The following is a 52,869-nucleotide window of genomic DNA, read 5'->3' on the forward strand; positions in this document are numbered from 1 at the left end:
TCAAAGTCTGACGGATACGGGTCTAACCGCGGCTATGTGCGACCTCGCGGCGCACTTGCCGGAGGAGCAGCGAGCGGTGATCGCTCGTACCGAGATCTTCGTCCACGACACCGAACTGAGCGAGGCGACCACCGTACGCTTCGCGGACGGCTCCCATCTGATCAGAATCTCGGATGCGCAGCTTTCTCTGCTCGCGTTGATCGGTGATCTGCTGCGGGCCTGGGCTCGTTCCAAAGGAAGATTTCGCATTTTGTCATTGCTGCGCCGGTCATGGGAGATAGAGAGCGGTCGGGCGAATCCGGAGGAGGATGTGATCTTGGCGGGTGCGGCCAGCATCCGGTACTATATCCATCATCAACGCGCTGTCGGTGTTTCGGCTCAGGTCGCATCCTCGTTCTCTCGGAAGAATGCGCTTCGTGATGACGAATCGAGCGGTGCTCGGGCGGTAGCGTTGCTGTTTCTGATCGCACACGAAATGAGCCATATTTTATTGCACCATACAGCGACGCAGCGCTCACAGCTGCGCCGTGACAAGCAGCACCGGTTCGAGTTCGAGGCAGATGCGCTCGGGGTCGAACTCGTTAGCCGGATGCTCGGTGGAGCGCAGCAGCATCGTCTCGCCGCCGTATCCTACGCGATTGTCGGGCTGATGGCCATCAGCGTGACGTCGAATCCGCTGTATGTGCGGCCGCCGGAAACTCATCCCGATATTCAGAGCCGCATCGACCGCCTGGCGACAGTGGCGGGACCAACCTTCGCCCAAACTCTAGCCCTCAGTTGGGGGCTGGTCGAAATGATGAAACTCGGAACGGCCGTGGATCGGCCTCTCGAAGCACGCTGCTGGACCGCGTTGCAGGTGCACCCAGCGTTCGACACGACCTTCCACACTCCGGGTTACTACAAAACTATTCAGGGCTACGATATGTGGATCGACGGCGATCCACAACGAGCAATGAGTGTGATTCAAGGATTCGCCGACGATCGGGAACCGGGAATGGAGACCTATCTCGATGCGACGGATTTCGCGGCGATTCGCGCCGGGGTCGAGCAGTTTCAAAGCAGTGGCGCGCGTGCGGCTCTCGACACGTGGGGGGTGAAGAATATTGATCGGTTGCTGGACCTATCGCAGCCGCTTTCGTACCACCAACTCGTCAGCGGCATCATGGATAGTTCGCTTTTCTCGGCATTGTCCAGCGCCGACGAAGCAATCGAATCCACCCGCGACACCTTCGCATTCTTCCGACGGGTGGTCGGTGTTGTCCTTGCACAGATGATTGCCAGAGAACTCCGAGGAGTCCGCCCATGACCGAAGAGATGCCCGATTTCAGCGAATATGGTGAAGAGGAGTTGCTCGCCGCGCTCGGCTCCTATCTGCTCGGCGACGGCTTCGGTGCGGGACCCCAGGACGAGGACGGCAACCGCCGCTTCGGCAGGCAGTGGTTTGACGAGCGTATCGACTCCTTCCGGGAAGCAGTATGCGGCAGCCGGATCGCCTCGCAGCTGACCGGGGATTTCACTGCCGATGTCGCGGCAGTCGCATCGCTGTTGCCGTTCGGTAGCGACAAGCTGCTAGCCCTTACTGTGGCGGCGATCATTGTGCGGCGTGGCGTGACGCAATTTTGTGCTTCAGCGTCGAGTTGAGCTGACATCAGGTCGGCAATTCGCTTCTCAGCGTCTATCGCTTATCGCTCGGTCTTGGAACGTCTCTGGCCGGAAACGAATAGAGGAGGCGATTTATCGCCGAAAGCAGGGCCGGATGACAGATGCAGGGGATGCCGACGCACGAGGAATCCAGCCCATCTGGAACCCGATCTCGACGGACCGCCACCACGGCCGCCGTCCGCGGGTGCATGGAAGGTAACCGGCAACTGACGCCGGATTTGGAACCAGAGAGATGGCACACTGGTGTTCCGCTGGCGCGGATCACGGGACTGTTGGACGGATGCGACAGCTGACGACTTGTCCCTCTACGACGTCGGATGCTCAGCAGCAGCCGAAAGTGCTCGCGTCGCAGATCATTTGCAGTTGATGGCGGGTCAGAACCCGCCGTCGAACCCGCCCCCGTCGAACCCGCCCCCGTCGAATCCTCCACCGCCGTCGAACCCACTCCCGTCGTAACCGCCGCCGAAGTCGCCGCTGTCGTAGCCGCCGCCGTAATCGCCGCCGTCGTAGGCGCCCTGCTGGTCGAAGCCGCCGTCGGCGGCCTGCCCGGCGTCGAATCCGGCGTCGTAGCCCTCGCCGTAGCCGCTCTCGAAACCGGTGGCGCCGTAGGCGACTCCCGACATCCCGCTGAACAGCGCGTCGAACAGCAGCACCGAACCCACGCCCCAGGCGCCCGCCACGAGGGCGGTCTTCCACCACGGCTCGGAGTACCACCCGGCCGGGACCGGACGGCCCGCGACGCGGCCGCCGGGGTAGTAGTTCGGGGTCTGCGCCGACGGCGTCGGCGACGCCTCGATGCTGCGGCCGTCGAAGTCGACGGTGCGATCCTCGGTGACCCGCCCGGCCGTGCGTTGACCGTCGAGTTCGGGTACCGCCGGGCCGGGATCCAGGCCCATGGCCGTGCGGGCCGCGCGAATGTAGTACAGGCCCTCCAGCGCGGTCTCCTTCGCCAGCCTGGCCTGCGCGACCGTCGTCGCCTGTTCGATCTGCGAACCGGCCGCGTTGAGCCGCTCGCCCGCGTCGGCGAGGGCCTGCTTGGAGGCGGTGTCGGTCCCGGTCAGGTTGTACACCTGGCCCCCGAGGCGTTCGATCAGCCGCCGCGCGTCGGCCTTGGCATCGGCCAACTGGGTTGCCTGACGATTGCGCGAGTTGCGCCCCGCGAACGTCACCGCCACGAACACGATCAGCACCACGACCAGAAGAATCAGCAAGAGTGCCACGACGACCAGCGTACGCGTCGCCCGCACGAACCCGACTTATCCGGCGAGGTGGTTCGGGCGGGATGGCCCCGAGCGCCGTTCGCTCTCGCGTCGGGTGAGCAAGCCTCGCGCCCGCGATTCAGCCGGTGACCACGGTTCGGCCGAGCGACCCCCCGAGCGCGGCTTATCCGGCGACCGCGGTGTCGTAGATCGGGCGGGTGTCGGCCAGGGGCGCTGGCTCAACCTCCTCGTCGATCTCCGACAGCGCGAAGCGGCGCTTGCCCGCGGTCTTCGCCGAGTACATCGCGCGGTCGGCGCTGCGCAGTAGGTCGGAGAAGTCGCAGACGCGGCCGGGCGGGCAGAACGCGGTGCCCACGCTTGCCGAGACCGGGATCGGGCCCGATGTCGTCTTGACCGGATCGCGCAGCGCGGCCAGCACACCCATCGCGACCTCGCTCAGGGTGTCGCGGCGGGCGGGCAGGGCGAGCACGAATTCGTCTCCGCCGTAACGGCATACGACCGTCTCCTCCGGGCAGATCGCGCGCAGCCGCCGGGAGATCTCGACCAGCACCTCGTCGCCGACGGTGTGGCCGAAGCCGTCGTTGATCTGCTTGAAGTCGTCCAGATCCAGCAGCAGCAGGCCGACGCCGCGGGATCGGTCGGCGGCCATCTGGCGCACCCGCTCCTGGAGCAGCGACCGGTTCGCGAGATCGGTCAGCGCGTCGTGGGTCGCCTCGTGGCGCAGCCGGTTCTGCAGGGCGGTGATCTCCCGCACGCGCACCGAGACCTTCTCCGACAGGCTGCGTTCCTGCTGCGCGAGCGCGCGCTGTTGCAGCGCCTCGGCGTAGCTGTCGATGGCATGGCTGGCCACGAACGACCAGCGCGTGCCGACCAGCGAACCCGGTTCGCCCGGCGCGAAACCCAACAGGGCCCGGGTCGCCGGGGCGAGCATGCGGGTCCGGTCGAACGGCGCCTCGGCCAACCTGCGGCCGATCGCGCGGGCCGCCGCGACCGGAAACGGTTCGCCTCCCGCCAGATCCAGCAGTTCGGCGACGATGGCCGCGAACAGCTGCTCGAGATGTTGCTTCGGGACCGTCAGGCCGCTGCCGCTGTGCACGGCTCGGGCCCACTCGCGAGTGGTGGCGGCGATGGCCGCCGTGGTCCGGGCGTCGGTGTCGGTGGGCATCGCCCTCACCCCGCGCAGACGCCGTCTGTGCCGACGGTATCGCCGGTCACGCCCTCCGGATCGTGCTCACTGCTATGCGGTCCTGTACACCATCGGCGCACGCTCACCGCCCCCTTTCCAGATACCCCCGTCCGGCAAAAAGGATCCTAGCAAGCCACTCGACACCGAAATGCGATGTTTTACAACCTGTTACGGTGCCTCGCGAATGGCGATCGCTGGTGAGATCGCTTGTCTGCCTGCGGTGTTACAGCTCTTGCGGTGTGTCGCGCCCGGGCGTGTTCGCGTGTCGCACGCGACGCGCCGACAACTTCCGGTACCGACGAGCCGATTGGCGTTCGAGAAGCGACGTTCGGTACAGTCTCAGACGCAGACGGCATCGTGGCGATCCCATCGGTGTCGTATGCCTGCGGGCGTAGTTCAATGGTAGAACCTCAGCCTTCCAAGCTGATGGTGCGGGTTCGATTCCCGTCGCCCGCTCTGTCCCTTCTGGGGTGTATCGGGGTGTAGCGCAGCTTGGTAGCGCATCCGCTTTGGGAGCGGAGGGTCGCAGGTTCAAATCCTGTCACCCCGACCACAGCTGCCTTACTTGAACTAGCGTCCGTAAGAACGCCAGCCAAGGTGGGCAGCTCTGGGTGAGCTTCGGAAGCCTCCGCATCGCGGAGGCTTCCGCCATGTTCGGACTGGTTTGCGGTGCGGGGGCTGGTTCGTTCGCTGTGTGTAGGGGTGTTCGGGTCTATCTGGCTGTGGCGTTGGAGATAGGTCTGTTTGGCCTCGGCCATCTCTTGGAATAGGGGGGTCTTCTCGTCGTCGGTGACGACGGTGTCGTCGAGGTAGAGCCGTTGGAAGAAGGTCTGGTTGAGGTGGCGGCGGGCTTTGTTGGTGGCTCCGGCGTAGAGCTGGTGGGGGTTGGCGAGTAGGTGGAGTGCGTTGTGGAGGACGTCGGCGCCTGCGTCGAGTTCGGCGGCGGTTTCGTTGAGGTTGTCGGTGATGCGCTCGCGTTGGGTGGCGATGGCGAGCAGTTTGGCGCGGATCTTGGCTTGTGGCATGGCGTCGGTCATGGCCAGTTCCAGGAGCCGGTTTTCTTGGGTGTCGAGATCTTTGAGGGTGCGTTGGAGGGTCTCGCGCATGGTGCGGGTGGCGGCTTGTTCGTTGGCGAGGGTGTCGTGGAGCAGGGTGCGGGCTTCGGTGATGAATGTGGCGGGCAGTTGCAGTCCGTGGTAGTGGTCGGCGATGGCGGCCTCGATGGCTTCGACGCGTAGGTAGGGCAGGTCGCAGAGTCCGTCTTGGCGGCCTCGGCAGACGTAGTAGCGGTAGGTTCCGCCGTTGCCGCCTTTGGCTTCGAGGTAGATCAGCCGGGCGGTGCGTCCGGCGTCGTGGCAGCGTTGGCAGAACAGGCCGCCTTTGAGGTAGTGCTGGTGGACACGGTCGCGTTGTCCGCGGGCACTGCGTGCGTTGAGGACGTCTTGGACTCGGTCGAAGAGTTCCTGTCCGACGATCGGTTCGTGGCGGCCTTGGTAGATTTCGCCTTTGTAGACGAGGTAGCCGAGGTAGTAGGGGTCGGCCAGCATCTTGCGTAGTGTGCTGTCGGTCAGCGCGGTGCCGTCGCGTCGTGATCGGAGTCCGAGGTCGGCCATGGTGGCTTCGAGTCGTTGCAGGGAGTATTTGCCGGTGGCGTAGAGCTCGAAGGCTTTGAGGACTAGGGGTGCGCGGGTTTCGTCGAGGCTGATGGTGTTGACCAGTCGCCCGTCGACGTCGACGCGGGTGTTCAGGTAGCCGATCTTGGCGACGCTGATGGTGCCGCCCTTGATCGCCTTGTTGCGCATCTTGATTCGGATGTCTTCACCCGACAGCTTGTTCTGTACGTCGTTGAAAATGTCGGTGATGGCCTCCATCGCTTCGGCGAAGATGCCCTCGCCGAAGTCCTCGCGAGCGGAAACCAGCTTCACGTCGAGCTTGTCTAGCAGCCGCTTGGTGATGGCGGCGTCGATGTAGTTGCGGAAGGCGCGGGAGCGGGCGTAGACGATGACGTATTTGATCTCCGGGTGTTGCTTGAGGTGCTCGATCAGATCCTGGAACTCGCGTCGTTTGTCGATCGTTTGGGCCGAGATGCCAGGGTCGAAGAACTCCTTGGCTACGCGAGCTGGCAGGCTGGCCGCCTTGCGATCGATGTAATCACGTTGCGTGGCAACGGAATTTCCGTCAGGGTCGATGTCTCGGGCGGTGTCGAGCTGCTTCTTGCTGGATACGCGAAGGTAGGAAACAGCGAGGTCGAGGATGGTGTCGAGGCTGACTCTGCTGTCGATGGTCATGGGCGGGTACCTCCTGTGGGTGCGATAGGGGATAGGCTGCGGTCCAAGGCTTTTCGGCGATCGTTACCCCAGCCAATGCGCTGATCGTCACCGTCGCGGCTGAAGATGACTGCGACGCTGAGGGATTCGAAGGTGTCGAGTAACTGCTGTGTGTGGGCGAGGCTTCGCGCGAAGCGTCCGGGGCTGGGGAAGAGGGCGGTGCGGACTTCCGGGTGGGTGGTGAGGTAGTCGAGCATCGCCCGCAGTGTCGGCCGTTGCCTGAGGCTCGTGGCGGGTGCGCCGATTTCGATGAATTCCTTGACTACGCCGACGCCGAGGGCGCTGGCCTTGTGGTGACCGGCTTCGCGCTGTGCCTGGATGGCGAGCGGTTCGCCGCTGGATGAGGTCGGGCTCGATGCCGATGCGATGGACAGGAACAAGACGGCGGCGGGAAAGTCGGCGGTCGGGTTGCGGTCGACGATTCGGCGTGTCATGCCGCCACTCCCTGCCATTCGCGGCGCATGCCACGAGCGAGGGCGAACTTGAATTGGTCAGTTATGGCGTTGCTGGGTATGAGGCCGATTTGGCTGAGTCGGACTTTGAGGATGTCGGTGCTGACTTGGAAGTAGTTCGCGAGTTGGCGCACGTCGCGCATGCCACTCCACCAGGCGCGGCTGAGCGCTCGGGTGGGGACTAGCAGGCATCCGGCGAAGTGGTAGGCGGCTTGCTCGGCTTGGCACATCGTCGAGGCGGTGGGGCTGCCGCGGTAGAGCCGATGGCGCGTCCCGGCGTCGAGGATGTGTTTGAACTCGTAGGCCAGGTGCAGGCGACGGGACAGTTCGTCGTCCGAGCGGGACAGCTGGATGACCCAGCGTCCTCGCCGCCGGTCCCAGAACCGCAGGCTGCTGACGGGGCTGTCGGCCAACTCGATGGCCAGCTGTGGAATCGTGGCGATGATGTCGTCGGGCGCGGGGTCGTAGGTCGCGCCGCTGATCGTCAGCAGTTCTTCGGCTTGTCGTTCGGCGACCGCGAGTGCGTCCTCGAAGGTCATGTCGGTGCGCCGGGGAACGAGCGCGCGCAGGCGCGGGATCAGGGGTGGGGCTTTGGTGCTGGTGCGGGTGAGAATGTCGTGCATAGGAAATCTCCTTTCACTGAGTTCATAGATGTAGAGTGTTCTTTGAAAAGACAAAATAGCTGGCTTTATTAAAGCCCAAGACGTGATGAATTTGCTACGCCTCCCTTTTGAGCGATCCTCCTCTCTGTGGTTAATGGGGTCGTGGGGGTGAATTAGTCGTCGTTCGTCCGCTGCGGTTCGCTGTAGTCGTCGAAGCTGATGTCTCGTTCGCGGGCCAAGGTCTCAATATAGGCTTCGATCTTCTCCAACACATCTCCGGGTAGGTGCTGGTACTTGGCGTGCAAGTAAGGGCTCATACTCGGCAGATCCCGTGGTGAAATCCATTTTCCGGCGGCGAGGATGTCGGTGAGGGACACGCCGACCACCGCGCCGATGGCTTGCAGCAGATCGGTGCGCGGCGTCAATACCAGTCCGGCCTCGAAGCGGCTGACCTGCGTCTTGTCAGCGCCAGCACGGCGGGCCACCTCCGCTTGAGATAACCCCGCCTGCTCGCGTTTCGCGCGTAAGAATTCCCCCATCGCAATAGCTTGGTCGCGATTCATTTGAATTACTCCTTTTTGTTTTTCGACTATAACGCCAATCGTTGCCAAATAGCAATGCCTTTCTACAATTTCACAACAATTTCATAGTATTTCAAGCGGCGGGACCGCGCTTTCTTGAATTAATGGCGAATACTTTTGAGTTCACTGTCTTTCATCGAACACCCACACCCCACCACCCGTAGCCGGAAACACCACCAGGTCCATCTCCTGTTGCCACCGGTTTCCGATCGCCTCGTAGTCAATGCTGGCGAAGGGGCGGATCTCTGTGGGAAGCACGCGATCGAGGATTTCGTCGTAGTCGGCGGGCCGGAACTGCTCACGCACGTAGTCGGCTAGCGAGTCGAAGTGCCCCTCGTAGGCCGTGGCGAAGCCAGCCAACATGTGCGGCTCCTCCTCGTGCGCCGCTGCCCAGGCGGCGAAGGCCGGGCCGTGCTCGGCGATACCGCGGGCAACCTGGGCTAGCAGCTCGATGCTGTGGGTTCCCTCCATGCCCAGTGGTCCGGTGGTGACCGGGAAGCCAGCGAAGTCGTGGTGGTCCCAGATGTAGAGCGGGGTACCGACGTGTCCTTCTTTGTCGCCGAGGACCGCGTACAGCTCGGCGGAAATCGTTGCCGGGTCGCGGGCCATGTCCAACCAGGTGCCATCGGTCAGCTCGGCTCGCAGCGGCAGCCCCTTGGTGACGTAGATACGCGGGTTGAGTTGCCGCTGCTGCTCGTGGCCGAGCTCGGTGTCCGGGCTGGTTTCGGTTTCGCCGGTCGGTGCCGCCAGGTTGTCTGGATAACCGTTGTGCGCGTGCGGGTTTGGGAAGCGCTCATTCATCCTCACCCCCTTCGGTCTGCTCGTTGCCGCCGATTGGCAGTTGGTGATGCACGATGCGCAGCGCCAGTGCCTCGACGGCTCCTTGCAGGTCGCTGACGGTGAACTCGTCGGCGGTGTCGATCAGCTCAAGCAGTCGGTCGGTGACACTGTTCGCCTGCCCGGCCAGCGTCTCTCGGTCGGCGTCGCTGGTCAGGTCGAACGAGCGCGTCGCCTGCACCACCTGAAGGGCCACGGTCGCCGCGGCGGTTTGCGCGTCCGTGCCCGGGTGCTCGATCACGTCGTAGACAGTGCGCAGCAGCGCTTCGCTGACGGCCCACTGCAAATGCCACGTCGCGTCAGTATTCGGTTCGACGGCCGGGCCCGGACTTCCTTCATGTGCTGGTGTGGGTGGGTTATCTCGGGTCTCCTTGCCTCCGTTGCTGTTTGGGTATTTCTCGGTCATGGGTTCCTCCTCTCGGTTATGTTTGAGTGTTGGCCGGTGGACGGTGGAGAGGGTGTGCATTCCCTCGATCCACCATCCGCCGGCCTCTTTCACCGGGCGCTGAGTGGGATCTCAGCTGTCGGTCTGCTCGCCTTCCTGTTGTCCGCCACGTCGGCCACGCCCACGGCGGCTGCCGCTCGGCGGCTGTTCGCTGTCCGCTTGGTCTCCCGACTCTTCGGCGGGTGCCGAAGCGTCGGGTTCCTGGACGGGCGGTGGTGGCGGGGTGGCGGTGAACAGGTTGTCGATGGCCGCTTGCCGGGCCCGCGCTTCTTCCTCGATGGCGGCACGGGCGGCGTTGGCCCGTGTCATGAGGTCTGGATCGTTCTTGGCGGCTTCGATGTAGGCGTCGACTGCGTTGAAGCATTCGGCCTTCAGGCTGCTGCCGCGTAGTTCGGCGATCCAGGTGAGCTGGGCGTGGCGAGCGGTGTCGATTCGTATGGCAAGGGTGATTTCCTTGCTCGACGGGTCGGGCATCGCGATCCTCCTCGGTGCGAGCGGCCGGTAAGCGCTTGCTGCGCTTACGATTGCGGCCGCAGGACACCGACGAGGCAGGGGCAGTTCAGGCGGCGAGATCGTCTGGTGCTGCGCGTGGTTGGTTGTATCGCTGCTGAAGGTGCTTCGCGTCGGACGGCACCGGGTAGCCGGGAATTACGATGTCGGAGTCGATTTCGTTGCCCCAGACGTCCCAGCCGGGTTGCCGCCGCCGAGCGAACAGCTCCAAATACGGTCCCGGACTGACTCTTTCGATGATCGCGAACTGCTCTTCCGGCTTGTGGCTGTGCTCCTGCACCGGGGCGATGAACCACGTTGGTTGGGCCCGGAAGTTCACTGCGGCTTTACCTTTCGTGCCGAACAGCACATGCTCGGTCATGTTGCGCAGGTACTGGCCGAGCTGCAAGCGCGGCTTGACCCAAGTAAGCGGCGACCGATAGGTGAAGCCCCAAGCCTCCATCACGTCGTAGCCCGCCCGCCAGGCGCCGTTGGTGACCCACAGCCACAGGTACGCATCGTCTTCCGTCAGTTCGCCAACTGGCATGTTCTTGATCTGCTCGACGGTCATCAGGTCGTAATGACGAATCGCGCCGACGTGACCGCGCTGGAGAATGTCCCAGGGAGGGTCGGCCATGATCGTGCGGTAGCGCTTGTGTGGCGCTGAGACCTTCTGTGGCTGAGTGATTTTGGCGTTCATCATAGGTCACCTCCTTTGCGTGTTAGTTCGATGAGTTGTTCAGGCGCGATGATGTGGAAGCGGATGTGAGTGAGTGCCCGGTCGCCGTCGATGGCGCGTCGTAGCGCGTCGCGCCGCGCCTGGGCCTTGTGCGGATCGGGATGGCTCATGCTCCAGACCACGAGGGGGAACGCGCCGTTGTTTTGGTCTTGTTCGGTGCCGCTGCGCCAGTACGCCTCGTATTCATGACATTTGGCGAGCAAGGTCGGTCGGACGCTTTCGTTACCCCTGTCGATCTCGATGAACCAGCTGTCGATGTACTCGCTGCCGGGTTCGGGAGCGGTTTCGGCATACAAATCCGGTTTGAGGGTGAAACGTGTGCCGCTGGCGCTGAGGTAGGTGCGCCACGACGACGGTTCGACCTCGCAGCGCAGCAATTCCACCCGCCGCTCCCGGTCGGCCTCTATCAGCGCCACATGCGCGCTGGCGATGGCGAGGGTGTGATCGACGAAGCGCGCGCTCGGATCCAGGCGGGGGCGACGCACGGTGCGACCGGTTGATCCCCGCAGCAGTTGGTCTCCGACGACGTCGACGTAGTGCACGAGCCCATCTGCTCCCGCCCGCGTGCCGCCGACCCGACGAGGCAGGCCACCCAGCACCCGAAGTTCACGCAGCCGAGCACAAACACGGCGGGCGGCGCGGGCCCGGTTCGAGGCCGTGTTGCCCATGAAGTGCAGTGCCTCGATCTGCGCGAGCGTCAGAAATCGGTGTTCGGCAACTGACTGCAAGATCGCGAGGTCGCGGTCGCTGAGGCTGCGTGCGATGAGTGTGACGTCGTGCTGGCGGCGGCGCTGCTTCGGTTTCGGCCGCTGGGGTGCGGTGCCCCTACGGGCACCGTCATTAGTTGACCCTATTCGGGAGAATTGAGGGCTGACCGGCGACGATGCGGACGAGTGAGTCGACGTGAAAGGGCGGTCGATAGGGCTAGGCGTCGTCATACGCTCCTCCTCCGTCGTCCGGCTCCGCTTCCCTCGCCAGGACCATTGACCGTCTCCATTAGCTCGGTGAACTGCGCCTCGATCTCCTCGCGTGGCGTGCCGTAGCGCTCGCGGCTCAGGCGCCGGATTTCGTTCGGATCGCTGGTTTTCTCTCCTGGCGGGGGCACGGTGACACCGGAGGTCCACGGCTGGGCGGAGTTGTCGCGGATCAGGCTGGCGTAGACGTGGTGGGCGGGCAGTTGGGTGAAGTCCTCTGGGCTGAGCACCGATTGTCCGGTGGCCATGTCGCGGGCGTCGCCTGGTTGCAGTTGGAAGCAGATCTTGTTGCGGGCGTTGTTGCGGAAGGCTTCGAGCATGTAGCCGGGTAGCTGTGCCTGGTGTTGGTGGGCCAGGTGGTAGCCGACTTTCAAGGATCGGAACAAGGCCAGGGCTTCGTCAAGATCAGTAGAGAATTTCAGAAACTCCTGCACCTCGTCGACGTAGACCATCACCTCGGTCCGCTGTTCCTCTGGCACGGCGGCGCGTTCGCGGATCGCCTGGGACAGTTCGGCGAGCACGATCGCGCTGAGCAGTTGGGCCAGTTCCGGCCCGATCGGCCCCTTTTGCAGCGGGACCAGCAGCACCTTGTTCTCCGTCAGTACTTGGCGCACATTGAATTTGGGGTGTCGCTGGGCCACCACCGCGCGCAGGTTCTTCGCCAGCAGCGGCCGGAGCTTGTTGGATAGGGGCCCGGTGATGTGGGCTTTGGCGTCGTCGGATTGGGCCTCGAACCGTTCCCAGAACCACCCGGCGTCGAGCGGATCCTCCTTGATCAGGTCCTTGGTCAACTGGCGCCGGAACCGCTCGTTGGTCAGGATCATCGGCAGCATGACCAAACTGGCGTCGTCGCGCCGCGCGATCGCTTCGAGGCTGTGGCGCAAGATGTCGGCCGAGCGCGGGGATTTCGCCGCGCCGAGCGCATCGCCGTAGAGGGCGGCGAACATCGCAAACATCACGTCGGCAACCACTTCCGGACTACGGCCCGCACGGTAGTTACCGTCCAGCGGGTTGATCCCGACCGGCGCGTCATCGAGGGCATCGAGCACCACGATGTCGTGCTTCCGGCTCTCGGGTATGTGGCAAAGGATGTCTGCCACAAGATCTTTCGGCTCGATCACCACCACAGGACGGCCCGCTTCCAGGTCTTGAATGATCAGGTTGAGCAAGATCGTCGACTTGCCCACACCACTCGGCCCGAGCAGCCAGGTGTGCCGCATGGCGTCGGTGACGCCGTACCCGATAGCCGCCTCTTTCATCCCCGGTGCGTTCGAGGTCGCGATCACCCGCTCCCCGGTGAGCAGCGGTGGGGTGGGGCGAATCGGCTTGGGATGCAGCGGCGGTTGCCCAGGAAACTGCTCGTCCCGTTCACTCACCGGCCAGGCCAGCAGGTGGCTCAGTTCCGGCACGCTGAGCGGCTGCGCTGGGGTCAGGATCGACCAGGTGGCCTTCGGCTCGTTGATCTTCCCAGCCTTCTCCTCGGCGAGCTTGAAATGCACGCCAGCGGTTTCCACCGTCCCGATCGCCGCGGCCAGGCCGAGCAGCAAGGATTTCCGCCGCTCCGCAGTGCCAGCCTCGACGCCGATGCGAATCACGGCGGAAAAGCCGTGTTGGCCGAGCTTGCGGGCGAGGGCCTGACGGGCGTTCGGTCGTTTGTCCGGCAGCAGGCCGTGGAAGACCTTCGAGGCCATCGACTGATGCCCACCGTGCGGCTGTTCAATCGGGGGCAACATCGGGTGGCGGCGCGGGCCGAGCACGACCTGAATCACCAGGCGCTCAGTGCCTTTGACGGCTGTGAGGGCACTCAGGATGGACCGAGCCGAGGCGATCCGATCGACCGGTTCCAGCGGCCAGTCCGTCGCGGTCAGTTTCAGGCGCCGCGCGGTCACGATGGAACTGCGATCCTCGGGATCGAACTCGGTCACAACCGATCCAGGCACCAGTTGCTCGACCGAACGGCGAACCCCGTGGGCGTGCCGAAGCTGGCTGCCGACAAGATATTCGACACTGGCACCGTCCTTCTCGTATTGGCTGCGCGCCTCCAAGATCAGCTGTGGTGCGTGCTTTTGTGCGGCCCAGTGACGCAGCAGCGACGTCGCGGCCCCTTCACGAAACGGGCTGGGCCAGAACAGCAGTTGCCAGACGAGGGAGTCGGGGGCGGTATCACTCACTGTCATGTTTGGCCTCCTCGTCTTCGTGATCGGTGCTGGGCGGTGTGGTAGGGGAGGGCTGACCGGTGTCGGCGGGCCGTCGAGTATTTCCTGGTCGCTGGCCGTCGAGTCCTTTGAGGAGATCCGCCACGTCGCTGACTTGGGGTTTACTCAGGCCCATTTCTTCCAATTCCATCGCGATTACCGCCCGGCTAAGCTGGTAATAATCCGGCGGCTCTTTGCGCACACCACGCACAGTGATGTGATGCTGCGCCCGATCCGGGCGATTGCGTCCCTTGCGAGGTCGGCGGTAGTTGTAGCGTCCGGTTTTCGACATAATGCTGCTCCTTTGCGAATTACGGTTGTTATTCGAATGCGAAGTCCCGCTTGAGGAAATCGACGTTTGGCGTTGCGTTTTGGCAACGTTCAACTGGCCCCAACTATGCGTTGCGTATTCGCAACGATCAAGAGGTTTTGTTTAAACTACAACACCGAAAGGGGGAAGTTTCTAGAGGTGAATCGGTAGGAAAAGTCGGCTTGCGTGATTGCCCGGGGCGTGTGCGAACGGCATGCGGTTCACCACTCGGCACGCATTCGCCGCCAGATGACGATCCCGCCGACGATCAACGCGACCAGCCCGATCACCCCGAGGATCACCGCCAGCGTGGGCCACATCGACTGGATCAAGCTGACGGCGAAGTAGAGGGCGATCACGCCCAGCAGGACGCTGATACAAGCCCGCTTGAACGCCTCGGCCATGCCCTGAGGTGAATCCCCGCTCACCGCGGCCACCGCCGCACCCAGTCGATGGCCTCGTTGGCCACCAGTCCGGCGAAGACCAGCGCCAACCGGCTGCTCGTCGGTGCCAGCTCCTGCCGCTGCCCGGCGTAGCGCTGGATCTCGCGAGAGAGGCGCAAGCTGCGCCTGACCACGAAATTGACCAGCTCGCTGCATGTTTCGAGATCGTCACCTTGCGGCACCTTCGGCCCCAGTTCGTTCAGGACGACGCGGTGGTTCGTCGGACGGTCCATGTTCACCACTCCCCGCCGAGGTCGTCGGCCGCGTCGTCGTCCGCGTTCGCCGGGGCGGTCGGCTCCTTCACCGTGTCGGCCGTGGCCGGTGCGACGTCCTCGGCCACCAGATCCGTCAGGCGATCCATCAGTTGATCGAGCACCGAGTGGTCGATGCTGACCGGTGGTGCGGTCAGGTTGGTCGACGGATTGCCCTGCTGCGAAAGGAAAGTCGCCTCGGCACCGCATCCTTGGTGGTACGACCGGGCCAGCAGCCGCACCTGATCCGCCCCCTTGAGCGGCGCACCCATCTTCGCGAGCGTGGCGGCGACGATCCTCTCGGCCTTCAGCTTCAGCGGCGGCAATTGGGCTGCCAGACCGTCGATCTGACGCTGCAACGCCACCCGCTGCCGCTCGATCGGTTCGAGTTGCGCGGCCAGGTGTCCAACCTCGTCGGTCTGGAGCGAGCCGTCACGGAACTTGGTCGCGAACGCCACCACGTTGACCACGATGACGATGAGCGCGAAGAACACCCCCAAGATCGCCGCGCCCGTGAGGCCGCCGCCCGCCGCCAGGCTGTCGCTGATGATCCGGTAGGCCATGACGATCCCCGCTCCGATGCCGAGCATCGTCGCCAGGCCCACGAACAGCAGCGGCAAGACACGCGCCCGGCCCGCAGGCACGGCGATCCCGCCATATTCGTCCTTGCAGCCCTTCAGCTCCCGGCCAAAGAACTTCAAACCCGCGGCCACGGCCGCGGTGCCCAAGCAGGCGAAGACGATGGCCGTGATGAGCGGGATCAGGCTGCCGCCCCACGCGGCGCCGTCGCCGTTACTGAGACCGGTCAGGTCGACGTTGAACACCTGGCTCAAGAAATACAACAGCACCGGGAAGTCCAGCAGCGCCGCCCAGGTGGAAAAGCGGTGCAACCACACCGGTACCCGTCGATGCTTCAGGCTCCCGGCGTCGCGCTCCTCGGTGATCGTCGTACTGACGGTGCGCATCCGCTCGGTGGCCTCGCGCGCCGTGACGACGTCGCCGTTCATACCGGTCACCGGAAGATCGTCCAGGCGGTCGAGTTCCTCCCGGGCCGTGGCGATTTCGCCCCTGATACTGGCGGCCTGGTCCACCAGCTGACCGAGCTGCTCGGCCCCATGGTCGCGGGCTTCCTCGGCGGCCAGCATGCCCTTGCTCATGACCAGGGCTTCCATCTGGCTGAAGGTATCCGGATCGCGCTGCTCACCGATGCGCTGTTGTTCGCTATGCAGTGCCAGCACCTGGGGCAGCCAATCGCGGGGGATCGGCTTGCCGGTCGTGAGGGACAGGGCGATGTCGCGCGTCGGGATGGAAGGTGTGACGGGCGAGGAATTCTCGGTGGGTGCCGACGATTCGGCGGCCGCAGTGGGCGGGACGTCGTGGTGGTTGATGTGTCCGTTGGTGGCCGCGGTGGGCTGGATGGTCATGGCAGGATCTCCAATCTGGTTGGGGGATAGAAATTCTGGGGAGAAGGGGTTGGCGGACATCACCGGCCGCCGCGGTGGAAGGTCAGCTCGACGCGCCGGTTTTGCTGGGCCTTGGCCTCGTCGAACCGGCCATCGGTGAAGTTCGGCAGGACGGGCTCGCTGGCGCCCTTACCCGTGACCCTGCCGAGCTGACGGGCCGAAAGCCCCAGAGCGACAAGCCGATTGGCAACGGCGTGGGCGCGCTGGCCGGACAGATCACCGTCATCCCGGCCGGAGCCGGTGTCGGCAATATGGCCGGTGATGTCGATGGACTGGACGTTGCACTGCACCGCGGACGCGACGATCGGGCGGAGGGCATCGTCGGCATTGGGTGGCAAGGCGGCGCTATCGGGCGCGAAGTGCAGCGCCTGATCGGTCAAGCTGGCCCAGACCGGGCAACCTCCCTCGGTGATGGCGTCCGGCACGGGTACGACCGGCACCGGGAGGGTGGCCACCGGCGCCGCCGCGGACATAGCGTCGTGGGCGACAGTGCAACTGGCAGCTCCAGCCCGCTGGCAGATGCCCACCCAGAGCTGCTCGACCAGGGAACGGGCGAAGGGTGGCAGACCCGGCTGCGATCCGGCCGCAATGCCCAAGCCATGGAACGTCACGTGACGGCCAGTGAGGCTAAACAGGCGGCCCTGCCGAGCGATGCTGTCGATGACGCTGTCCGGCTTGGCGTTCCAGCCGATGACACGCCAATCGACCGGCGCGGCCGTACTAATGCCGGAGGAAATCACCTCGATGTCGCCGGGCAACTGACTGGCACGATCGAGCAGGCCGAGCAGATCGAGACCGGGCTGGTCGGCACGGGCGTCCGCTACCGAATCGCCCAGTTCGCGCACCGAGGCGGCGATCTGGCGATCGGCGTCGGCCGTGGCGTGCTGAACCTGGCCGTTCGGGCGGACCGGCGTCAGGTCCGTCGTGGTGATCGTCCCGGTGGCCGAGGACACCACGTGCACGGCGGCGTCGCCGGGGTGCTTGGACTGCTTGGCCATGTCGATCAGCTTGGAGACGAGCGAGTCCGGCAGAGCGACACGCGGTTCGGCGCTGGTGGAGGTGGCGACGATGGTGATCGCGGAGGGCACTTTGGTAGCGGGTGCCGCGGTGCAGCCGATCAGGCTGAGCAGCGTGGCCAAGGAGAGGAGGATCGCGACACCGGCGGCGAGGCCGGCGCGGGCGCGATCAACCATCCACGCTCGTGGCGCGATGGGGTTTACGGTGGGAGGGGCCATGCGGAACTCCTTTGCTAGGCGTTGGAAGGCTTGGATGAGGGATGAATTCGGATGGCACGTCGGGGCCTGACGCCGGATGGCCGTCCGGCACCAGGCGTACGCATCACCGCGGCCAGCGGTCGACCGCTCGGGCGTGGGCGGTTGCGCGGGCCTGTTGAGGGGGGCGACTTCGACCATAGAACGCCTGAAAACCCTTGTGTACCAGGCGATTTGTCAAGATCCGTCAAGCGGTTGACAGATCCCATACGCCGCCGCACGCAGCGTGCTGTTGGCGATTTGACAGGAGTTGACAACGGTGTCGCAGATCACATCGCCAGCGTCGATTGCTTATGAGGAGGGCGAGGTCAGAAAGTAAATGCCCGCCCTCCAGATAGAGAGCGGGCGGGCGTGGGCGCGCAGATGGTTGGTGCTGCCTGTCGGCGAGATGGAGGTCCTATTGAGGGGCGACTGGTGCGCCGTTGAGGCTATCGGGTGAGGTCGGCGTTTGCGACGAAGTCGACCCGTGCCCAGCAGTAATCCCCCATGTTGCTGACGAGGTCGGTGACGATGCCTAGCAGGGACTTTTCGTCCTCCGAGTAGGTCTCGTCGTCAGGGTCGAGCCAGGGCATCGTCATGGCGACGCGGCGTTCGATGACAGTGGTGTGTCCTTCGGCGTCGGTTGTCACTAGGTCGAGCCGCGACGGATCTTGGAGGTAGTCATCGGTGATCATGGTGTAGAGCGTCGGCGTCAGTCCGAGGAACTGCTGCCACCGCTCGTAGTGCGCATCCGGGTCGAGGAGAAGCTGGTGTTTCAAATCCTCTCGAAGGCGAAACAGCCACGCCTCGTAGTAGAACCAGAGTGTTTGGCGGCTGACGGACGATAGGTTGCCGTCAGGATCGAAGGTGCGGATGGACTGCCAGAACGCCTCGCGGAGCTTGATGAGCTGCTTGGCGATCGTTTGTGCGCGATTTGGGTCGCGGTATGACACATCGGGCATCAGGAGGTTTCCCTTCTACTGATGCGCGCCCCTTTTGTAGTAACACAAAACTGCCAGAGGAACAAGCGTTGCCGCGTGTTTCTGCCGCGACATCTGCGAGCTGTACGATTCGTTGTCAGTGTGGGCAGTGCTGAGACAAGGGGATTCATGCTGATGCTGATAGCTCACGCTCGGGAGACGTGGTGATGACCGACAGCAGCGCCGAGGACGAGCACCGTGCGAAGGTCGCAGACGATCTGTACTTTCTGTTCAATCGCTATGCCGAGCGCGGTGCAATCAACCTGGCGATATTAGAGCAGCGCACGAACTTGCGCCAGTACATCGCTGACAGGTTGCAAAAGCCAGATGCGGCCGCTCTCAGTGGTGCCGAAATGCTGGAAGTTCTGCGCGCCATAGATTCTCGGGCACGGCCATTTCCAAATGTGCCCTCGTATCCCGCCCACTTGCCCGATGAGCACAAAGTGCTGGCCGTCGGTATCCTGATCCGTCTGTACGAGAGCTATCCCGCTGATATCGTAAAACGTCGTGAGGTGGTGGAGGAGAAGCTTGGCGCGCCGGTCGGGCAGCTACGACGTGAACGGTGGTTGCCGAATTATCTCGACACGTACCTGCGATTCATCGACAACAAGCTCACTGACGACGACGTACGTATCGAGATCATCCGGGAGGTGAGAGTCGAGCTCCGCCGACAGCAGGAACTCCGGACTTCCGCAATATCACCCCCTACGGCGCTCGCCCCTGAGATCGACAGCTCAGGAGCAGATATAGCTACAACTGATGCGTCGAACATATCTTCAGGTGCTCGTCAGGAACCTTCGACGACGTTGGCAGTTGATTGGGAGCGGTGGAAGCGCTACGCCGCTGCGGCTTCGAGTACGACGTTGGTGGGCGTGGAAGCGCAGATTGCCACCTTATCTGGTTATCTGACGAGCGATGATCCCGGCCCTGTCGTAGTTTCCGGTGCCGGTGGTATGGGGAAGACGTCCGTTCTCCTCAAAGCGATGCAGCGGATCGCAAAGCTTAACCGATTCGCCGGAGCGATGTGGACGACGAGCGTCAATTTCAGGCTTGACCGATCAGATAGGCCGCGTGAGAGAGATTATGACTGGCATCAAATTCTCGCCAGCCTCGCCCTGCAAATGGATGTGGATTCCACTCCTGCCGTATCTCGTTTAGAGCGGGATATTCGCCAGCGTATTGAGGCGTTGCCGTCGTATATCCACTTGCTCTGTATAGTCGACAACCTGGAGGGCCTTCACGACGGTACTGAGGTGATTGAGCAATTAACGTCGCTCGGGTTGCGATACCCACACTGCGTCGCCATCACTTCACGTTCAGAAATCGACCGAGTACGCTATGGTGACAAACACATCAAAATGCTGCCGCTCGGCCCCGAGGACACCGCCGATCTCGCGTGTTTAGTTAATCCAGAATTGCGTTCAGCCGGAGAAGTCGGCCAGAGAATGACGGACGAGATCTATCGAGTATCGCACGGCAACCCATACATTATTCGTCTCGTAGCTACTCAATCCGCCGATGCGGGGCTGCCCTTGGACGAGATAATTGCAGACCTGGAACAATCCGACGACACGTATGAGTACTTGTTTCAGCGATCTCTCGACATCCTCGGTAGATTCAGTAGCCCTGAACTGGCGTTCTTTCTGATGCAGGGATTCTGCCGCTTTCGAAGTGGTGTTGCTATTGGATATAAAGAATTGCGCGACCGAAGCTTGATCGAGAGTGACGAAGATTTCAAGCGCACTCTCTCGATCGCGCGTCGACTGAATCTCATTCAAACAACCGAGATAAATCAGCGATACTCAATCCACAGTTTGCTGCATGAATACCTGAAGCGGGTCATCAATGCCTGACGATCAACGATCCGCAGCGGCTGCCAGAACCGGCCGCGAGGGATGGCAGGCAATGGCTGCGCGAACACGGGGCGACAGCGTGGCGCATAATGTCCGACGGCTCCTCGAAACGAGCCCTCAAACTATCGAAGCCCACCAGCTGATCGCGGCACTCGACGACATTATTCGAAGTGACGAACACGAGATCGAAACTGATACCGCTCGTGCCTTGCTCACGTATTCCCTGACATACATGCTCGACATCGGAGCAGATAATGGCTTCGACGCCGACATGGCGCAGGAGTTCGCTACGGCCGTCGATCGCCTGATCGAAGTTCTGCACCGCAAACGGGAAAACGTCACCGACCTGTTGCTGACCCTCGCGCGCTTTCACAGCCAACGCTCGAACGTTGGGGATGCCCGACTAAGAACAGTGCGGCTGGCTTTGGCATATGCTGAAACACCGATTGAGCGGATGGACGCCATGCTGGGGATGGCGCAATTCGAAAACGACCGAAGCAGTTTTCCCGCTGCGCGGCGATGGCTCGCACGGTGCGAAGCGGCAGCCTCCCGCGACCCGCAGCTGCGTCGGCTGTATGACGCCGTATTTTTCACACGACAAGGCTTGACATACTTCTCGTCGAACGCAGCGCGAGCCCGATGGTTCTTTGAGCAAGCGATCGAGGCGGGCACGGAGAACATCGACATCCCCCAGGTAAAGCAAGCTGTTGCTGAAGCGCATCATTATATCGGTCGGGTACTGGCCCAAAATGGAGATTTGGAAGGAGCCGCAGCGGAGTACATGATAGGTAGGAAGATGTCCGGCACCGGCCTCTCGGGCAGCGCCTACTTTCATCTGCGGATGGCCGAGCTGCTCTTCGTCGTGGGCGATCTGAACCACGCGCGGTTCCACCTCGATCAAAGCGACAAAGCGTTCAAAATGACGCGCAATGATAGCGACGGACGAGCCCTTCTCGCCGGAGCCTGGGCTCAGTTCTTCCTGAAGCAGGGGGACATCAACAGTGCCGAGGACATGATAGCTGACGGGCTTGCGCAAGCCCGTCAGGACGGACTATGGCGCCCCCAGCTAATCCTGTTGCAACAGTTGGTGTTTCAGCGACTCGCACAGCGATGGTGGCGCGGTGCCGTCACCGCACTACTGCGAGCAGTTATGCTGTTCTTTCTCCAGGCGCCACGCGATCTACGTAATCTCCCGGCAAGTGTTCGCCAGGCGATCCTTTTAGGAGCGCGAGCGGTGGCAGGACAGATGAAGAAGACCCCAGAAGCAAAAGCCATAGACTTCCATTGCCCATGTGGAAGTTAGACGAGCGGACCACCACTTGGTTGCGTGCATGCGAACGCGCGTGCTGCCTTTGCCCAGGGCGCTGCTGCGTACCCGTGAGCAGACGCTAGAATCCCCAGCTGACGACCCTTGCGACCGTTTGAAAGGCGGAACCCTCCGTGGAGCGCTCCCTGCTCTTGATTAAGCCCGACGCCGTCCAGCGTGACCTCATCGGCAAGATCCTCACACGCATCGAGGAGAAGGGCCTCAAGATCGTCGGCCTGCGGATGTTCTCGTTCGATGCCGAGCTGCTGGCCGAGCACTATGCCCACCATCAGGGCAAGAGCTTCTTCCCGGAGCTGTCGGCCTACATGGTGTCCGGCCCGTCTGTCGCGGTCTGCGTCGAAGGGGTCGATGCGGTGGCGACGCTCCGCCAGCTGACCGGGGTGACCAAGGCCCGCACCGCTGAGCCGGGAACGATCCGCGGCGACTTGGCGATGAGCATCCAGAAGAACCTGGTTCACTCGTCCGATTCGGTGGATACCGCGCTCATCGAGATCAAGCGCTTCTTCCCTGACAGTGACCTGCACACCTACACGGACGCGCTTCAGGATCAGGTGTACACCTCGGACGAACTGGGCAATTAAGCGTGCCCGAGGGTTGGACGCTCGACGGCGAGCTTCAAAAACTGAGCCACAGCGACAGCACCGCCGAGGCACTAGCTTCGGCAGGATTGTTGGATCACGCCGACGAGCCGTTCAGCTTGCGGGTTGACTTCGACTGGATGCGTGGCGGCGCCGAAACGTACATCTACGGCTTCTCTGTCGTTCGAGATTCCGGCACCACCCGATACCTGATGAAAGCATGCGTGGCGTGGGGCTCGGGGTCGCTTGCCGAGATTTTCCAAGCCTGGTTAAACCGGCGGGAAACGCTCGCCAGCCTGGGGATTAGCGTCCCCCGCCTGTACCTGCACGATGCTGCCACTCTTGTCGAAGAGTTCGTGGAGTACGACTTTTTCCCGCACGTCGCGACAGTCTCCGGTCAGCAGCGGCGCGAGCTGCTTCATCAGGCAGGCATTACTGCTGGTCGGCTGTCCGCGGCCGGGTTCCTGCCAATCAGTCTCGTCGACTGGCGCACCCGTGGTGACGACGTGGTGATGGTTGACTTCGGCCAGGACCTCGGCGACTCCGAGTCAGCAGATGATCCGGGTCTCGCCACCCTGTCCGAGGTTGTCACAAACCTTGAGGCTGCTGGCGTCGCCCTCGCGCGTAGCGATATGCGCGTGCTCGAAGACGGCTACACGTTCGGATGCGGTTCGTGACGAAAGCCGATGACTTTTCCTTGGTCGCCTGACTTCGTACGTGTTCGCGGCTGAAAGTCATCTGCGTCGAGCACTCTCAGGATTAGCGCCTTATCCTTATCCTTGATGACCAGGCTGATCGGGTGCGCCGTATATTCGATATGAACATGTCCTTGCTTGTCGCGATCAATAATAATGTCATCGACCAGCGTGCCGCCGGGCTCTAGGTCCTGAAGCCGATCAATCAGTTCCATTAGCGGCACATACAGCTGCTGGAATTTTCTCGCCGCCCTGATTTCGGCGACTTTTTGCGATATTCGTTTTCTCATACACCCCCGTTTCTGCACTCAATATTATTCAATTTGTACAAGACTGACTGTAGAGCTATTGAATACATTTGTCTAGTCTTGATGGTAGATATGAATTATGTTGACACTAAGCTCAGGGTAAAATTCGGGAAACGATTACGCGCTATTCGGCATGATCGAGAGTTGAGTCAAGAGGATTTGGCGGAACGCGCCAACCTGCATCGCACGTATATCAGCGCGATCGAACGGGGTGGGCAAAGTGTCTCGCTGGATAACATGGCGAAACTTGCTCGGGCGTTGAATGTGACGCTGTCGGAACTACTCGACAAGATAGAAAAATAGGCGGGTCTCCCGACCAGCACGAAGCCCCATGCGGCACCGGCTACATGGGGGTTGTTCGCATGCTAACGGACGATCAGTGTCCGCTCCAGATACTTCGACAAATGTTCCTTCCGGTACGGGTAGGCAGCCCAGAGGCCGGCTGCGTCGAGCCCGTACTCGAACCTGTCCGCGGGCTGTGCAGCTACCGGGTCTGCCATGCTGCCGAAGGGGTGGATGCAGTCATCCATACCCCACACCGGCGACGCGACGACGCGACCGTTGGGCTCGATCAACCAGGCATGGCCTTTGCCGATCCGCATCCAATCCGAAATGATGATGCGGGAGCGCCAACCGTTGCGCTCTTTCTCTCCAGCCAGGAAATCAGCCAGGTCGTCCAACTCCTGTTGCGGGACGAACTCCTCGAAGATGTCCTCACTGCGCCCTTTCGGGATCGGCGTGAGGATTTTCGTCTTGACCGCGCCGAGCAGATCGGCCTGCTGACAGATGTAGTGGATGACATCGCGGTTGCCGGGACGTGGCTTGTTGAGCATGTTCCGTTCCGGCGGCATGTACACACAGATTACCGATAACGGAATCTGTTGCAGCGCCACCGACATCAGGCCGCGCGTCACCTTGGGATAGTTGCCGCGAATGGCGTCGTGCTGGCGGCGCGGGCCGTCAAGCGTGACGTCGATGTAGTCCACCAAGTCTTTCAGCCTGGCCGCTTCGTTGGGGCCGATCATCACGGCGTTGGTAGACAGCACGACCAATTCGAACTTGTCGCGAACGTACTCCATGAACGGCCAAAAGTGCTTGTACACCATCGGTTCGCCACCGGCCACGATGATCCGGCGCATGCCTTTGAGCCGGTCGACGCGTTCCAGGTGGACTTCCAGTTTGGTGCTGATGCCGTCCGGTGGCTCGGAACAGTAAACGCACTTGAGGTTGCAAAAGCGCGTGAGCTGATACGTCGCACTGAGCGGGACGGTCATCTTCTCGATGAGGTCTTCGACGGCGTTGTTGTCGTCAGTTCGGTAGCACTGTTCGACATGATCGAAGTGCAGTTCTGGCAGCGGATACATAGCGGTATCGAGCATGTGAAAATCCCCTCGCGTGGGGCCGCTTCACCCTAATTAGTGAGTGCGGGCTGGTGGTGCGGGTGAAAGAGCTGCGCCAAACTGGTGCAGGAGCTGATGTTGTAGTCACCCCCGTCCTCAAGTACCGGAATTCCCAATTGCACGGTCGCCACAAATAGCGCGACTTTGGCCTTATGCTCACCGATGCCAGGAAATTCAGACAGGCGACGGATGAACTCGCTGGCAGTGACACGAGGTGCCCAGATATTTCGTGCGTCACCGTCGTAGCGTTCGGTAACAAGGTAGGCGATTTCGTAGGCATTGTGCGCCATCCGCTTCGTGAACGGATGAATGGCGGGCGACTTTGCGAATGCCACCGCAAACTCACCCTCATCAAGGGTGATAATCGCGCCAGGCGACAGGGTGCCAAGCCGCTCCTCTAGCCGGTGCGGCGCTTGCCAAGCGTAGTCGGCACGAACTTGTTGGTTGAACAAGACGCCGAGTACGAAGGCAAACCCAGATTCGGCACTGTCGATTCGGCGAATCGGTAGAACGTCAAGCATCGTCACTCCTGGTCACGTCGAGGATGGCGCGAGAAATGGCGTGCGCGGTGTCGTCTTCGGAAGAGCTGTCGCTGTTGTCGATATGCACTGTCTGAGTGCCTTGTTTTTCCATAAATTCGCTCGCCTCCCGATAGAAGTCAGATTCTATCTGAGGGTCGGTCTGTTCGAGGCGAGTATGGCTCGCACGCAGCCTGCGGCGGCGCAATAGGCTCGGTATATCTGCGAGCAGAAAAATATTGAGGTCGGGCAAGGGGAACCTGCGATTGAGTGCCCACACTTGGGAAAACGAGACACCATCGACAACTTGGAACACGAGCGAGGAAGCGATGTACCGATCGGTGACAACGATGTCATGTGTCTTGAGTGCGGGGAGGACTGTGTCGGCGAGATGGGCTGCCCTATCGGCTGTCAGTAACTCCGCCAGCCGATAACCGGAATGCTGCTGCTCATTATCAAGACGAAAATTCGGCGTCGGCTCCTTGGTGAAGAGTGCAGACACACCCGCATGCTCCAACAGAAGCCGAGCGCGCATGAGAACACTCGTCTTTCCCACGTTTTTCGGGCCGTCGACTGCGACGAATATTCCCTTGGTATCTTTCATCTTCTCCCCAACGGCCCGAATCTACGTGCGGGGCCGGTTACTCCGTCTTGTCCGTGTCCGGGCGGCTCACCCAGGCACGCCGTTTATTCAATTCTTCTTTGTCGCGGAACGCCTGCTCAAGTTCGATGCCGAGGCGATTGGCAATCGAGCAGACGTAGATCAGAATGTCGGCCAGCTCCTCCTCGACCGTTCCCACCGACGATTTCTGATCCAATCGCATCTTCTGCTGCTTGCGTACCGCCTTGAACAACTCCCCAACTTCCTCGCCGAGTAGAAGGCACGCCTGCTGGACGGTGTTGCCGTCGAACCCGCGTTCGAATTCAAGCTGGCTCACATACTCTTGAATAGCTTTGAGGTCAGGATTGCTAGAAAGGGTTGGCATAGCTCATAGTAAAACAAATTGCAATGATACGTGCAAATTTTCTACTGGTGCGTCCGTTTCCAGCCACTCTGAAAGCAGACGCTACCGACAAACCCCCGGATTGTTGACGATAGTTACGTAGTCCAGAGAGTCTAGCCGAGAACGCATGTGCACGCTCCGAAACGATGTCTAGATCAGTTGACATCATCCTCCCTGTAGCGGTGGCGCTGGTCGCTAATTCTTGGTATTTCCCGCGTATCGTCCTCATCGCTCCACCAACGAATTGGCCGGGGAGGCAATGGGCGCGGTGATCGGTCATCATGCTTCAGCTGCCCCTCCCATTCAGCCCGTCGTGGTGTCCTTTCTCCCTGGTGCTCGTCGGAACCCCAATACGCCCCGATCCGGTAGCTGAGCACGGCCGTGAAGAACACCGACCCCGGCCACAGCACAAGGACCAGCGAGGCGGCCACGTCAGTGGCCGTCCTCATCCTGCGTAAGCAACAAGCAGGCCGCCTCCAAATGCACCACGCACTCGTCCGGGTGATGGTCTTGGTGGACGAAGCGCAGCTCCTCGGCCCGCTCGTGCGTCAGGTCCATGAGGTGGGCATGGCACAGAACTTCCGCCAGCACGCTGTCCGCGCGAACGAACGTATGATCCGGCACCGGAAAGCTCACGACGGGTTCCCGCCACTCGTGGAGGGATGCGGCCACACCCGCCGGGGCGGAAATTCTGTGCCATCACCCTCCGGGCCCTGCTCCGGTGGCAAGCGCAAGCGTCCGGCCTGGACCGCAGTCACCAGCTCGTTGAACGACGCGATGCACCAACTGAGTTCGGCAGCATCACGCTCCTGGTGAGCCGGATCGTTCTGCCGCAGGGCATAGAGGACGTACTTCCACACCAACCACGCCACCCACTGCCCATAAGTTGACGGGCTGAGCGGCGTATCACCCTGGCAGGCAATATCTTTCGTGTGGCCACCTGCTTCACGGTCGATGAACCAGATGTGCAGATTCAGCTGCTCATTCAGTTGGCTCATGTCTGTCGGCCGCTGCTCAAAGACGTGCCGCCAGATACCTACTAGTTCCCGTACGCCGCGCGACATGACCGTGGTCGGCTGCTCGACACCGGCACACACCTGCAGGAAGGCACCAGCGTCCGGCAGCGGCGTATCCGGGGTGGCTTCGACGGGCGGCACGGTGAAAGCCAGCGGGCGGTCAGGGGTGAGGCCGTAGTAGACGTGGTGTGTCGGAAGATCGGTCGACGATTCGGCCTGGTGGTCGTCAGGCATGAGTGAAAGATCCCTTTCGGCTGCGGAGGGCTCGAAAAGCATTGGTGGGCAATACGTTCGATGCGAGCGGCGCGGGCCCGGTGGTTAGCTTCAGTCCCACAGCTCGCCGCACGGCAATGGCGGCAACCCCGGCCGCACGTCATCGTCGACCGTCACCACCAACTCGAAGTCCGCCAACGCCCCCGCAAGTTCCTCGGCCACCTGCTCGGCTTGGTCAGCCGGAGCCTGGTAGTCCAGCGAGAGAGCGCCGGATTCGATGTGGAGGTGGCGGACCCGGCGGGAAGGGCGTGGTGGCCGAGACGAACCTGTGGTGGGCATGGTGGACTACATGCCGGGCGGAATGCGGCGGCCAGTTTCGATCTCGGCCGCCAAGTAGTCGTAGCCCTGGCACAGCTCGAACAGCTGCGCTGCTTCGGGAAAGTCCTCGGTCAGGCAGTGGCGGGCCTTGTCGTACATCGCTTCCCACAGCCGCGCCATCCGCGCCACGACCTCGCCCACCGATTCGGTGTGTAGCGGCTCCAGCGGCGCCCACTCGGCCACGGCATCCGAAGCGTCGCAGGGTGAATGACCCATGGCAGGTTGCCCGAGCGAGCAGTCGCCGGGCCCGCGGTCGGGGTGGTGATCGTCATTAGCGGTGGTGGTCATGGCAGATCACCGTGGGTGCGTCGTCGAGGGCACCAAGCGGCCGGAGTTCGCCAGCGCTCCGAGCGCGGCCGCCTTGCGCGGGCATTTCGTTGCCCGACAAGCGATGTGGAACTGCATCACCGCGTGGGCCCGGTCGACCGTGAAGGGTGTCTCCGGGGCGGCGTGGGTTTCCTGTTCGGAAAGAGTGAGGGAAAGGGCGAGGGTGTGGTGCATGGCCAGGGTGTGCATGATCGAGACCTCGGTTCGTGGCGAGAGGATCAAGGACCGCACCCGGCACCGGGGGCTCGTAGCCACCGGCCTGCCTGTCCTCCGGCAAACCGGTGCGCCTTCAAGGGCTTGAGGGCGTCGCCCCGGTGCCGGGTGCAGGTCAAGCGTTTATCCGAAGGCCAAGCAGCCCAAGGCCCGCCACGCATAGCCCCATTGGGCCTTGACAGCCCTGTATTTGGTGGGTTTACCTGGCAAAACGCGGTACGCGCCACGAGGCGAAACCGGCCGAAAATACGGGGCATTTCGCGTTTTTGGCGAGTCGGTTTCGGCAGGCGGCGCGCCGGTCGACATCAGGGAGCGGAGAGCGACCATGAGCAGGCGAACACTGGGGTGGTGTACGTGCACCGTGGAGGGGATAGCCTCGATCAACGATTGTTCATCATGTGCTTATGCGGGTGAAATTGCATCGCGCCTCCCGGCCGGGTTCTATGAAACGCAGCAGCTGCGAACGGCGCTCAGCCGCTACGACTTCGGCGCGGTCTTCCTGGCGGTGCGTAAGCAAGCAGGCATCAGTCAGACCCAACTCGGTCTGCTGCTAGATATCAGCCAATCGCGCATCTCCGCGGTCGAGCGCGGCGAGCGCGGCATTGGACATGTCAAGGTGGTAGCGCGCGTTGCCACCCGCCTGGGCATCCCGGCTCACTTGCTCGGCTTCGTTGCCGGTGTGACCGGTAGCCTGGCGAACAAGGAGGTGAGTTGGGTGGACCGACGAGATTTCTTAGTACTCCTGACAGCAGCCACACTCGGCTCGAACTTGCATCCGGAACTCGCCCGGCTCGGCAATCAGCTGCCGGGCGAGGCGGTGCCGTCGTCGCGGACGCACATCGGCGCTTCCGACATCGACGCCATCGAGGCGATCACGGACGGGTTCCGGCGCTGGGATCTGGCACACGGCGGCGGCTTGTGCCGCAGCGCCGCGCTGACACAGTTGCATCAGGTGCGCGCGCTCCAAAACGCCTCGTGCTCAGACGATTTGCGTCCGCGTTTACTGATCGCCACGGCCGAACTGGCGAGCATGGCGGGCTGGCTGGCCTACGACGTCGAAGATCATGACGCCGCCCGCAAGCTGTGGACCTACGCCCTCGACGCCGCGCATCAAGGCGAAGACCATCCGCGCAGCACCGATCTCACCATCAGCGTGCTGCTCGACATGGCGCACCAATCGCTGCACCTGGGTCGACCGGACGAAGCGCTCAAGGTGACCCAACTGGCGCAGGCCACGTCCGGGAACCGGAAACACCCGGCGGCGATCACCACCGAGGCGTACGTTTTCGCCGTCCTCGGGTGGTGCCGGGCCACGCAAGGCGAGGTCGAACCGATGCGCCGGGCACTCGGCCAGTCCGAACAACGTTACGACGACGCCACGTCCGCCCCGGTGCCACCGTGGGCACGCTGCTGGCGCGGCGTGGTGTCCGAAGCGGAGATCACCGCACAGCAGGGCTACGCCATGCACCTGCTGTCCAAGACGCAGCCCGAGCACGCCCCCGCGGCCGCCGATCTGCTCAGCACGGCGGTTGGTACCTACGAGACCGTCCACGCTCGCAGCCGCGCCGTCAACCTGCCGCCGCTGGCCTCGGCGCAGTTCCGCGCTGGTGATACCGAGACGGCAGTGAAGACGGGCTACCAAGCGATTTCGGCGATCGGGAAGCTAGCGTCGACACGCTGCTACGCGCGCCTTCGGGATCTGTCCGCCGCGGCCGCACCCTTCGCTCGCCGGTCCGACGTCGCCGAACTGCGCGCCGACATCCAGGCGGCCATGCCGGTGGTGGCGTGAGGCTGCCGTCACCAGGCGGCTCGGACAGTGAACTGCCCGGTACCGAGGCATTGGATACGGTCTGTCGAACGTTCGGCATCGCCAGCCGGGCCGCGCGCTTGCTGCACACACGGTCTAACGCCGTCTATCTGCTTCCGGGCGAAGCAGAGAGCGGGATCATCGTTCGTCTGGCGCCCGATACCGACCTGCGCCGCCAGCGGGCCCACGCCGCCATCGCCGTCACGCGCTGGCTGAACATGCAATCGACGGAACCAATTGGCCTGCAACCACTTTCCGGTCCGCAACCCGTCGTCGCTGACGGTGCGGTCGCGACTTTCTGGCCGTACCGTCCCACGCCCAGGCGGCCGACGCTGGACGATGTCGCGTCGGTGCTGCGCCGCCTACACCGCCAGCCCCTCCCACCGTTTCCGCTCCCCGAATACCGGCCGCTGCACCGCCTGCGCGAAGCACTCGACCTGGAGGATGCCCGCGAGCAGCCCGAGCTGTCAGCGGATGACCGCCAATGGATCAGAAAACGTGCCGCGGAACTGGTCGACACCTACCAGGTGACGCGCTTCCCCTTGGGCCACGGCGTAGTTCACGCCGACGCCCACACTGAGAATCTGGTGTGGGACGGCGACGGATACGTGCTGATCGACTGGGACCAATGCTGCATCGGGCCGAAGGAGCTGGACCTCATCGGCGGGCTGCCCGATCATTTCCAGCGCCCAGAGACCGAGCGGCGGGAGTTCCTCGACGCCTACGGCTACGACATTCTTGGCTGGTCAGGCTGGCAGCTGCTCCGCGACATCGCCGAACTGCACTCGATCGCGTCGTACATCCGTCTGGCACCGCACAAACCAGCGGCCGCCGAGCAGCTGGAGGTGCGGGTCCAGTCGCTGCGAAGCGGAGACCGACGCGCGCGGTGGCAGGCAGTTTCGTGACAGGCGCGCTAGGACGAGAGCCCGGAGTCGAACCGCCACACCAAGTAATTCCAGCACTCATGTTTGACGAAACGACGCATTCGGTTCAGAATAAGTATTGAATGAACGATGGCTATCCGCAATACGAACTGCTGGCAAAGTATCTCGATCCCCAGTTTGGCAATATTTACGAATACAACCTGCCGGATGGCGGTCAGGTTGGCTTCAATATCCAGCGGTGGACACCCGAACTGCGGCAGACGATCACGAAGTACCTCCTGCACCATTGTCCAGCCAATGTTTTCGCCGAGCTGTGCTCGCCGGAGCGCGACGACAAAGCCGAACCCCGTTCCCGCGAAGCCGCCGTCGACGACCTGCTCGACACCTCGGAACCGTGGGAGCTTGCCGTCAAGGTTCATGATGCTGCCGTGGCCGCGGTGCCCACACTCAACCAGTTGCTCGGTGGGATGACCGACTGGCCATCCGAAGATGCGCGCGCGGACACGATTGCCTGGCTGGAGCGCCATGCTGACAGCCAGGCCGTATACGAGACGGCCCTCGCGAGCCAGAAGGCGACACTGAAGCAACTCGATCGCACTGCACGCCCCGACGACCTGGTGCGTCTGCTGACGCCACCCCAGCTCCTCACCGCGTGGGAAAATGCTGTTGGCTCGACGCCGACCGATCTAACCGATGCCGAGTGGCGACTACTCGTCCCACATTTTCCGTGGCGGCGGAATGCCGGTGGGCATGAGGGCATTCGGCCACTGTCCGAGCAAGAGTTGACAAGGAGGCGAAACTTCCTCAATGGGTTGCGCTACAAGTTTCTGGGCGGCAACGACTGGAGTCAGATTCCCGACCGGTATGGCGGCAGTGCGGCCTACCAAACGTGGTACTACTACTGCCGCCGGGGCCTATTTGCCGCACTTCGTGACGGCATCAAGGACAACCCCGATGCCGCCGACCTGGTCGACTGGCTCGATCGCATGAACGTCAAACCCAGGCGATCACCACGCTGGGCGAGGCGCTAGCTCGCCTTGTTGTACGCCTCGATGACCTCCCCCTGAATCCGCCCGCGGCTCGACACCTCGTAGCCGTTCTTGCGGGCCCACTCGCGAATCGCCGCACTCTGGACCTTGTCCGTGGAGGTCGACGTCGACGCGCCGGTGTGGCGCCTCCCCCTGGCGATCCGGCCGACCTTGCGAGCAGGTTTCACCCACGGCTCCAACGTCTCCCGCAGCTTACCCGCGTTGAGTGTCGACAGGTCGATTTCGTACTCAACGCCGTCGATCGCGAAGCGGATCGTTTCTTCGGCCTTGGACTTGCCGTCATAGTCGTCGACCAGCTCGACGGTGACCTTCTTTGCCATGCGTTTCGACCCCTCTTGAGTAGGAAGTTCTTCAGGCGAGATAACCGTAGCCCGACGCAAGGCTATACACCACTTCGAAGGAGCAGTTCCGTAGCGGCTATAGCCGCTCGAACAGATCGCCAGTTGGTACGTGCAGCGCCTTGGCGAGCTTCTGCAAGGTCATCAAGCGCGGCCATCGCTTGCCGCGTTCGATCGCCGCAATCGTCGGTAGGGCCAGATCAGACCGCTCGGCCAGTTGCTCCTGCGTCAGACCACGCGCTCGACGAAGCTCAGCAATCTTTTTGCCGAAGGTCTTTAAAGCGGCTGCTTCTCGGATATTCATTCACCACAAGCGTATCTGATTTACCGGCATAGTGACAGATACAGGTTGTATCGGTGACCGTACTATGTTACTGTAATTTACAGATATAGCTGATACAGAATGTATTGGTTATATGAGCAGCGGATTTCGCTGCAAGCGATAATGAACGATGAAGTCACCAGAACCACACTCGACCGCCGAATACCGTGTTATGCGGAAGTACGCCAAGCTCTACGGGCCCTTGGTCGAGTTGGCGAGGGCGGTGCAGCAGCTGGAGCCGACCGGCGCTGCGGTGGATGAGGTGGAGTTCACTCCCAGAAACGAACGGGGCATGCGCGTCGCCTACAAGGCCAGGCCGGTCAGGATTACTATTTGCGACGGGCAGCAGCGGTTCACGCTACAGCTAGAAGACCTCGCCGGGGTCGAGAAACGTAATTAAAAAGGGGACAATTTAATATGACGATACAACGCAACATCGAGCAGGTCCATGGCGCTGCACGCGAATACAGCGACGTACTGAGGCTGCTGGCAGACAACAACTACCTCGCAAGCATTGCCGACACCGGCGGCGGCTGCGAGTCAATTGAGGTTAGCTTGCCTAACGGTGGACGCATACTCATCAACGACAAGAACGAGCTGCTTGCGTGGGAACGCATTAACCATCGAGGCTGGTTCGCAGGGTTTTACGATGGAGACGACAAATTCGTGTGCTCCGCATCGACTGATGATGGTTCGGCGGAAGGACTTGTACTGCTTCTAGATCAGTTGGCCGCAGGTGTTGGCCGATAGCGACATGCAGACAGGGCCCTCGCAGTAACTTAGCGCTCCCTGCCATGCGCATCCCTTAGCCGTACCCCGCGCCCGAGCAGCACGTCCCTGATAGTCCCTTTTGGTTTGCCAAGCTTCTGGCCAACGGCCAGAAGCGACAGCTTCTCCTCCTGATACAGCTTGACGGCAAGATCAACTTCCTCCATAGTCATTGGCTGACGGCGCATTTCAACACCGTTGTCCTTGAGGAGCTTCAAGATCCCGGACTTCGCTACGCCGAACTGGCGAGCAAGCTCCGTTGTCGGCGTTCCCGCTTCGTACGCCTCGACGATCTGTGCCTGCGTCTGTGGCGACAACCGTCGTCGCAAGTAGCGAGGTTGAGGGACCTCGATGCCTGTGTCCGCAGGTGAGCGAGGCGGTGAAGCCTCAGCGACCTCTATGACCCTTCGAAGTTCCGCTGCTTGCAATCTGTTGGAGTAGCGGCTTAGGAGGCCGACCATGGGCTGATCGGATCCTTGACTTGGGTAACGGGCCGGGGTGGGTTCTGGTGAAGGGCGAAACTCGTCGCCGTCGAGGAGTAGGGGTATACGCCCACGGCGGTCGCCGGATGGGTGTCCGGGTGTCGTGCGACTGCCCTCGGTGTCCTCGTCCTCGGCTCGTCGAGCACTCACCGCCTCATTCGCTGCCGGTGTGCTCGGTTGGTAAGCCCGGTATTCCGGCCGAGAGCTTCGAGGAAATACTCGAAGCCGTATGAGCCGCTCGTCTGGGGCGAAATCGGTTGAGCGGCAACAAGACCGTCACCCAGATTCATGACCTCGACCTGGTGACCGGGGTGATCGCCTCCGCGGCTTGGCCTAGGACCGGTTCGCTATGTGCGGCACCTGCTCGACGCGGGCAGTTACAGCGACGCCGTGGGGCGGCGGCTCGCCGGTGCGACGGCCGAGATGATGACCGCCGCGACAGGGGACCAACAGGCCGTCCGATAGAGCGGCGATATCGCGCGGGCTTGCTCGGTTCTCACCGCGACATTGCCGACAGTCTCGGGTCTGGCTTCAGCCCGGATGCAAAAGCGTCTGAATGAGACAGCTGCCGCGTTGCGGGCCTATGTGAAAGTGCCTGAGGTGCGCCGGTTTCTGGGGATGGTGGCGGAAAAGGCTACTCAACCCCCGAATTCGTAGGGTATGGCTCAGACGGAACCAGGGTGCCGCCGCTAACTCGCCTTGTTGTACGCCTCGATGACCTCGCCCTGAATGCGTCCGCGGCTCGACACGTCGTACCCGTTCTTGCGCGCCCACTCCCGGATGGCGGCGCTCTGCGCCTTGTCCGTCGAGGTCCTCGACGTGCTGACGGTGCGCTTGCCCCGGGCGATCCGGCCGACCTTGCGGGCGGGCTTCACCCACGGCTCCAACGTTTCCCGCAACTTGCCCGCGTTGAGTGTCGACAGGTCGATTTCGTACTCGACCCCGTCGATGGCGAAGCGAATCGTCTCCTCGGCCTTGGACTCGCCGTCATAGTCGTCGACCAGCTCGACGGTGACCTTCTTTGCCATGCGTAACAGCCCTTTCGTCGCGCGGTGAATTGCCGGAGGGCTCATGATAATACGGCGGTCTCGAATCACCGCGGGGGATCGGAAACGCGGACGTCTAAGCGCCTTGTAAATTCCGGTTCGAACGGTACTTACTGAACGTTGCGAAGGTTCTGTGCTTGAGTACGGGGGTTCCGAATTCGGCATCGACTTCCTCTGGGCATGTCTCGGTTCGACCGCGCGAGCGAAACCTCGGCGTGGATCCCGCGATTCGCTGGGGAGTTGCCTATCGTCTGCGAATATGACCGTCGCCCCCGGACCGCTGCCCGCCGCCGAGGCACCCGAACCCGTCGAGCTGGATATTCTGGCGCCCTACCCGCAACGCCGATGGACCGTGCTGCTCCGGTTGCTGCTGGCGATTCCGCAGCTGATCGTGGTCTGGGCGCTGCAAGTGGCGGTCCTCGTCGTGGTGATCGTCGGGTGGTTCGCGGCGCTGGTCCTGGGGCGGTTGCCGCAGTGGTGTGGGGAGGTGTTGCGGGGGATCGTGGCCTACGAGGTGCGGGTGGGGGCGTATGTGTTGCTCGTGGTGGATCGGTATCCGCCGTTCACGTTCGAGGCGGCGCCCGCGGATCATCCGGTGCGCGTAAGGTTTCCGGCGCCGACGCGGTTGAATCGGGTGGCGGTGTTCTTCCGGTTGGTGCTGGCGCTGCCGGTGCTCGTCGTGACGAATCTGTTGTACGCGGGGTGGTCGAGCGTGGCGATCGTCGTGTGGGTGGTGGTGCTGGTGCTCGGGCGGCAGCCGCGGGCGTTGTTCGAGGCGTCGGCGGCGGGACTGCGGCTGCACCTGCGGACCTCGGCGTATGTGTATCTGCTGACGCCCGCGTATCCGTGGGGGCTGTTCGGGGACGCCCCGGCCGCGGGGACGGCCCCGCACTCGCCGACCCGGCCGCTGCTCGTGTCCACCGCGGGCCGGGTGCTGCTGGTGCTGTTCCTGATCCTGGGGATCATCGCCGAGGCCACCGGCGGCGGGGTCTCCACGACCGACGACGGCGACGGCGATTCGTCCGAGACGACCGCGTAAGCCGTTGGCGGCGCGCGGGTTTCGATGCGGCAGACTGCGACCATGAGATACAGCGCGGGAGTCCTGGTCTATCGGCGGCGGCCCGGCCTGGAGGTGTTGCTCGGGCATATGGGCGGACCGCTGTGGGCGCGCAAGGACGCGGGGGCGTGGTCGGTGCCCAAGGGCGAGTACGAACCCGGCGCCGAGGAGCCGCGGGTGGCCGCGGCGCGGGAGTTCACCGAGGAACTCGGGCTGCCGGTGCCCGCGGGGGAGTGGGTGGACCTCGGCGAGGTGCGCTACAGCGGCGGCCGCAAGCAGGTCGTGGTGTGGGCGGTCGAGGGCGATCTCGATCCCGCCGACGTCGTGCCGGGGACCTTCGAGCTGGAATGGCCGCCGCGCTCGGGCCGGACGCAGACGTTCCCGGAGATCGATCGGGCCGCGTGGTTCGCACCGGACCTCGCCCGGACCAAACTGTCCGCGGGCCAGCGGCCGCTCATCGATCGGCTGATCGAGCGCCTCGGCGCGGGCTGAGCGCTCAGCAAACGCCCAGGACCGACGCAGCCCGCTCCCAGCGCCCGGCGGTAGACCTGGACCTATGATCAGAGCGCTGACCCGGGCGGGAATCGCGCGCCGGGTCTCGGCGATCCCGTTGCGCGTGGGCCTCGTGGTGGCGATGGTGACACTGGCCGGAATCGTCCTGGCCGCATCGGGTTTCGCCGTCACCTCCGCGCTGTCGAGATCGCTCACCGCCCGCATCGATGATCAGCTCTACGACGCCGCGCGGGACTGGGCGAAACCGCGCCCGGTGACCCGCGTCGACTCGCCCGAGGGCGTGCGCTACGTCCCGGCCGGGATGCCCGGCCCGCCGCCGCAGGCGCAGGACGCCGATCAGCCGCGGCGCTTCTTCGAGGTGCGCAGCCTGCCCGACGGCGAGGTCTATCTGGACCATCGCGAGGGATCGGCGCCCGATCTGACCGAGGTGCACGGATCCGGTCCGGTCACGGTCGATTCCGCCGCGGGCGGGGATACGAAGTGGCGGGTGCTCACCGTCGCCAACGACTACGGCTCCACGGTGATCGCGTTGCCGCTCACCGACAATCGCGACACCGTGTCCCGGCTCATCGTCTTCGAGACCGGCACCGGCCTCACCGCGCTCGTATTGCTCGGTGTCGCAGGCTATTTCGTGGTGCGCCGGGGTCTGCGCCCGCTGCGCGAGGTGGAGGAGACCGCCGCGGCCATCGCGGGCGGGGACCTGAACCGCCGGGTGCCGGTGCGGGGCGTGGACACCGAGATCGATCATCTCGCGCGCTCGCTCAACGCTATGCTCGCCCAGATCCAGCACGGCGTCGCGGCCACCGAGGCGTCCGAGGAGGCCGCGCGGCGGTCGGAGGCCAATATGCGCCGGTTCATCGCCGACGCCAGCCACGAGCTGCGCACCCCGCTCACCACCATCCGCGGCTTCGCGGAACTGTATCGCCAAGGGGCGAGCCCGGATCCGCATCTGGTGCTCGAACGGATCGAGGCCGAGGCCGCGCGGATGGGCGTGCTCGTGGAGGACCTGCTCATGTTGGCCCGGCTCGACGCGCAACGGCCCCTGCGCCGCGCGCCCGTGGATCTGCTGTCGCTGGCGGGTGAGGTCGTGCACAGCGCTCGCGTCATGGCCGAACGGGAGCATCCGATCGATCTCGACATCGCCTCGGGCACAGGCACTCTGGAGGTCTCCGGCGACGCGGGGCGGCTGCGGCAGGTGTTGATGAACCTGGTCGGCAACGCGGTCGCGCACACCCCGCCGGGCACGCCGATCACGGTGCGGCTCACCCCGGAGGCCGAGCGGGTGCGCGTCGAGGTGATCGATCGGGGCCCCGGCCTGTCCGAGGACGCCGCGGCGCGCGTGTTCGAACGCTTCTACCGCACCGACAGCTCCCGCACCCGCGCCAGCGGCGGCACCGGACTGGGACTGTCGATCGTGCAGGCACTGGTCCAGGCGCACGGCGGGCGGGTCACCGTGACCAGCGCGCCCGGCGCGGGCGCGACCTTCACCGTCGAGCTGCCGCGCGGGTGAGCCGAATCAGCTTGCGGTGGCGAGTTGTTCGACCAGCGACAGCGCGTCCTCGATCAGTTCGACCCGGCGCAGCTCGTGGACGTGCAGCGGATGCACCGGCCGCGGCAGGCTCCAGGTCGGCGGCAGGTTGCGGCGGCGGGCCGCGTAGGCGGTCATCAAATCGCGGGCCAGCCGGGCGGGGGAGATCCGGTCGGTGACATGGGTGGAGATCACCAGCACCAGCAGATGTTCGGCCGGATCGTCCAGACCGCCGAGCACCCGGAACGATCGCGCCCGCACGGGTGCGGCCGAGACGGTCGGCGCCGGCCCGGTCACGAATTCGTCCACCGCCCGGGACAATTCGCCCGGCGTGACCAGCACCGGAACGAGATCGGGAATCGGCGCGGCCTCCGGTGCTAACACCAGATGCGCCGCCGCCGATTCCACCGTACGAAGGGGTTCGTGCCGGGCGATCAGATCGGCGACCGCGTCGCGCAGCCCGACCGCGTACAGGTAACCGGTGAATCGCAGCGCGAACGAGGTCGTGCCGGTGACGGTCTCGGCGTGCCACGGAGGCGTGGGCATCGTGCCGGTGCTGCGCAACTGCATGCGGTTGTCCAATCCCTCATCCCTGCCCCTGTTGCCAGGGGCAATGACGGGAGCTTATAACCGCACGCACGGTTTTGGTGGATTGTATTCATTCTTAATCGGTATGACGACTTGGCTACCATCGCGCGACCGCGCTCTCAGGACCGCTGGTAGGGCCAGGTCCAGTCGGCCACCTCGGGGATGTCCTCGCCGTGTTCGCGCGTCCACGACCGCGCCGCGAGCCGCGCGTCGACCATCTCCTGCCGCAGTCCCGCGGCCCGCGCGCCCAGTCCCGGCACCCGGTCGATGACGTCCATGACCAGGTGATACCGGTCCAGATCGTTGAGCATGACCATATCGAACGGCGTTGTGGTGGTGCCGTTCTCCTTGTAGCCGCGCACATGCAGTTCGCCGTGGTTGGTGCGGCGGTAGGTGAGCCGGTGGATGAGCCACGGGTAGCCGTGGAAGGCGAAGATGACGGGCCGGTCGGTGGTGAACAGGGTGTCGAACTCGCGGTCGGGCAAACCGTGCGGGTGCTCCTCGGTGGGCACCAGGCGCATGAGATCCACCACGTTCACCACGCGGATGCGCAACCGCGGCAACCGGTCCCGCAGGATGGCCGCGGCGGCGAGGGTCTCCAGCGTCGGCACATCCCCGGCGCAGGCGAGCACGACATCGGGGAGGGTGCCCGGTTCGTCGTTGTGGCCCGCCCAGTCCCAGATGCCCACCCCGCGCGCGCAGTGCGCGGCGGCCTCGGGCACCGACAGCCAATCCTGTTGCGGCTGTTTGCCCGCCACCACGACATTCACGTACTGCCGCGAACGCAGGCAGTGGTCGTAGATGGACAGCAGCGTGTTGGCGTCCGGCGGCAGGTACGCCCGCACGATCGAGGGCTTCTTGTTCAGCACGACATCGAGGAAGCCGGGGTCCTGATGGGTGAACCCGTTGTGGTCCTGCCGCCACACATGCGAGGAGAGCAGGTAGTTCAGGCTCGGAACCGGCCGTCGCCAGGGCACTTTCGCGCTCGCGTCCAACCACTTGGCGTGCTGGTTGAACATGGCGTCGACGATGTGGATGAACGCCTCGTAGCAGGTGAACACCCCGTGCCTGCCGGTCAGCAGATAGCCCTCGAGCAGGCCCTGGCACATGTGCTCCGACAGCACCTCGATCGCCCGGCCGCGGCGATCGAGGCCCACGTCGAACTCGCCGATCTCGGCCTGCCAGTTGCGGCCGGTGACCTCGAGGATGTCCTGGAGTCGGTTGCTGGCCAGCTCGTCCGGGGCGAAGGTGAGGAAGTTGTCGGGGTTGGCGGCGGTCACGTCGCGCAGCCACGCGCCCAGCACCCGGGTCGCCTCGTGTTTGCTCGCACCGGGTTCGGTGACCTCGACGCCGTACTCCCGCCAGTCGGGCAATCGCAGATCCCGCAGCAGCGCACCGCCGTTGGCGACCGGGTTGGCGCTCATGCGGCGCTCGCCGATCGGATTGAGCCGCAGCAGCCGGGGTTTCGGGCGGCCGTCGTCGTCGAACAGGTCCTCGGGGCGGTAGGACCGCAGCCACTGTTCGAGCACCGCGCGGTGCGAGGCGTCCGAACGCGCGCCGGGCAACGGGACCTGATGCGCGCGGAAGGTGCCCTCGACCCGATCGCCGTCGACCACCGGCGGACAGGTCCAGCCCTTCGGGGTGCGCAGCACGATCATCGGCCAGGTCGGTCGCGTGCCGTCGGCGCCCGCGCGGGCGACGCGCTGGATCTCGGCGATCCGGTCCAGGCACGAGTCGACGGCCGTGGCCATCGCCTGATGGACCGTGGCCGGGTCGTCGCCCGCGACCACGATCGGCTCGTACCCGTAGCCGCGCAGCAGCGACACCAGTTCGGACTCCGGAATGCGGGCCAGCAGCGTCGGATTGGCGATCTTGTACTGGTTGAGCGCCAGGATCGGCACGACCGCGCCGTCGCGCGCGGGGTTGAGGAACTTGTTGGCGTGCCAGCTGCCCGCGAGCGGTCCGGTCTCCGCCTCGCCGTCGCCGATCACGCAGAACACGGTCAGCTCCGGATTGTCCAGCGCCGCGCCGAACGCGTGCAGCAGCGAATAGCCCAGCTCGCCGCCCTCGTGGAACGATCCGGGCGTCTCCGGGGCGCAGTGGCTGGGCACGCCGCCGGGGTAGGAGAACTGCCGGAAGAACTCCCGCATCCCCTCCGCGTCGCGCGGAATGTGGCTGTACAGCTCGGAATACGTGCCCTCGAGCCAGCCGCACGCGTTGGGTCCCGGGCCGCCGTGTCCCGGGCCCGCCACGAAGACGGCGTCCAGCTCGCGGGCCAGGATCGCCCGATTGGCATGGGCCCACACCAGATTCAGCCCCGGGACGGTGCCGAAGTGGCCGAGCAGGCGCGGCTTGATGTGCTCGGGTTCCAGCGGTTCGCGCAGCAGCGCGTTGTCCATCAGATAGATCTGGCCGACCGCCAGATAGTTCGCCGCGCGCCACCAGGCGTCGAGGTCGGCGAGCTGATCGCGATCGAGCGGGCCGGGCGCCTCGCCGAGGCGGTACGGCTCGGGTGCGACGGTGTCGCCGCCGCGGCTGCCGACATTGTCGGCCGAGGTGTCGCCCCCGGCGCTGGCCAACTGGGTCATGCGAACTCCTCACGTGGGTGTCGCGAAGGGCCTACCCATCCTGCGGCTCGCCAGTCACGCTACCGGCGCACGGCGGAGTCGGCGCGGTGGAATAGGGTGCCGCCCATGACCTCTCTGGCCCGGATCCTCGGCTCGACCGCGCTCGCCGCCGCCGCGGTCGCGCTCACCGCCTGCGGCAGCGGCGACGATACGAGTACGCCCGCGCCCTCCTCGTCCGCCCTCGCCCGCCCGTCGACCGCCGCGGCGACGCCCACCGCGAGCCACGGCCGCGAATGCGCCGCCGAGGACATCGGCGTCACGGGCGGCTTCGGCGAGGCGCCGACCATCACCATCCCCGAAAACTGCGATCCGCCGACCAAGCTGATCACCAAGGATCTCGTCGCGGGCAGCGGCCCGGGCGCGGTCGCGGGCCAGCCGTTGACCATGAACTACACCCTGGTCACCTGGTCGGATCGCCAGAAGCTGGACAGCTCCTTCGACAGCGGCGAGCCGTTCCAGCTGACTCTCGGTGCGGGCAAGGTGATTCCGGGCTGGGACCAGGGCCTGCTCGGTGTGCAGCAGGGCGCGCGCCGGCTGCTGATCGTCCCGCCGAACCTCGGTTACGGCCGCGGCGGCAACGGCATCAAGCCCAACGAGACCCTGGTCTTCGTCACCGACGCGGTGAAGGTGGGCTGACGCGCGGCCGATTGCAGTCCGGTCGGTGCCGTCGACTAGCCTTAGCTGGATGTGATCGGGGGGAAACCGACATCGTCACAACGAACAGAACGAGGAGCATGTCCGTGAAGAGCACCGTCGAGCAGCTGAGCCCGACCCGGGTCCGCATCAATGTCGAGGTGCCCTTCGAGGAACTGAAGCCCGACTTCGACAAGGCGTACAAGGCGCTGGCCCAGCAGGTGCGCATCCCCGGTTTCCGGCCGGGCAAGGCCCCCGCCAAGTTGCTGGAGGCCCGCCTGGGTCGCGGCGCGATCCTCGAGCAGGTCGTCAACGACGCGCTGCCCGCCAAGTACGGCGAGGCCGTGCAGACCTCCGAGGTGAAGGTCATCGGCCGCCCCGAGATCGAGATCACCAAGATCGAGGACGGCGAGGAGCTGGCCTTCACCGCCGAGGTCGACGTCCGCCCCGAGATCGAACTGCCCGAGTACTCCAGCATCGCGGTCACCGTGGACCCGATCTCGATCTCCGACGAGGACATCGAGGACCAGCTCCAGTCGCTGCGTCAGCGCTTCGGCACGCTGAAGAACGTCGAGCGTCCCGTGCAGGACGGCGACTTCGTCTCCATCGACCTGTCGGCCACCGTCGACGGCCAGGAGGTCAGCGAGGCGTCGACCACCGGCCTGTCGCACGAGGTCGGCTCGGGCCAGCTCATCGAGGGCCTGGACGAGACCCTGATCGGCATGACCGCCGAGGAGTCCAAGGAGTTCACCTCCACCCTGGTGGCCGGTGAGTTCGCGGGCAAGGAGGCCGTCATCACCGTCAAGGTGAACTCGGTCAAGGAGCGCGAGCTGCCCGAGGCCGACGACGAATTCGCCCAGATGGCAAGCGAATTCGACACCATCGAGGAACTGAAGACCGATCTGCGCGGTCGCGTGGAGCAGTCCAAGAAGGTGCAGCAGGCGGGCGAGATCCGCGACAAGGTGCTCGAGGCGCTGCTGGAGCGGACCGAGGTGCCGCTGCCCGAGGGCGCGGTGCAGGCCGAGGTCGACGCCGTGCTGCACGACGCGGTGCACGGCTTCGACCACGACGAGGCCAAGCTCGCCGAGGCCCTCGAGGCGCAGGGCTCCTCCCGCGAGGAGTTCGACAAGGACACCAAGGAGGCCGCCGAGCGGTCGGTGAAGACCCAGCTGCTGCTGGACGCCATCGCGGAGAAGGACAACACCCAGGTCGGCCAGGACGAGCTGACCGAGCGGATCCTGTTCCAGTCGCAGCGCTACGGCATGTCGCCCGAGCAGTTCATCCAGCAGGTGCAGCAGGCCGGCCAGCTGGGCGCGATCTTCGCCGACGTGCGTCGCGGCAAGGCGCTCGCGGGCGTGGTCGGCCAGGCCGCGGTGACCGACACCGAGGGCAACACGGTCGACACCGCCGAGATGTTCGGCGACCCGGCCGCCGAGGAGGCCGACGCGGCCGAGGCCGTCGAGGCGAGCGCCGAGTAATCATGCATCACCAGCGCGAACGTCCGGGAATGGTTGCGAGCGTTGCGCTGTGAGCGAAGCGAGGGCGGTACCGGGAGTTCGGTGCCGCCCTGCTTCGTTAGGGTTTGTGTCAGCGAATCAGAAATGGCCGTGCTAGCTAGCACCGTGCCGGTGAGAGAGGGCAGGTATCCGTGACAATCAATCAGGCAGGGCCGGTCATGACGTCCCCCACTGCTGGGCTCAACCTCAGTGATTCGGTCTACGAGCGCCTGCTGCGGGAGCGCATCATCTTCCTGGGCACCCAGGTCGACGACGACATCGCCAACAAGCTCTGCGCTCAGATCCTGCTGTTGTCGGCCGAGGACCCCACCCGCGACATCGCGCTCTACATCAACTCTCCCGGTGGTTCGGTGACCGCGGGCATGGCGATCTACGACACCATGCAGCTGGTCGAGTGCGACATCGCCACCTACGGGCTGGGCCTGGCGGCCTCGATGGGCCAGTTCCTGCTGACCGCGGGCACCAAGGGCAAGCGGCACGCGCTGCCGCACGCGCGGATCATGATGCACCAGCCCTCGGCGGGAATCGGCGGTTCGGCGGCCGACATCGCCATCCAGGCCGAGCAGTTCGCCCACACCAAGCGCGAACTGAACGAGCTGCAGGCGTTGCACACCGGGAAGTCGCTCGAGCAGGTCACCGCCGACGCCGACCGCGACCGGTGGTTCACGGCGAAGGAGGCCCTGGAGTACGGCTTCATCGACCGGGTGATCTCGCACGCCCGCCAGGTCGGCGACAGCAACGGCGCCGCCCAGTAGCTCACCCATTCGAGACTTGGAGACGAAGATGATCATCGATCCCCGCGCCGGCCTGTCCGGAACCGCGCCCGCCGGGCCGCAGTCGCGCTACATCCTGCCCTCGTTCATCGAGCACTCGAGCTTCGGTGTCAAGGAGTCCAACCCGTACAACAAGCTGTTCGAGGAGCGCATCATCTTCCTCGGCGCGACGGTGGACGACACCTCGGCCAACGACATCATGGCCCAGCTGCTGGTGCTCGAGTCGCTGGACCCCGACCGCGACATCACGATGTACATCAACTCGCCCGGTGGTTCGTTCACCGCGCTGATGGCCATCTACGACACCATGCAGTACGTGCGCGCCGACGTGGCGACCGTATGCCTGGGTCAGGCCGCCTCCGCGGCCGCGGTGCTGCTGGCCGCGGGTACCCCCGGCAAGCGCGCCTGCCTGCCCAACGCCCGCGTGCTGATCCATCAGCCCTCGCTCGAGGGCGGCATCCAGGGCCAGGTCTCCGACCTGGAGATCCAGGCCGCCGAGATCGAGCGCATGCGCCGCCAGATGGAGAAGACCCTGGCCCGCCACACCGGCAAGGACGCCGACACGATCCGCAAGGACACCGATCGGGACAAGATCCTCACCGCCGAGGAGGCCAAGGAATACGGCATCATCGATACGGTGTTCGACTACCGGAAGTTGAGCGCCCAGAAGAAGTGACCCGCGGCTGCCTTCCGTCGTCGTGGCGGAAGGCAGCCGGAGTGAGAAACGTGCCCCAAGTTGTCGACCTGTTTCGCGTCGACCGGGTACGGTCACTTCAGGGACCTTTGCTCATGGTTGTCGGCACGGTCGAAGGCCTGAGAACGCACTGCCGAAGCTTCGAAAAATCCGATCAGCGCACGACACTGATCGATGTGGGCGGGTAGCGTAGTTCGAAGGCGGCTTGTCGGCTTCCGAGACAGACGGTTGCACGCGGACAAGGAAGTAGGGACCCACGAGATGGCGCGCATCGGTGATGGCGGCGATCTGCTCAAGTGCTCGTTCTGCGGAAAGAGTCAGAAGCAGGTCAAGAAGCTCATTGCGGGACCGGGTGTATACATCTGCGACGAGTGCATCGATCTGTGCAACGAGATCATCGAAGAGGAGCTGGCCGAGTCCAGCGAGGTGAAACTCGACGAGCTGCCCAAGCCGGCGGAGATTCGAGAGTTCCTCGAGCAGTACGTGATCGGCCAGGATTCGGCGAAACGCACGCTCGCCGTCGCGGTGTACAACCACTACAAGCGTATTCAGGCCGGGGACAAAGGCCGCGACAATCGCGGCGAACCGGTCGAATTGTCCAAGTCGAACATTCTGATGCTGGGCCCCACCGGCTGCGGGAAGACCTACCTCGCGCAGACGCTGGCCAAGATGCTCAACGTCCCGTTCGCGATCGCCGACGCCACCGCCCTCACCGAGGCGGGCTATGTCGGCGAGGACGTCGAGAACATCCTGCTCAAGCTGATCCAGGCCGCCGACTACGACGTCAAGCGCGCCGAGACGGGCATCATCTACATCGACGAGGTCGACAAGATCGCCCGCAAGTCCGAGAACCCCTCGATCACCCGCGACGTGTCGGGCGAGGGTGTGCAGCAGGCGCTGCTGAAGATCCTCGAGGGCACCCAGGCCAGCGTGCCGCCGCAGGGCGGGCGCAAGCATCCGCATCAGGAGTTCATCCAGATCGACACGACCAACGTGCTGTTCATCGTGGCGGGCGCGTTCGCGGGTCTGGAGAAGATCGTGCAGGACCGGGTCGGCAAGCGCGGCATCGGTTTCGGCGCGGAGGTGCGGTCCAAGGCCGACATCGACACCGCCGATCACTTCGCCGAGGTGATGCCGGAGGATCTGATCAAGTTCGGCCTGATCCCCGAGTTCATCGGCCGCCTGCCCGTCGTCGCCTCGGTCACCAACCTGGACAAGGACTCGCTGGTCCGCATCCTGTCCGAGCCCAAGAACGCGCTGGTGAAGCAGTACGTCCGCCTGTTCGAAATGGACGGTGTGGAACTGGAGTTCACCACCGACGCGCTGGAAGCCGTTGCGGACCAAGCCATTCTGCGCGGCACGGGCGCCCGCGGCCTGCGCGCCATCATGGAGGAAGTGCTGCTGCCGGTGATGTACGACATCCCCAGCCGCGACGATGTGGCCAAGGTGGTCGTCAACGCCGATACGGTCAACGACAATGTGCTGCCGACGATCGTGCCCCGCAAGCCGGTCGCGCGGACCGAGCGCCGGGAGAAGTCGGCGTAGTTCCCCGCTTTCGAACGGGCCCGGGAGATTCGTCTCCCGGGCCCGTTTCGTTGTGTCGGCTCGCGCTTGGTCAGCGGGCGTAGATAATAAGCGTAGACATACGATACTCATGCGCTTACTATTCTTGTATGACAGACATTCGAGACCTCAACCGCCGCGCGGTCGACTACAGCGTCGAGATCGTCGCCCACGCCAAGCCCGACGACCTCGATCGACCCACCCCCTGCTCCGCCTGGAACCTCCGAGACCTGTTGTCCCACATGACCGCTCAACACCGAGGCTTCGCCGCCGCCGCCCGAGGCGAGGGCGCCGACCTGGCCGTCTGGCAACCCACTCCCCTCGGCGACGACCCGGTGGCCGACTACGCGGCCGCCGCCACCGAGGTGACCACCGCCTACGCCTCCCCCGACGTCCTGACCAGAGACTTCGCCCTCCCCGAATTCGCCGAGGGCTTCACCGCCCCCGGCCACCAGGCCATCGGCTTCCACTTCATCGACTACGTCGTCCACGGCTGGGACGTCGCCCGCGCCCTCGACCTCGACTACCACCTCCCACCCGCCCTCGCCGACGAGGCCCTCCGCATAGCCCTGGCCGTCCCCGACAACGAATACCGCCACATCCCCAACGCCCCCTTCGCCCCCGCCCTCCCCACCCCCACCCCCGCCGACCCCCTCACCCGAATCCTCACCGCCCTCGGCCGCTCCCCCCACTGGCCCCACTGACCGGCAACCCAGCCGCACCCCTTATCCGAATCCGCACCCCTTCCAGGGCCCCACAAAGGGTGCGGATTCCAACAAAGGGTGCGGCTGTGCTGCCGAACCTGGGGGAGTGGATATGTTGGGCGGCATGGGTGAGGTGGAGCGGCCGGATCTGGCGGCGATGATCGTGCCGTTGGGGCGGATTCTGATGGCGTTGGAGAAGCCGGTGCTGGCGGAGCACGGGGTGAGCATGTGGGGGTACAGCGTGTTGGTGGCGCTGGGGCGGGGGACCGCGCGGGGGCAGGGGGTGCTGGCCGAGGAGATCGGGGCCGACAAGACGCGGATCATTCCGGTGCTGGACGAATTGCAGGCGCGGGGATGGATCGAGCGGCGGCCGGATCCGGCGGATCGGCGGGCTCGGTTGCTCGCGCTCACGCCCGAGGGGAGGGCCGTGCGGGACGCCGTGCAGGCGGACATCCAGGCCAGAGAGGAAGCGCTGCTCGGGCGGCTCGATCCGGCGGACCGGCGCGGGTTCCTCAATGCCCTGACCACTCTCGCGGCATTGCCGCGCGAGGAGATCACCGGCGAGAGCGCCACCCCGTAGTGACGCCCCCCCGCGACCTCGCTATCGAACTCGGTGACGACCGATGCCCCCAGTCGCGCCCGTTGCCGAAGATCGCCGTTGATCCTCCGTGGTTCGCCGTTGAACCTTTGTCCGATGTCTGCTCATCGCCTACGGTGACTCACCTGTTACGACGGCCCGGCAGCCGGAAAGTCATCGGCGCGGGATCGCGCAACCGGACCCGTTCGCGCGGCGCGGCCAGCAGGGCGGCCAGGCCCAGCACGGGCAGCAGGATCACCGACAACAGGCTGAGCGTGTAGTTCCCCGAAGACATTTCGGCCGGTTTGTGCGCGGCGTGATAGATCAGATGGATCACCCCGAACACCACCCACCCCAGCCCGGCCACCCGGGCCAGCAGACTGTCGCCGAAGTACAGCGCCGCCCCCGCCACCGCCGCGAGCCCGAGGAAGAACGCCCCGACGTCCCCGGCGAGGTGATGGTTGTAGGGCCCGTCCATCGCGACCCAGTTCATCCCGAGCCCGGGAAAACTGCGGTACCACGCCTCCGGCGCGACCGTCGCCCACAGCCCCACATACGCCCCGATGACCGCGAGCGCGCCGAGCGCGATCTGCGTGATCAGCCACCGGCGTCGATTCACGTCCAGCCGCATCCGCACCCGCAGGTTGTCACCCGCCCGTTGCACCGAGATCCGCATCGGGGCCTCCCGTTCGCCGTCGCATTCCGGTGCCCACACCGTAGAACGACCGGTGTCCGCGAACAAGAGCGCGGGTCCGCGAACGAGCGCGCGGGTCCGCGAACGAGCGCGCGGGTCCGCGAACGAGCGCGCGGGTCCGCGAACAAGAGCGCGGGTCCGCGAACGAGCGCGCGGGTCCGCGAACAAGAGCACGGGACCACGAACAAGAGCGCGGGCCCGCGAATCCGGCTGCGTCAGCGCGGCTTCAGCCGATGCATCCCGGAATACACGTTCATCGTCTCCCCGCGCAGGAATCCGACCAGTGTGAGCCCGGATTCGACGGCCAGATCCACCGCCAGCGAACTCGGCGCCGACACCGCCCCCAGCACCGGAATCCCCGCCATCACCGCCTTCTGCGCCAGCTCGAACGACGCCCGCCCGCTCACCATCAGCACGAGATCGTGTGCGGGAACCCGGTTCTCCCGCAACGCCCACCCGATCACCTTGTCCACCGCGTTGTGCCGCCCCACATCCTCGCGGACCGCGAGCGGCGTGCCGTCCACGGTGAACAGCCCGGCCGCGTGCAAACCCCCGGTGGCGTCGAAAACCCTTTGCCGCGAACGCAATTCGTCCGGCAACGCGGCCAGCACCTCGGTGTCGACGAGCGGCCCGTCCGCCGGAATCGGGAACCGCGTCCGCGTGCGCACCTCGTCGAGCGCGGTCTTCCCGCACAATCCGCACGCGCTCGTGGTCAGGAAGCCGCGCGCCGTGATCGGCGTGGGCGTGCGCAGATGGATGTCGAGCACGTTGTAGGTATTGCGCCCCTCGGCGTCGGTCCCCGCGCAGTAGCGCGCGGAGACGATGTCCTCCCGCGCCCCGATGATGTTCTCGCTCAACAGGAATCCGTGCGCGAGATCCACATCGTCGCCGGGCGTGCGCATGGTGACGGTCAGCGAGCGCCCGTCGACCCGCAACTCCAGCGGCTCCTCCACCGCCAGGGTGTCGGGTCGCTGCGCGACTCCGGCGGGGGAGATGCGCGTGGTCTTGCGGCGCGCGGTCACCCGGCTCACGCCGACGCCCGTTCCAGCCGGATGGTGACCGCCTTGGACACCGGGGTGTTGGACCGCTCGGCCACGTGATCCAGCGGCACAAGGGGATTCGTCTCCGGGTAGTAGGCGGCGGCGTTCCCGCGCGGCGTCGCGTACGGCACCAGCCGGAACCCGCCGACCCGCCGCTCGCTCCCGTCGACCCACTCCGACACCAGATCCACCAGCTCGCCCTCGGCGAAGCCGAACGCGGCGATATCCTCCGGATGCACCAGAACGACCTTGCGCCCGTGGTGAATTCCGCGATACCGGTCGTCGAGCCCGTAGATGGTGGTGTTGTACTGATCGTGGCTGCGCAGCGTCTGGAGGATCAATCGCCCGGGCGGCACCGGCAACCACGCCAGCTCGTTCACCGCGAAATTCGCCCGGCCCGTCCCCGTGCGGAACTCGCGGGCGTCGCGCGGCGGATGCGGCAACTGGAAACCGTTGCGCTCCCGTACTTTCCGATTGTAATCCGCGCATCCGGGCACGACCCGGCCGATCGCGTCGCGGATCGTGTCGTAGTCGCCGCGGAACCGCTCCCACGGCACCGGATGCTCCGGCCCGAGCAGCTCCCGCGCCAGCTCGCACACGATGGCGACCTCGCTGCGCAACTCCGCGCCGACGGGCGTGAGCCGACCGGTCGACAGATGCACCATCGACATCGAATCCTCCACCGACACCTGCTGTCCGACCCCGCCCTGCACGTCCCGATCGGAGCGCCCGAGGGTCGGCAGGATGAGCGCGGTGCGCCCGTGCACGACGTGGCTGCGATTGAGTTTCGTGGAGACCTGCACGGTCAGCTCGCATCCGCGCAGCGCCGCCTCGGTGACCGCGGTATCGGGCGTGGCGGATACGAAATTGCCGCCCATCCCGAAGAACACCTTCGCCTTCCCGTCGCGCATGGCCCGGATCGCGGCCACGGTGTCGTAGCCGTGCCCGCGCGGGCTGCGGATGCCGAACTCGGAATCCAGTGCGGCGAGGAAACTCTCGGGCATCTTCTCCCAGATCCCCATGGTCCGGTCGCCCTGCACGTTGGAGTGCCCGCGCACCGGGCACACCCCCGCGCCGGGTTTGCCGATCATGCCGCGCATCAGCAGCACGTTGGTGATCTCCTCGATGGTGGCGACCCCGTGCCGCTGCTGGGTCAACCCCATCGCCCAGCAGACGATGGTCGCCTTCGAGTCGGCGAGCAGGCGCGCGGTGCGTTCGAGTTGTGCGCGGGTGAGGCCGGTGGCCTCCTCGACCAGGTCGAGATCGACCGCGCGGGACTGCTTCTCGAATTCGGCGAAACCCACGGTGTGCGCGTCGACGAAGGCGCGGTCCACGACCGTGCCGGGCGCGCGGTCCTCGGCCTCGAACAGCAGCCGCGCCAGCCCCCGGAACAGCGCCATATCGCCGCCGAGCCGGATCTGGAGGAAGTCGTCGGCGATGGTGACGCCGGTGGTCAGGCCCTTGAGCGTCTGCGGGTCGCGGAAGCCGATCAGACCGGTCTCGGGCAGCGGGTTGACCGCGATCACCGTGGCGCCGTTGGCCTTCGCGGTGGCCAGCGCCGACAGCATCCGGGGATGGTTGGTGCCCGGATTCTGCCCGGCCACCACGATCAGGTCCGCCGCCGCGAAATCGTCGATCGACACCGAACCCTTGCCGATGCCGATGGACGAACTCAGCGCGGCGCCCGAGGACTCGTGGCACATGTTGGAGCAATCCGGCAGATTGTTGGTGCCATAAGAGCGCACGAGCAGTTGGTAGAGGAAGGCCGTCTCGTTGGCGGTGCGCCCGGAGGTGTAGAAGACGGCCTCGTCGGGAGATGCCAAGTCGCGCAACGTGTTCGCGATCAGCCGGTACGCGTCGTCCCAGGCGATGGGGGAGTAGTGCGTGTCGCCGGGCCGCAGCACCATCGGATGGGTGAGCCGTCCCTGCTGGCCCAGCCAGTAGCCGGACTTGTCCGCGAGATCGGCGAGGGAGTGTTCGGCGAAGAACTCCGGGCCGACCGTGCGCAGCGTGGCCTCCTCGGCGACGGCCTTGGCCCCGTTCTCGCAGAATTCGGCGGGTCGGCGATGCCCGGTCGGCTCGGGCCACGCGCACCCCGGGCAGTCGAAGCCGTGCCGTTGATTGAGCCGGGCCAGCGTGCGCGCGGTGCGGACGACACCCATCTCCTCGACCGCGCGCTCGAGTGCCACGGCCACCGCCTCGACGCCCGCGGCCCGATCCTTGGGCGGCGTGATCGTCACCCGGGTCTCGTCGATGTCGCTGGTCGGCGCGTCACGATGCATAACGCCATCGTCCTCTTTTTGTCGCTTGCCCGGCAATCGAGCGTTTCCGCCCCCGGTTGCCCGCGTGTCGAGCGAGGATGGAGGCCGACCCGCGGGCGACGGCCGCCCGGGAATCGAGATCGAACAGGATGCACATGACCAGCAGGATCGGAGCAGCACTCCTCGGCGGCGCGCTGGGCGCGGGCGCCCTCGCCCTCGCCGCGCCCGCCGACGCCGCGGTGACCCAGCTCGGCGCCGGATCGGACGTGAGCTTCGGCTCGGCCACCAACTACGGCACGGGGTGCCACTACGGCTTGCAGGCCCGGGTGACCGATCCGGTCGGCCGCGTCGCCTTCTTCGACAACGGCCAGCTCATCGGCTGGGCCCGTTCCGGTTCGGCCACCTCGGTCATCGACTGGGTGCCGACCACCCAGGGGCAGCACATTCTGGCCGCGGTGCAGGAGGATCAGTCGCCCGACATCCCGGCGGCCACCTTGGAGCTGTCGGTCGGGCAGGGCATCAACGTGCTCGGCTCCTGCATCGTGACCGGCGGCTGAGCCGACTCCCGGCGCAAACCGAACAGGGCCGCGAGCAGCGTGGCCGCGCACGCGCCCGCCCCGACCCAGAACGCCACCGTGAACTGGCCCTCCTGCGGCAGCGGCAGCCGCGGCAGGAGCTTGGCGGTCAGCAGCGTCGTGATGATCGCGCTGCCCAGTGAGCTGCCGACCGTGCGGGAGATGGAGTTGATGCCGTTGGCGATGCCGCTCTGATGATGCGGCACCGCCGCGGCGATCAACGCGGGCATGGCCGCGTACGCCAGGCTGATCGCGACGCCGACCACCACCCCGGCCCAGATCACCGAGCCGGTGTCGTCGTGCGCGAGCGCCATCCAGGCGAATCCCGCCACCCCGACCAGTCCGGCCAAGGCCAGCACGAGCCGACCGCCGATCCGGCCCACCAGGATCCCGCCCAGCGGCGCGGCCGCCATGGAGGCGAGCGCGGTGGGCAGCAGATATTCCACCGAGGCCCGCAGGATCGACGCCTCGAACCCGTAACCCGTTGCGTGCCTTGGCATCTGGGCCAGATACGAAATGCCCATGAACAGCAGGAACATGGCGAAGCCGACGAACATCCCGGCGAGGTTGGTGAACAGCACCGGCCGGTGGGT

60 protein-coding genes, 2 tRNA genes and 2 pseudogenes (2 of these 64 cut by a window edge) are annotated in these 52,869 nt (G+C 64.7%); 26 read left to right on the forward strand and 38 right to left on the reverse strand.

The window, feature by feature from the left end; all coding sequences use genetic code 11:
- Positions 1-1,306, forward strand: the 3' portion of a protein-coding gene (locus ACWDSJ_RS14150) for a hypothetical protein (RefSeq protein WP_450032080.1). The gene continues 158 nt to the left of window position 1, outside the view; only the last 1,306 of its 1,464 coding nucleotides appear in the window; its start codon lies off the left edge, out of view; it ends in the stop codon at positions 1,304-1,306.
- Positions 1,303-1,641 carry a hypothetical protein gene (locus ACWDSJ_RS14155; RefSeq protein WP_450032082.1) on the forward strand — a complete coding sequence of 113 codons (339 nt, stop codon included), beginning with the start codon at positions 1,303-1,305 and terminating at the stop codon, positions 1,639-1,641. The genes ACWDSJ_RS14150 and ACWDSJ_RS14155 overlap by 4 nt, the downstream gene beginning before the upstream one ends.
- Before the next feature lie 395 nt (positions 1,642-2,036).
- On the opposite strand, the gene ACWDSJ_RS14160 is transcribed toward ACWDSJ_RS14155, so the two are convergent.
- Both ACWDSJ_RS14160 and ACWDSJ_RS14165 read right to left on the reverse strand, forming a co-directional pair.
- A complete protein-coding gene (locus tag ACWDSJ_RS14160; RefSeq protein WP_450032083.1) occupies positions 2,037-2,882 on the reverse strand; it encodes a DUF1542 domain-containing protein in 846 nt (281 codons plus the stop codon).
- Positions 2,883-3,045: 163 nt separating this feature from the next.
- Positions 3,046-4,047, reverse strand: coding sequence for a diguanylate cyclase domain-containing protein (locus tag ACWDSJ_RS14165; protein WP_450032085.1), 1,002 nt, complete (start codon positions 4,045-4,047; stop codon positions 3,046-3,048).
- A 406-nt stretch (positions 4,048-4,453) separates the two neighbouring features.
- On the opposite strand from ACWDSJ_RS14165, the gene ACWDSJ_RS14170 reads away from it, so the two are divergent.
- The 3 genes from ACWDSJ_RS14170 to ACWDSJ_RS14180 all read left to right on the forward strand — a co-directional run bounded on the left by ACWDSJ_RS14170 (position 4,454) and on the right by ACWDSJ_RS14180 (position 5,306).
- A tRNA-Gly gene (locus ACWDSJ_RS14170) sits at positions 4,454-4,524 on the forward strand.
- A 20-nt stretch (positions 4,525-4,544) separates the two neighbouring features.
- Positions 4,545-4,621: transfer RNA gene (locus tag ACWDSJ_RS14175), tRNA-Pro, on the forward strand.
- 355 nt (positions 4,622-4,976) lie between these two features.
- Entirely contained in the window at positions 4,977-5,306 is a 330-nt protein-coding gene (locus tag ACWDSJ_RS14180; protein WP_450032087.1) for a hypothetical protein, read from the forward strand.
- A gap of 18 nt (positions 5,307-5,324) precedes the next feature.
- On the opposite strand, the pseudogene ACWDSJ_RS14185 reads toward ACWDSJ_RS14180, so the two are convergent.
- From ACWDSJ_RS14185 to ACWDSJ_RS14260, 16 genes and pseudogenes are all read right to left on the reverse strand, one after another.
- Positions 5,325-6,356, reverse strand: a pseudogene (locus tag ACWDSJ_RS14185) (recombinase family protein); the annotation flags it as partial.
- A complete protein-coding gene (locus ACWDSJ_RS14190) occupies positions 6,353-6,829 on the reverse strand; it encodes a recombinase family protein (RefSeq protein ID WP_450032089.1) in 477 nt (158 codons plus the stop codon). The gene ACWDSJ_RS14190 and the pseudogene ACWDSJ_RS14185, both read right to left, overlap by 4 nt.
- Positions 6,826-7,470 carry an ImmA/IrrE family metallo-endopeptidase gene (locus ACWDSJ_RS14195; protein WP_450032091.1) on the reverse strand — a complete coding sequence of 215 codons (645 nt, stop codon included), beginning with the start codon at positions 7,468-7,470 and terminating at the stop codon, positions 6,826-6,828. Before ACWDSJ_RS14195 ends, ACWDSJ_RS14190 begins: the two co-directional genes overlap by 4 nt.
- A 152-nt stretch (positions 7,471-7,622) precedes the next feature.
- Positions 7,623-8,012 carry a helix-turn-helix domain-containing protein gene (locus ACWDSJ_RS14200; protein WP_450032093.1) on the reverse strand — a complete coding sequence of 130 codons (390 nt, stop codon included), beginning with the start codon at positions 8,010-8,012 and terminating at the stop codon, positions 7,623-7,625.
- Between the two features lie 141 nt (positions 8,013-8,153).
- Positions 8,154-8,831 carry an antirestriction protein ArdA gene (locus ACWDSJ_RS14205; RefSeq protein WP_450032095.1) on the reverse strand — a complete coding sequence of 226 codons (678 nt, stop codon included), beginning with the start codon at positions 8,829-8,831 and terminating at the stop codon, positions 8,154-8,156.
- Positions 8,824-9,273 carry a hypothetical protein gene (locus ACWDSJ_RS14210; RefSeq protein ID WP_450032096.1) on the reverse strand — a complete coding sequence of 150 codons (450 nt, stop codon included), beginning with the start codon at positions 9,271-9,273 and terminating at the stop codon, positions 8,824-8,826. Before ACWDSJ_RS14210 ends, ACWDSJ_RS14205 begins: the two co-directional genes overlap by 8 nt.
- A 111-nt stretch (positions 9,274-9,384) precedes the next feature.
- Positions 9,385-9,786: a hypothetical protein gene (locus ACWDSJ_RS14215; protein ID WP_450032098.1), complete on the reverse strand. Its 402-nt coding sequence runs from the start codon at positions 9,784-9,786 to the stop codon at positions 9,385-9,387.
- A gap of 85 nt (positions 9,787-9,871) precedes the next feature.
- Complete coding sequence (locus tag ACWDSJ_RS14220) at positions 9,872-10,504, reverse strand: MT-A70 family methyltransferase (RefSeq protein WP_450032100.1); 633 nt, start codon at positions 10,502-10,504, stop codon at positions 9,872-9,874.
- On the reverse strand, positions 10,501-11,478 hold the full coding sequence (locus ACWDSJ_RS14225; protein ID WP_450032102.1) for a replication-relaxation family protein: 978 nt from the start codon (positions 11,476-11,478) through the stop codon (positions 10,501-10,503). Before ACWDSJ_RS14225 ends, ACWDSJ_RS14220 begins: the two co-directional genes overlap by 4 nt.
- Complete coding sequence (locus ACWDSJ_RS14230; RefSeq protein WP_450032104.1) at positions 11,475-13,691, reverse strand: type IV secretory system conjugative DNA transfer family protein; 2,217 nt, start codon at positions 13,689-13,691, stop codon at positions 11,475-11,477. The genes ACWDSJ_RS14225 and ACWDSJ_RS14230 overlap by 4 nt, the downstream gene beginning before the upstream one ends.
- Positions 13,678-14,001 carry a hypothetical protein gene (locus ACWDSJ_RS14235; RefSeq protein WP_450032106.1) on the reverse strand — a complete coding sequence of 108 codons (324 nt, stop codon included), beginning with the start codon at positions 13,999-14,001 and terminating at the stop codon, positions 13,678-13,680. The genes ACWDSJ_RS14230 and ACWDSJ_RS14235 overlap by 14 nt, the downstream gene beginning before the upstream one ends.
- A 239-nt stretch (positions 14,002-14,240) precedes the next feature.
- Positions 14,241-14,456 (reverse strand): hypothetical protein, encoded by a 216-nt coding sequence (locus ACWDSJ_RS14240; RefSeq protein ID WP_450032108.1) that lies wholly within the window; start codon positions 14,454-14,456, stop codon positions 14,241-14,243.
- Positions 14,444-14,695, reverse strand: a complete 252-nt coding sequence (locus ACWDSJ_RS14245; protein ID WP_450032110.1) for a hypothetical protein — start codon at positions 14,693-14,695, stop codon at positions 14,444-14,446. Before ACWDSJ_RS14245 ends, ACWDSJ_RS14240 begins: the two co-directional genes overlap by 13 nt.
- Before the next feature lie 2 nt (positions 14,696-14,697).
- A complete protein-coding gene (locus tag ACWDSJ_RS14250) occupies positions 14,698-16,137 on the reverse strand; it encodes a hypothetical protein (protein ID WP_450032112.1) in 1,440 nt (479 codons plus the stop codon).
- Positions 16,138-16,196: 59 nt separating this feature from the next.
- Positions 16,197-17,369 (reverse strand): OmpA family protein, encoded by a 1,173-nt coding sequence (locus ACWDSJ_RS14255; protein ID WP_450032114.1) that lies wholly within the window; start codon positions 17,367-17,369, stop codon positions 16,197-16,199.
- Between the two features lie 506 nt (positions 17,370-17,875).
- Entirely contained in the window at positions 17,876-18,388 is a 513-nt protein-coding gene (locus tag ACWDSJ_RS14260) for a hypothetical protein (RefSeq protein ID WP_450032116.1), read from the reverse strand.
- A gap of 185 nt (positions 18,389-18,573) precedes the next feature.
- Between ACWDSJ_RS14260 and ACWDSJ_RS14265 the strand changes: the two genes are divergently transcribed.
- The 4 genes and pseudogenes from ACWDSJ_RS14265 (at position 18,574) to ACWDSJ_RS14280 (ending at position 22,841) form a co-directional block, all read left to right on the forward strand.
- Positions 18,574-20,259 carry an ATP-binding protein gene (locus tag ACWDSJ_RS14265; protein WP_450032118.1) on the forward strand — a complete coding sequence of 562 codons (1,686 nt, stop codon included), beginning with the start codon at positions 18,574-18,576 and terminating at the stop codon, positions 20,257-20,259.
- A 52-nt stretch (positions 20,260-20,311) separates the two neighbouring features.
- The gene (locus ACWDSJ_RS14270; protein ID WP_450032120.1) at positions 20,312-21,562 is read left to right on the forward strand and encodes a tetratricopeptide repeat protein; all 1,251 of its coding nucleotides are present in this window, start codon (positions 20,312-20,314) and stop codon (positions 21,560-21,562) included.
- Between the two features lie 137 nt (positions 21,563-21,699).
- Positions 21,700-22,101, forward strand: a pseudogene (gene ndk / locus ACWDSJ_RS14275) (nucleoside-diphosphate kinase); the annotation flags it as partial.
- Positions 22,102-22,169: 68 nt separating this feature from the next.
- Positions 22,170-22,841 carry a hypothetical protein gene (locus tag ACWDSJ_RS14280; RefSeq protein ID WP_450032122.1) on the forward strand — a complete coding sequence of 224 codons (672 nt, stop codon included), beginning with the start codon at positions 22,170-22,172 and terminating at the stop codon, positions 22,839-22,841.
- Here ACWDSJ_RS14280 and ACWDSJ_RS14285 read toward each other — a convergent pair.
- The gene (locus tag ACWDSJ_RS14285) at positions 22,817-23,149 is read right to left on the reverse strand and encodes a hypothetical protein (RefSeq protein WP_450032124.1); all 333 of its coding nucleotides are present in this window, start codon (positions 23,147-23,149) and stop codon (positions 22,817-22,819) included. The genes ACWDSJ_RS14280 and ACWDSJ_RS14285 overlap by 25 nt on opposite strands.
- Positions 23,150-23,239: 90 nt before the next feature.
- Between ACWDSJ_RS14285 and ACWDSJ_RS14290 the strand changes: the two genes are divergently transcribed.
- Positions 23,240-23,470, forward strand: coding sequence for a helix-turn-helix domain-containing protein (locus ACWDSJ_RS14290; RefSeq protein WP_450032498.1), 231 nt, complete (start codon positions 23,240-23,242; stop codon positions 23,468-23,470).
- Positions 23,471-23,532: 62 nt separating this feature from the next.
- On the opposite strand, the gene ACWDSJ_RS14295 is transcribed toward ACWDSJ_RS14290, so the two are convergent.
- The 9 genes from ACWDSJ_RS14295 to ACWDSJ_RS14335 form a co-directional block, all read right to left on the reverse strand.
- Positions 23,533-24,546, reverse strand: a complete 1,014-nt coding sequence (locus ACWDSJ_RS14295) for a radical SAM protein (RefSeq protein ID WP_450032126.1) — start codon at positions 24,544-24,546, stop codon at positions 23,533-23,535.
- Between the two features lie 32 nt (positions 24,547-24,578).
- A complete protein-coding gene (locus ACWDSJ_RS14300) occupies positions 24,579-25,088 on the reverse strand; it encodes a hypothetical protein (RefSeq protein WP_450032128.1) in 510 nt (169 codons plus the stop codon).
- Complete coding sequence (locus ACWDSJ_RS14305) at positions 25,081-25,689, reverse strand: dTMP kinase (RefSeq protein WP_450032130.1); 609 nt, start codon at positions 25,687-25,689, stop codon at positions 25,081-25,083. Before ACWDSJ_RS14305 ends, ACWDSJ_RS14300 begins: the two co-directional genes overlap by 8 nt.
- A gap of 37 nt (positions 25,690-25,726) precedes the next feature.
- Positions 25,727-26,071, reverse strand: coding sequence for a MazG nucleotide pyrophosphohydrolase domain-containing protein (locus ACWDSJ_RS14310; RefSeq protein WP_450032132.1), 345 nt, complete (start codon positions 26,069-26,071; stop codon positions 25,727-25,729).
- Positions 26,072-26,521: 450 nt separating this feature from the next.
- The gene (locus ACWDSJ_RS14315; protein ID WP_450032133.1) at positions 26,522-26,725 is read right to left on the reverse strand and encodes a hypothetical protein; all 204 of its coding nucleotides are present in this window, start codon (positions 26,723-26,725) and stop codon (positions 26,522-26,524) included.
- Entirely contained in the window at positions 26,722-27,339 is a 618-nt protein-coding gene (locus ACWDSJ_RS14320) for a hypothetical protein (protein ID WP_450032135.1), read from the reverse strand. Before ACWDSJ_RS14320 ends, ACWDSJ_RS14315 begins: the two co-directional genes overlap by 4 nt.
- Positions 27,340-27,429: 90 nt before the next feature.
- Positions 27,430-27,657 carry a hypothetical protein gene (locus tag ACWDSJ_RS14325; protein WP_450032137.1) on the reverse strand — a complete coding sequence of 76 codons (228 nt, stop codon included), beginning with the start codon at positions 27,655-27,657 and terminating at the stop codon, positions 27,430-27,432.
- Between the two features lie 6 nt (positions 27,658-27,663).
- Positions 27,664-27,984 (reverse strand): hypothetical protein, encoded by a 321-nt coding sequence (locus ACWDSJ_RS14330; protein WP_450032139.1) that lies wholly within the window; start codon positions 27,982-27,984, stop codon positions 27,664-27,666.
- 6 nt (positions 27,985-27,990) lie between these two features.
- Complete coding sequence (locus ACWDSJ_RS14335) at positions 27,991-28,212, reverse strand: hypothetical protein (RefSeq protein WP_450032141.1); 222 nt, start codon at positions 28,210-28,212, stop codon at positions 27,991-27,993.
- A 385-nt stretch (positions 28,213-28,597) separates the two neighbouring features.
- On the opposite strand from ACWDSJ_RS14335, the gene ACWDSJ_RS14340 reads away from it, so the two are divergent.
- The 3 genes from ACWDSJ_RS14340 to ACWDSJ_RS14350 all read left to right on the forward strand — a co-directional run bounded on the left by ACWDSJ_RS14340 (position 28,598) and on the right by ACWDSJ_RS14350 (position 31,958).
- On the forward strand, positions 28,598-30,025 hold the full coding sequence (locus ACWDSJ_RS14340; RefSeq protein ID WP_450032143.1) for a helix-turn-helix domain-containing protein: 1,428 nt from the start codon (positions 28,598-28,600) through the stop codon (positions 30,023-30,025).
- Positions 30,022-30,948: a phosphotransferase family protein gene (locus tag ACWDSJ_RS14345; RefSeq protein WP_450032145.1), complete on the forward strand. Its 927-nt coding sequence runs from the start codon at positions 30,022-30,024 to the stop codon at positions 30,946-30,948. The genes ACWDSJ_RS14340 and ACWDSJ_RS14345 overlap by 4 nt, the downstream gene beginning before the upstream one ends.
- Before the next feature lie 101 nt (positions 30,949-31,049).
- Positions 31,050-31,958 carry a transposase gene (locus ACWDSJ_RS14350; protein ID WP_450032147.1) on the forward strand — a complete coding sequence of 303 codons (909 nt, stop codon included), beginning with the start codon at positions 31,050-31,052 and terminating at the stop codon, positions 31,956-31,958.
- On the opposite strand, the gene ACWDSJ_RS14355 is transcribed toward ACWDSJ_RS14350, so the two are convergent.
- Positions 31,955-32,296, reverse strand: a complete 342-nt coding sequence (locus ACWDSJ_RS14355) for a histone-like nucleoid-structuring protein Lsr2 (protein WP_450032149.1) — start codon at positions 32,294-32,296, stop codon at positions 31,955-31,957. The two genes, ACWDSJ_RS14350 and ACWDSJ_RS14355, sit on opposite strands and share 4 nt — an antisense overlap.
- A 97-nt stretch (positions 32,297-32,393) precedes the next feature.
- Entirely contained in the window at positions 32,394-32,618 is a 225-nt protein-coding gene (locus tag ACWDSJ_RS14360) for a helix-turn-helix domain-containing protein (protein WP_450032151.1), read from the reverse strand.
- 148 nt (positions 32,619-32,766) lie between these two features.
- Between ACWDSJ_RS14360 and ACWDSJ_RS14365 the strand changes: the two genes are divergently transcribed.
- The gene (locus ACWDSJ_RS14365) at positions 32,767-33,036 is read left to right on the forward strand and encodes a hypothetical protein (protein WP_450032153.1); all 270 of its coding nucleotides are present in this window, start codon (positions 32,767-32,769) and stop codon (positions 33,034-33,036) included.
- Between the two features lie 17 nt (positions 33,037-33,053).
- Positions 33,054-33,386 (forward strand): hypothetical protein, encoded by a 333-nt coding sequence (locus tag ACWDSJ_RS14370; RefSeq protein ID WP_450032155.1) that lies wholly within the window; start codon positions 33,054-33,056, stop codon positions 33,384-33,386.
- Positions 33,387-33,415: 29 nt separating this feature from the next.
- On the opposite strand, the gene ACWDSJ_RS14375 is transcribed toward ACWDSJ_RS14370, so the two are convergent.
- Positions 33,416-33,733 carry a helix-turn-helix domain-containing protein gene (locus ACWDSJ_RS14375; RefSeq protein WP_450032157.1) on the reverse strand — a complete coding sequence of 106 codons (318 nt, stop codon included), beginning with the start codon at positions 33,731-33,733 and terminating at the stop codon, positions 33,416-33,418.
- 842 nt (positions 33,734-34,575) lie between these two features.
- A complete protein-coding gene (locus ACWDSJ_RS14380) occupies positions 34,576-34,914 on the reverse strand; it encodes a histone-like nucleoid-structuring protein Lsr2 (protein WP_450032158.1) in 339 nt (112 codons plus the stop codon).
- A 277-nt stretch (positions 34,915-35,191) separates the two neighbouring features.
- Between ACWDSJ_RS14380 and ACWDSJ_RS14385 the strand changes: the two genes are divergently transcribed.
- The 3 genes from ACWDSJ_RS14385 (at position 35,192) to ACWDSJ_RS14395 (ending at position 38,012) form a co-directional block, all read left to right on the forward strand.
- Positions 35,192-35,971 (forward strand): DUF4389 domain-containing protein, encoded by a 780-nt coding sequence (locus ACWDSJ_RS14385; protein ID WP_450032160.1) that lies wholly within the window; start codon positions 35,192-35,194, stop codon positions 35,969-35,971.
- A gap of 42 nt (positions 35,972-36,013) precedes the next feature.
- Positions 36,014-36,481: an NUDIX domain-containing protein gene (locus ACWDSJ_RS14390; protein ID WP_450032162.1), complete on the forward strand. Its 468-nt coding sequence runs from the start codon at positions 36,014-36,016 to the stop codon at positions 36,479-36,481.
- A 64-nt stretch (positions 36,482-36,545) separates the two neighbouring features.
- Entirely contained in the window at positions 36,546-38,012 is a 1,467-nt protein-coding gene (locus ACWDSJ_RS14395) for a sensor histidine kinase (RefSeq protein ID WP_450032164.1), read from the forward strand.
- Positions 38,013-38,018: 6 nt separating this feature from the next.
- Here ACWDSJ_RS14395 and ACWDSJ_RS14400 read toward each other — a convergent pair whose 3' ends face one another.
- Positions 38,019-38,600, reverse strand: coding sequence for a hypothetical protein (locus ACWDSJ_RS14400; RefSeq protein WP_450032166.1), 582 nt, complete (start codon positions 38,598-38,600; stop codon positions 38,019-38,021).
- Between the two features lie 137 nt (positions 38,601-38,737).
- Entirely contained in the window at positions 38,738-41,206 is a 2,469-nt protein-coding gene (locus ACWDSJ_RS14405; protein WP_450032168.1) for a phosphoketolase family protein, read from the reverse strand.
- A gap of 105 nt (positions 41,207-41,311) precedes the next feature.
- Here ACWDSJ_RS14405 and ACWDSJ_RS14410 point away from each other — a divergent pair, with 105 nt between their 5' ends.
- The 7 genes from ACWDSJ_RS14410 (at position 41,312) to ACWDSJ_RS14440 (ending at position 47,709) form a co-directional block, all read left to right on the forward strand.
- On the forward strand, positions 41,312-41,881 hold the full coding sequence (locus ACWDSJ_RS14410; protein ID WP_450032170.1) for an FKBP-type peptidyl-prolyl cis-trans isomerase: 570 nt from the start codon (positions 41,312-41,314) through the stop codon (positions 41,879-41,881).
- Positions 41,882-41,985: 104 nt separating this feature from the next.
- On the forward strand, positions 41,986-43,356 hold the full coding sequence (gene tig, locus ACWDSJ_RS14415; RefSeq protein WP_450032172.1) for a trigger factor: 1,371 nt from the start codon (positions 41,986-41,988) through the stop codon (positions 43,354-43,356).
- Between the two features lie 197 nt (positions 43,357-43,553).
- Complete coding sequence (locus ACWDSJ_RS14420; protein ID WP_387367122.1) at positions 43,554-44,150, forward strand: ATP-dependent Clp protease proteolytic subunit; 597 nt, start codon at positions 43,554-43,556, stop codon at positions 44,148-44,150.
- A 28-nt stretch (positions 44,151-44,178) separates the two neighbouring features.
- The gene (locus ACWDSJ_RS14425) at positions 44,179-44,844 is read left to right on the forward strand and encodes an ATP-dependent Clp protease proteolytic subunit (protein WP_387367119.1); all 666 of its coding nucleotides are present in this window, start codon (positions 44,179-44,181) and stop codon (positions 44,842-44,844) included.
- Between the two features lie 279 nt (positions 44,845-45,123).
- The gene (gene clpX, locus ACWDSJ_RS14430; RefSeq protein ID WP_387367117.1) at positions 45,124-46,407 is read left to right on the forward strand and encodes an ATP-dependent Clp protease ATP-binding subunit ClpX; all 1,284 of its coding nucleotides are present in this window, start codon (positions 45,124-45,126) and stop codon (positions 46,405-46,407) included.
- A 128-nt stretch (positions 46,408-46,535) separates the two neighbouring features.
- Positions 46,536-47,129, forward strand: coding sequence for a TIGR03086 family metal-binding protein (locus tag ACWDSJ_RS14435; protein WP_387367114.1), 594 nt, complete (start codon positions 46,536-46,538; stop codon positions 47,127-47,129).
- Positions 47,130-47,253: 124 nt separating this feature from the next.
- Positions 47,254-47,709 (forward strand): MarR family winged helix-turn-helix transcriptional regulator, encoded by a 456-nt coding sequence (locus ACWDSJ_RS14440; protein WP_450032175.1) that lies wholly within the window; start codon positions 47,254-47,256, stop codon positions 47,707-47,709.
- Positions 47,710-47,848: 139 nt separating this feature from the next.
- Here ACWDSJ_RS14440 and ACWDSJ_RS14445 read toward each other — a convergent pair whose 3' ends face one another.
- From ACWDSJ_RS14445 to ACWDSJ_RS14455, 3 genes are all read right to left on the reverse strand, one after another.
- Positions 47,849-48,382: a hypothetical protein gene (locus ACWDSJ_RS14445; protein WP_450032177.1), complete on the reverse strand. Its 534-nt coding sequence runs from the start codon at positions 48,380-48,382 to the stop codon at positions 47,849-47,851.
- Between the two features lie 233 nt (positions 48,383-48,615).
- Complete coding sequence (gene fdhD / locus ACWDSJ_RS14450) at positions 48,616-49,431, reverse strand: formate dehydrogenase accessory sulfurtransferase FdhD (protein WP_450032179.1); 816 nt, start codon at positions 49,429-49,431, stop codon at positions 48,616-48,618.
- On the reverse strand, positions 49,428-51,722 hold the full coding sequence (locus ACWDSJ_RS14455; protein ID WP_450032181.1) for an FdhF/YdeP family oxidoreductase: 2,295 nt from the start codon (positions 51,720-51,722) through the stop codon (positions 49,428-49,430). The genes fdhD and ACWDSJ_RS14455 overlap by 4 nt, the downstream gene beginning before the upstream one ends.
- A 134-nt stretch (positions 51,723-51,856) precedes the next feature.
- Between ACWDSJ_RS14455 and ACWDSJ_RS14460 the strand changes: the two genes are divergently transcribed.
- A complete protein-coding gene (locus ACWDSJ_RS14460; RefSeq protein ID WP_450032182.1) occupies positions 51,857-52,258 on the forward strand; it encodes a hypothetical protein in 402 nt (133 codons plus the stop codon).
- On the opposite strand, the gene ACWDSJ_RS14465 is transcribed toward ACWDSJ_RS14460, so the two are convergent.
- On the reverse strand, positions 52,168-52,869 hold the final stretch of the coding sequence (locus ACWDSJ_RS14465) for an MFS transporter (RefSeq protein WP_450032184.1). The gene runs 798 nt beyond the window's last position; only the last 702 of its 1,500 coding nucleotides appear in the window; its start codon lies beyond the right edge, outside the window; its stop codon occupies positions 52,168-52,170. The genes ACWDSJ_RS14460 and ACWDSJ_RS14465 overlap by 91 nt on opposite strands.

The organism is Nocardia sp. NPDC003482 (assembly GCF_053588115.1).

What these genes read in the sequence shown, in the direction of transcription:
- ACWDSJ_RS14155 (WP_450032082.1), top strand. Translation starts at nt 1,303, where the DNA reads ATGACCGAAGAGATGCCCGATTTCAGCGAATATGGTGAAGAGGAGTTG.
- ACWDSJ_RS14165 (WP_450032085.1), bottom strand. Translation starts at nt 4,047, where the DNA reads ATGCCCACCGACACCGACGCCCGGACCACGGCGGCCATCGCCGCCACC.
- ACWDSJ_RS14190 (WP_450032089.1), bottom strand. Translation starts at nt 6,829, where the DNA reads ATGACACGCCGAATCGTCGACCGCAACCCGACCGCCGACTTTCCCGCC.
- ACWDSJ_RS14195 (WP_450032091.1), bottom strand. Translation starts at nt 7,470, where the DNA reads ATGCACGACATTCTCACCCGCACCAGCACCAAAGCCCCACCCCTGATC.
- ACWDSJ_RS14200 (WP_450032093.1), bottom strand. Translation starts at nt 8,012, where the DNA reads ATGAATCGCGACCAAGCTATTGCGATGGGGGAATTCTTACGCGCGAAA.
- ACWDSJ_RS14205 (WP_450032095.1), bottom strand. Translation starts at nt 8,831, where the DNA reads ATGAATGAGCGCTTCCCAAACCCGCACGCGCACAACGGTTATCCAGAC.
- ACWDSJ_RS14210 (WP_450032096.1), bottom strand. Translation starts at nt 9,273, where the DNA reads ATGACCGAGAAATACCCAAACAGCAACGGAGGCAAGGAGACCCGAGAT.
- ACWDSJ_RS14215 (WP_450032098.1), bottom strand. Translation starts at nt 9,786, where the DNA reads ATGCCCGACCCGTCGAGCAAGGAAATCACCCTTGCCATACGAATCGAC.
- ACWDSJ_RS14220 (WP_450032100.1), bottom strand. Translation starts at nt 10,504, where the DNA reads ATGATGAACGCCAAAATCACTCAGCCACAGAAGGTCTCAGCGCCACAC.
- ACWDSJ_RS14225 (WP_450032102.1), bottom strand. Translation starts at nt 11,478, where the DNA reads ATGACGACGCCTAGCCCTATCGACCGCCCTTTCACGTCGACTCACTCG.
- ACWDSJ_RS14230 (WP_450032104.1), bottom strand. Translation starts at nt 13,691, where the DNA reads ATGACAGTGAGTGATACCGCCCCCGACTCCCTCGTCTGGCAACTGCTG.
- ACWDSJ_RS14235 (WP_450032106.1), bottom strand. Translation starts at nt 14,001, where the DNA reads ATGTCGAAAACCGGACGCTACAACTACCGCCGACCTCGCAAGGGACGC.
- ACWDSJ_RS14245 (WP_450032110.1), bottom strand. Translation starts at nt 14,695, where the DNA reads ATGGACCGTCCGACGAACCACCGCGTCGTCCTGAACGAACTGGGGCCG.
- ACWDSJ_RS14250 (WP_450032112.1), bottom strand. Translation starts at nt 16,137, where the DNA reads ATGACCATCCAGCCCACCGCGGCCACCAACGGACACATCAACCACCAC.
- ACWDSJ_RS14255 (WP_450032114.1), bottom strand. Translation starts at nt 17,369, where the DNA reads ATGGTTGATCGCGCCCGCGCCGGCCTCGCCGCCGGTGTCGCGATCCTC.
- ACWDSJ_RS14260 (WP_450032116.1), bottom strand. Translation starts at nt 18,388, where the DNA reads ATGCCCGATGTGTCATACCGCGACCCAAATCGCGCACAAACGATCGCC.
- ACWDSJ_RS14265 (WP_450032118.1), top strand. Translation starts at nt 18,574, where the DNA reads ATGACCGACAGCAGCGCCGAGGACGAGCACCGTGCGAAGGTCGCAGAC.
- ACWDSJ_RS14270 (WP_450032120.1), top strand. Translation starts at nt 20,312, where the DNA reads ATGGCTGCGCGAACACGGGGCGACAGCGTGGCGCATAATGTCCGACGG.
- ACWDSJ_RS14285 (WP_450032124.1), bottom strand. Translation starts at nt 23,149, where the DNA reads ATGAGAAAACGAATATCGCAAAAAGTCGCCGAAATCAGGGCGGCGAGA.
- ACWDSJ_RS14290 (WP_450032498.1), top strand. Translation starts at nt 23,240, where the DNA reads ATGAATTATGTTGACACTAAGCTCAGGGTAAAATTCGGGAAACGATTA.
- ACWDSJ_RS14295 (WP_450032126.1), bottom strand. Translation starts at nt 24,546, where the DNA reads ATGCTCGATACCGCTATGTATCCGCTGCCAGAACTGCACTTCGATCAT.
- ACWDSJ_RS14300 (WP_450032128.1), bottom strand. Translation starts at nt 25,088, where the DNA reads ATGCTTGACGTTCTACCGATTCGCCGAATCGACAGTGCCGAATCTGGG.
- ACWDSJ_RS14305 (WP_450032130.1), bottom strand. Translation starts at nt 25,689, where the DNA reads ATGAAAGATACCAAGGGAATATTCGTCGCAGTCGACGGCCCGAAAAAC.
- ACWDSJ_RS14310 (WP_450032132.1), bottom strand. Translation starts at nt 26,071, where the DNA reads ATGCCAACCCTTTCTAGCAATCCTGACCTCAAAGCTATTCAAGAGTAT.
- ACWDSJ_RS14320 (WP_450032135.1), bottom strand. Translation starts at nt 27,339, where the DNA reads ATGCCTGACGACCACCAGGCCGAATCGTCGACCGATCTTCCGACACAC.
- ACWDSJ_RS14325 (WP_450032137.1), bottom strand. Translation starts at nt 27,657, where the DNA reads ATGCCCACCACAGGTTCGTCTCGGCCACCACGCCCTTCCCGCCGGGTC.
- ACWDSJ_RS14330 (WP_450032139.1), bottom strand. Translation starts at nt 27,984, where the DNA reads ATGACCACCACCGCTAATGACGATCACCACCCCGACCGCGGGCCCGGC.
- ACWDSJ_RS14335 (WP_450032141.1), bottom strand. Translation starts at nt 28,212, where the DNA reads ATGCACACCCTGGCCATGCACCACACCCTCGCCCTTTCCCTCACTCTT.
- ACWDSJ_RS14350 (WP_450032147.1), top strand. Translation starts at nt 31,050, where the DNA reads ATGAACGATGGCTATCCGCAATACGAACTGCTGGCAAAGTATCTCGAT.
- ACWDSJ_RS14355 (WP_450032149.1), bottom strand. Translation starts at nt 32,296, where the DNA reads ATGGCAAAGAAGGTCACCGTCGAGCTGGTCGACGACTATGACGGCAAG.
- ACWDSJ_RS14360 (WP_450032151.1), bottom strand. Translation starts at nt 32,618, where the DNA reads ATGAATATCCGAGAAGCAGCCGCTTTAAAGACCTTCGGCAAAAAGATT.
- ACWDSJ_RS14365 (WP_450032153.1), top strand. Translation starts at nt 32,767, where the DNA reads ATGAAGTCACCAGAACCACACTCGACCGCCGAATACCGTGTTATGCGG.
- ACWDSJ_RS14370 (WP_450032155.1), top strand. Translation starts at nt 33,054, where the DNA reads ATGACGATACAACGCAACATCGAGCAGGTCCATGGCGCTGCACGCGAA.
- ACWDSJ_RS14380 (WP_450032158.1), bottom strand. Translation starts at nt 34,914, where the DNA reads ATGGCAAAGAAGGTCACCGTCGAGCTGGTCGACGACTATGACGGCGAG.
- ACWDSJ_RS14385 (WP_450032160.1), top strand. Translation starts at nt 35,192, where the DNA reads ATGACCGTCGCCCCCGGACCGCTGCCCGCCGCCGAGGCACCCGAACCC.
- ACWDSJ_RS14390 (WP_450032162.1), top strand. Translation starts at nt 36,014, where the DNA reads ATGAGATACAGCGCGGGAGTCCTGGTCTATCGGCGGCGGCCCGGCCTG.
- ACWDSJ_RS14395 (WP_450032164.1), top strand. Translation starts at nt 36,546, where the DNA reads ATGATCAGAGCGCTGACCCGGGCGGGAATCGCGCGCCGGGTCTCGGCG.
- ACWDSJ_RS14400 (WP_450032166.1), bottom strand. Translation starts at nt 38,600, where the DNA reads ATGCAGTTGCGCAGCACCGGCACGATGCCCACGCCTCCGTGGCACGCC.
- ACWDSJ_RS14405 (WP_450032168.1), bottom strand. Translation starts at nt 41,206, where the DNA reads ATGACCCAGTTGGCCAGCGCCGGGGGCGACACCTCGGCCGACAATGTC.
- ACWDSJ_RS14410 (WP_450032170.1), top strand. Translation starts at nt 41,312, where the DNA reads ATGACCTCTCTGGCCCGGATCCTCGGCTCGACCGCGCTCGCCGCCGCC.
- ACWDSJ_RS14420 (WP_387367122.1), top strand. Translation starts at nt 43,554, where the DNA reads ATGACGTCCCCCACTGCTGGGCTCAACCTCAGTGATTCGGTCTACGAG.
- ACWDSJ_RS14425 (WP_387367119.1), top strand. Translation starts at nt 44,179, where the DNA reads ATGATCATCGATCCCCGCGCCGGCCTGTCCGGAACCGCGCCCGCCGGG.
- clpX (WP_387367117.1), top strand. Translation starts at nt 45,124, where the DNA reads ATGGCGCGCATCGGTGATGGCGGCGATCTGCTCAAGTGCTCGTTCTGC.
- ACWDSJ_RS14435 (WP_387367114.1), top strand. Translation starts at nt 46,536, where the DNA reads ATGACAGACATTCGAGACCTCAACCGCCGCGCGGTCGACTACAGCGTC.
- ACWDSJ_RS14440 (WP_450032175.1), top strand. Translation starts at nt 47,254, where the DNA reads ATGGGTGAGGTGGAGCGGCCGGATCTGGCGGCGATGATCGTGCCGTTG.
- ACWDSJ_RS14445 (WP_450032177.1), bottom strand. Translation starts at nt 48,382, where the DNA reads ATGCGGATCTCGGTGCAACGGGCGGGTGACAACCTGCGGGTGCGGATG.
- ACWDSJ_RS14455 (WP_450032181.1), bottom strand. Translation starts at nt 51,722, where the DNA reads ATGCATCGTGACGCGCCGACCAGCGACATCGACGAGACCCGGGTGACG.
- ACWDSJ_RS14460 (WP_450032182.1), top strand. Translation starts at nt 51,857, where the DNA reads ATGACCAGCAGGATCGGAGCAGCACTCCTCGGCGGCGCGCTGGGCGCG.